The organism is Paenibacillus sp. FSL K6-1558, from assembly GCF_038002565.1.
In the GTDB taxonomy this organism is placed as follows: domain Bacteria; phylum Bacillota; class Bacilli; order Paenibacillales; family Paenibacillaceae; genus Paenibacillus; species Paenibacillus polysaccharolyticus.
In genome coordinates this window covers 2,133,848-2,191,518 of sequence record NZ_JBBOCV010000001.1, presented here as the reverse complement: position 1 = coordinate 2,191,518, position 57,671 = coordinate 2,133,848, and the positions used below count along the sequence as shown (strand labels likewise).

Sequence of the window (57,671 nt, the reverse complement as noted above, 5' to 3'; positions counted from 1 at the left end):
GAAGATCAGTATTCTTTTACGACTCGTCTTGGTGTAAGCTTTGGCGCACCGAACAAATGGAAGGTTGAGAGTGATGGGAGCTTTACACCAGAATTCATGACACCGGAATATATGCAAGTGATGGATTTGCTGAAACGTTTGTATGAAGAGAAATTGTTGAACCAGGATTTCGCTGTATTTGATTCAACGGAAGCGGAGAAAAAGTATGATTCCGGCGTTGTCGGCATGCGTGTAGGTGTGGCACAGAATGGTAAAAGTCAGCAAGAACGTCTGTCGAAAAATAATCCAGACGGTGTTGTAGATATTGCCGGTCTGTTAGGGCCAAATGGTGACCGTGTAGCTGGACAGACAGGTAACTCGGGTATTCTGGCTTTCCCGAAAGCAACGGTAAAATCGGAAGAGGAACTGAAAAACTTGCTCTCCTTTCTGGATAAATTGATGGATCCAGAGATGGCAACGCTGCTAATGCGTGGTCTGGAAGGCAAACATTACACCAAAGTCGGAGACAACGAAGTGGAAATGAGTGATTTCGATGCTTTCCAGCGTGAAGTGAAGCCATATCGGGATAATTTCCCTTATGTTGATGGTTACAATGTACCTAAACTGAAGGACACCGAGCTTGGAGAAAAAGGAACAGCTTTGGTGAAGGAACTGGCAGAACATGCAGTACCAAACCCTGCATTGACGTTGTATTCTCCAACATATGGTGACCGCGGAGCAGATCTGGATCAGATGATTGCCGATGCGCAAACCAAATACATTATGGGCAAGATCGATCAAAGCGGCTGGGAAAAGGAAATTGAGAATTGGGCTAATGCAGGCGGTACCAAAATCCGCGAGGAATATGCCGAGGATTACAAAAAACAGGCTCAATAAGGAGCGAAACCGGAGGTTTGATCATGAAGGAAACGTTACAACATACACCGATGCGCATGGCCGACCAGTTTATGGAGAGTTATCGCAGCCATGAGCTGTATGCGACTTGGCATTATGAGAACGGTTGTCTGCTCAAAGCACTGGAAGAACTCTACGCTCGTACAGGTGAACAGAGATATTTTGACTATATTCAGGAACTTATGGATCATTTCATTCAGGAAGACGGATCGATTCGGTCCTATACGATTGAGGAATATAATCTGGATCAGATCAACCAGGGAAAATCACTATTTTTCCTGCTGGAGAAAACAGGTCAGGAAAAGTATCGCAAAGCTTCTGAGTTGCTGATGACGCAACTGAAAGGGCAACCGCGCACAAGTGGGGGCGGTTTCTGGCACAAGAAAATCTATCCGTTCCAAATGTGGCTGGATGGATTGTATATGGCGACACCTTATCTGACTCAATATGGAGCCGTGACTGGTGAAGAGAAGTGGTTTGACAAGGCTGCTTTGCAATTGCTTTTGGTGGAAGCACAAACTCGTGATCCACGCAGTGGTCTGCTCTACCACGCTTGGGACGAGAGCAAAGAGCAACGCTGGAGCTCCGGAGATACGGGATGTTCGCCACATGTCTGGAGCCGGGCAGTAGGCTGGTACGTGATGGCGGTTGTAGATACGCTGGATTATCTGCCAGTTGATCATGAGCAACGTGGACAGATTATCGGTATTTTTGAGCGACTCGCAAATGCGCTTATCCATGTACAGGATCAGGAGACAGGATTGTGGCCGCATCTGCTCGATCAGCCAGGACGCGAGCGGAATTATCTGGAGGCTTCGGGCACTTCGATGTTTGTATATGCCCTTGCCAAGGGTGTGCGCAAAGGATACTTGAGCGGGAAGTTCAAAGCGATTGCGGAAAAAGGATATCAAGGCCTGTTGCAACATCTGTTGCAAACAGACCAGGAGGGTGTGCTTTCCCTGACACAGTGCAACGGGGGAGCGGGTCTTGGAGGAACTCCGTATCGTGACGGGTCCTATGAGTACTATGTGACTGAATCGATTCGTATTAATGATCCGAAATCCGTTGCTCCATTTATTTTGGCAGGGGTAGAGATGGAACTGGCATAATGCCGGTTCTTTTCTCCAAAGCATTATGATAGCGCATACATTACGAGTTTGAAGACATCTATATAAGTTGAACTATTCGTTTACACTCTAACGGAGAGGACAGAAAAAACCTGGAAAAGCGAAGCGTTCGCCTAAAAGCTTTCTGCAAGAAAGCTACATCGGAAGCATATGCTTATTACCGGATTTTCCCAAGGGAAAAGGGAATCAAAAAAATCTGGGGATACCGCTACTCTCCAGGCTATTCTGTCATCGGAGTGTTCTATGTAAAATCTTTAGTCCAACTTATATATGATTGAGGAATGAGGGCAAGTCCGCTGAACAATAGGTTTATCCAAAAGGAGAGATGGTTCATGAGTCCAAAAAGTCCAAAACGTTCAAAGAGTCCAATGTTTCGCGTAGGAAGCTTCGTTATTGTTGGCGCGATGTCTGCCGGTTTGCTGGCTGGATGTGGGGGAGAAAAAGCTCCAGCCGCCGGGGAAGGCAAAATGCCCCTTTCCATTTCATTGATGCAGGTGGGTGATGTGCCCGCTAAGGAAAATGCAATCGAGAAGAAGATTGAGGAATACACGAATACCGATGTAAACGTGCAGTGGATTCCGCAATCGGCGTTCGACGACAAAGTCAATGTCATGGTGGCATCAGGGGAGATGCCAACGATTATGCGTGTCAATTATGTACCCACAACTTTTAATGCGGCAAAGACAGGATTGTTCTGGGAACTCGGGCCTTACCTGAAAGATTACAAAAACTTGTCTGCCCAGTCGGAGGCTCATTTTAATAACATCAAGATCGAAGGTAAAATCTACGGCATCCCGAATTTCCGGGATATCGGACGAACGGCAATCGTATATCGGAAAGACTGGTTTGATAAGCTGAAACTGGATATCCCGAAAAATCTGGATGATTGGTATGAGGTTATGCGTTCTGTCCGCAAGGATGATCCAGATGGTAATGGCAAGGAAGATACGTATGGTGCGTTGTTGTTTAAAAAGTATAACGAGGGTGTATCTTCACCGCTGACCCGGATTGCTGTAAGTATTGGTGGAGTCAACAAATGGGGTGTAGACGACGCTGGTAAATTAACACCAGAATTTCTGACTCCTGAATATGTGGATACGATGAAGCTGTTCAAGCGATTGTTTAATGAAGGGTTGATCAATAGTGATTTCCCTGCACTGGACCCTTCCGATGCGGACAAAAAAATGGATTCAGGTCTCGTTGCTATGAAACTGAACGGTGTTGCTCAGAACGGGAAATCATCCCAGCAACGGCTCACACCTAATGCACCGGATGGTGTCATTGATGTAGCGCCGTTTCAAGGGCCAGATGGCATTCGCATTGCCGGTGAGCCTGGAAACTACGGTATGCTTGTCATTCCGAAAGCATCTGTAACGGATGAAGCGCAACTCAAAAAGGTACTCACCTTCCTGGATCAGCTGATGGACGAGGAACTCAGCACGCTGCAATTGCGTGGTTTACTCGATGTGCACTACAGCAAGACCGCTGACGGTAAAACGGAATTGAAAGACTTCGACGCATATCAGCGTGAGGTTAAACCATATCGTGATAATCTGCTAAGTGTGGAAGGATACAATGTGCCTGAACTGGTCGATGTTCCTATTGGTATGAAAGGCACGAAGATGGCTCGAGAAAATGAACAGTATGCAATTGCTAATCCTGCACTTACGCTGTCCTCGGTGATCTATACAGAGCGCGGTCAGGAACTGGATCAGATGATCTGGGATGCGCAGACCAAATACATTATGGGCAAGATCGATGATGCTGGCTGGGAACAGGAAGTTGCCAACTGGAGAAAAGCAGGCGGTGACCAGCTGATCACAGAACTGGAAGCTTCGTATAAAGAACTGAACGGGAAATAAATGAGACTGCCATAAAAAAAGGTTGATTTCATGCAAGGAATAAGTTTATTCTATAAAAGAGGATAAATTCCATAATTTAATAAGTGAGACCACACCTTAAAGCATAAGGCTATGAATCTGCGGATTCATGGCCTTTTTTTGTTTTTTAGGATAAATATTAGGTCTCAAGGAGGGGGAGATAGTCACCTTAGAATCATGGGGAGGTATGAAAATGATACCAAAATACTAGTTATACATGGTAGAATATTGATTATAATTCCATATTTAGGATTTTGACTTATGTTTGATAAGCAAGTCATCCGTTTGAGCAAATGAAGCATCCCCATACTAAGGTACATAGGAGCGTGAACAGATTGAAGATGAAGCGAGTGGTTCAAGTTAAGAAGAAAAGAAGATTTGTTTATATTATAGGACTGTTAATAGCAGTCATGATGGCAGGTACATGTCTTTCTTTTGGAATGGGGTCTGGGAAGTGGACGACAGTGGTTAGTGCTGGAGTGAGCGACAGCGTAGGGAGTCGGTTCAGCGATATCAAAGGACACTGGGCTCAGGCAACGATTGCAAAAGCATATGAGAAAAAATTGATTTCCGGCTATCAGGATGGCACTTTCCGCCCGAATGGTAAGATCACCCGCGGGGAATATGCAGCAATACTAGCTCGCGCGACCAGAATCGAGAATGCTCAGGGGCAGGAGCAGTCTTCTTTCTCTGATCTTCAAGGACATTGGTCTGAAACGGCTGTCCGCCAGTTGGTGGGACAAGGCTTTATTGACGCTGGTGATTATGCAGGCGGCTTTAAGCCCAATACGGAACTGACACGATATGAAATGATGAAGTGGATTGCAAACGGACTGATCAAGTCAGACAGCAGTTTTCAGAATGCTTTTAATGATACGAAAAACACCTTACTGCCTACACCCGAAGTAAACCGCGGAACGATTCGTAACGAACAGATTCCGTACCTCGCCCTAGTGCGCGGAACAGGCATTGTCGGTGGATTTCAAGACGGCACGTTAAAACCGGCAGATACGACAACTCGTGCAGAGGTTTCTGCTATTCTGCTTCGCTACATGGACGTGGAGGGAACAGATGCTTCCAAGTACAGCGACCTGAACGAGATGCGGGAAGTGGGCACGACAGGTACGAATTTAACGACGATTAGTAATTATAAGTATAGCTCTGGCTCTGTCATGATTTCAGATCTATCAGAAGCTGATATTAGCCTTAGTAACAAGTCTGGAGTATTACAAATTCATCGTTTTATCGTTGTGGATGCGACTCAAAGTAAACCAGAAGGAATTTATGCTAAGCTTTTTATGCCTGAAAAATATGCAAGTGGTTCGTATAGGACTTTTGTAGATATTTCCTTCAAATCTAATTTAGAAAGTTCTAATTTGATCACATTCAATAGGGGGTTACCTGATTCACTAATACAGTTTAATCGTCTCAATTTGGATGTGGCTAAGAAACAAGGTATTAATACAATACCTATGGACTCGGGACAATTATTAAAGAAGGGTATTCAAAAAAGATTTTGGGTTACTTCAACTCTGAGAAACACATCGTGGTCTTATTCTCTGAAAACAGATCAATTAGGTGAATTTAGAATTCAAAGATAGTTCAGTAGGATGGTGAGTAGGTTGTAATGAGAAAAGTAATATATTCTTGTGTAGCTATATTATTTGGAGTGTTGATCTTACAACTCACAGCGTTAATATTGACGTCAAACATAGTAAATGCTGTTACAAGTGAGTATGGCCCTAAAAGAATGAAGAGCCCTCAGTATGTTACCATACTAGCGAACCCTAGAGTGGGAAATCCAGGAGTGTATTGGTACCAAGAGAATAATGGGAAATTTAGAGCTGATCATTCAGGAGGACCGACCTATGCAAATAATGCAGGGAGTTGCTCAAATCCATTTCCTGCAGCTACAGAGGTTCCCGATAGTGTAGATTTTAGTAATTGGCCACCAACAGACTGGCCTGATTACAATTCTACAAGAATTGATACTAATAAAGTTAAAAACATACGTATTCATGATGTTAAATATCAAGGAAGAGCAGATCAAAATTCGTATACTGGTATAGGAGATATTAGACCTCCGTTCTTATCAACTGTTGTTGGGATCAGGACAATAACTGGAGGATATCATGTACCAACGGAGCATAAGCCATTTGATAATGGTGGTAGAACAACTGCTGGCTGTCCAAAGTACAACGTAGCCTACTTCACCCCTATGGACATCATTTGGGAAGGTGATCTAGAGGAAGAAAAAGAAATTGACGTTACACCTGATACTACCCTAACCATTGGCCAGACCAAACAGATGGTAGCCAAAGTAAAGACCAAAGGCTATGGTTCCACAACGTGGAGTGAGGGAGTCGATGTATCTGGCAGGGAGACGGAGATTAAATGGTTTTCTTCGGACGAAGCGGTGGCAAGCATTGAACTAAAGACAGGTATGTTAAAAGCAGAAAGCCCTGGAACGGTTACGGTACGTGCAATTTGGAACAATGGTACATATCTCATTTCGGATACAACCACCGTTACCGTGACGTCCGAACCGGGACTGGTTGTGAACCTGCCTAATGCCTGTAAATCTACGACAACACCATTGCAGGCGGAAGCAGTCCTTACCAAATCAGATCGAAGTATCCATAAATTAACGGTGCATCCCAAATTGATGTGGAGCAGTTCGAATGCTTCTGTGGCGACAATCGGTGCTGATGGCAAAATTACAACAAAGGGTATTGTGGGTACTACGATCATCAAAGCTCATTTCCTGGATACCGCCCAGCGTATAGACGAACAGGCTGAACAAGAGCTTGAGGTCAAGGAATGCTCTAATGGCGGAGGTGGAGGAGACACGGGCGGTGAAGATCCAGGAAACGATCCTGCGAATGCCTGTCCGGTGAGCATCAGTCCACCAAGTCGAGGCGCAGTACTTGAAGCTAAAGTGATGGATCCTTCGGTTCAAGGGGTGCTCAGAGCAGACATTCGGGGTGCCGAGAAATTTGATGTTACACGAGGAATCCCAACGTCGGAAGATTTATATGCAAATGTTCTCGCCAAAGGATATTTGTTTCAGCACCGATGGGTGAACATGACGGGCACAGTGACCTATGATGTTAAAGTCAAGAAGACGTACCACAAAACGTGGACAATACCAGGCCGACCTTCCCGCGGTGAGGGGGATCCAGGCACACAACCAGAGCCCAAAGAACGTGATGTGCCAGGTGATCGATCGATGCGAGTAACAAGGGGATATAGTTATTGGCAGATTGATAACTTAGAGGTCTACAAATTAAATGAAGCCAAGGTGTCTAACTATGCGCTTGGTGGTTACGGAGGTGTAGTTACGCTGACACCAAATTCCTACATACCTCCAACTCTACAATCTATGACGGATACTGCTGTGCAGAGCCATGTTAAACCTTCGCCATGTCGTGAGATTGATCTGGGTACCCAGACTGTCCCTGGAGGTTCCACTGAGCCGCCTACGCCGATGGAAACTTCACTTTTTCAAGCAGAAGCAGAAGCGGTGGTTCAGGAGAATGCGGTTAACAATGACAAAGTGGTCTTTAATGGTACGATTATTATGAATAATAGCCCAGCCCAGAAGGAAGCCCCCAGACCTGGAATGATTCCGCAGCCACATATGATCGGGGATGATGTGTTATATCAGAACAGATTAACCATTCAGAACACACTGATGAACAGAGCAGTTCAGCCGAGCACGGGTGAAATATTCTACGGACTACTGCCTGAAAACGTAAACGGTGGACAAAATCAGCGGTTTTCAATTCCCGGTATCAATCCGGTCACGGTACATACACCAGTGGTCAACTATGCTTGGGTTTCGGATGACCAGCCGCATAACCAGAAAACAAAGCCAGATCCTGTGCGGGCGGCGTTAATTCTGGAGCGTCCATTCTTGGTTCGTATCCCCACGTCAGGACAACATCTAGATGGGGTACGTTATCCGGGTTACGGAAATCGCGATTACGGGAAGTATTTTCGCAGTAAACAGGTGCGTTTCCCGTTCGATGTTTACACCGATGGCAAAAGTAGCTTTATCCCAGCCAAAACCTGGGTTGATATTCCCGTCAATCAACGGGATACTACCTTTGTGCTTCCTGTCTGGATCGATGAAGGCGCCTATCAGATTGAGTTCCGCAACATCGCAGAAAATGCAACCATGCAGTTTACAGAACAACCTGATGCTAATACGGATCTGGCACATCATGTCGCAACGGATACGGTAGCTGTGGAGGTCATTGGGCGATTGTATGATTTTCGAATCACAGATATTGCGGACTATCATTGGGAGAAAGTGTTTCGTCAAAGACCAGGAAGTCCCGAGCCTACGGGTGTTAACTACTGGACAGGAACAAATGAAATTGATGGAGATCCGAGGGGCAACCTGGCTCCGTATGTTTTGCCAATCCGCCCAGGTAGCCACCCTGTGCAGGGATACCGCAATGTCGCTGTGAAGACAGGTTATCACTTTAAGTTTGATGTGAAGACCAAGGGGAATATGTTTGGCAAACAGGATGGTATCCGAATCACACCAACTTTCTTTTATATCCCCAAAGACGGAACCAAGAGGCAGGAAGTGGATTTGTACTACCATCGAGGGCAGCAGCAACTTATCCGTATTGGATCTGCACAGGATGTTGAGAAGCGTTATGTAGTGCTGAACGCAAGGCTACGAAACGTGCCTGGAATGGAACTCAGCGATACAGCACGCTATCAGTACACCCATGAATGGACACCAGAAGATCGGCGGTTGTATACGCTGGAACAGGCGATGGTTCGGTTTGTGACCCAGACGTCACATCGTCAAACTTGGACAGGCAGGTACGATTGGATGATTCTCCCGTCACAGATTCGTACACTCATAGGTCCAAAAACAGACCTTCCTTCCGGGGTGGATTTAGATCGGGCGAATGCCGCCATACAGCGCTGGTACGGAGAATATAGCCTGCCAGCCGATGTATATGCTGTTCCCAAAGGCACGAATCTGGAGCGTCTGGCCCGAGAAACTTTGCTAGATGACAAGGCTCCTGTATTCCTGCAAAATGGATACATTGTATTGAACTTTAATCTGGAAACGTTACAAAATGGAAATACACTCGCGCCTCATCTGCAATATATGCACGCCCCATTAATGAATCAATGGAAACTGGAAGGTTTTAATGGAAGTCCAGTGGATGAACAGGGGATAAGATGGCAGACGAGAGATGGAGATGTGGTGTGGTATCATGCAGATCAATCTAGCCGTGATGATTTTCAAGCGCAGGTATCTCATTAGCGAAACGACGGGTTTGAAATAAAAGTAGAAGCTTTATATACGAAGTAGCTGTGATGTGAGTCTGCGTCACGGCTACTTCTTTTTTGTATAAACAGATTATGCTTGATCCGTTGAACGGGTATAAAGGGTAAGGAGCACTTTCCTGATACTCACTCGACACTACGCTCTACATTCCGTTTTATATGAATAACATACGACGCTCACCGAGAGGGGAATTGATATGATTGACGAAGTTCAGCAACAGCAACAGCAACAGCAAATCGCCCGGAAAACAGATATAGCTTCGATCACGAGTACATATAAAGGGGGGGATCTGGGAGTTACCCTTCAACCGGCTGTTTGTTCTTTCAAAGTTTGGTCTCCCGTTGCGATTCAAATGGAACTGCTTCTGTACCCACCCCTCACAGGTGGAAGTCCCAATGACATCCCGAACGCGTTGAAGCAGAGCAACATCCCAATGCATTCCGGTGAACAGGATGTGTGGGTTTTAGAAGTGGAAGGGGATTTACGGGGTTATCGCTATATGTTCAAGCCAACTTTTGCCGATGGAACTTTAACGATCGCGGTTGATCCTTACGCGCGAGCCGTAACCATGAACGGTGAAATGGGTGTTATTGTGGACATGCAAGAGACTCACCCTGAGGGTTGGCAACAGGATGAACGTCCCGAACTGAGTCATCCCACGGATGCTGTCCTGTATGAGCTACATGTCCGGGATTTCTCCATTCATGCTTCTTCCGGGATTGCGAACAAAGGAAAGTATCTGGCTTTCACCGAGACTGGGCTTCAAGATGCAACAGGTAATACGCTTGGAATCGATCATTTGGTTGAACTAGGCATTACACATGTACACCTGTTGCCTGTATTTGATTTTGCTACGGTAGACGAGGCGAAGGTAGATGATGATCCTAAGGATGCCTCTAACTATAATTGGGGTTACGATCCGCTGCATTACAATGTTCCGGAAGGATCTTATGCATCACGCGCAGATGAACCCGTAACGCGAATTCGTGAATTCAAGTCCATGGTGCTTGCACTTCATCGTAAAGGGATAGGTGTCATTATGGATGTCGTGTACAACCACACGTTTGATACAGCGGAGAGTTCATTTGAGAAGCTCGTTCCCGGATATTATTATCGTCAGCATGCCGACGGAACGTACAGTAACGGTTCAGGCACAGGCAATGAAGTGGCAACAGAACGAGCTATGGTTCGTAAATTTATTATCGATTCGGTGCGTTTCTGGGCAGAGGAATATCATGTGGACGGTTTTCGTTTTGATCTGATGGGGCTGATGGATGTTACGACGATGAAACAGCTCGCATCCGAGCTTCATACTGAGGTATCTCCCTCCATCTTGTTATACGGCGAACCTTGGGGAGCAATGGAATCACCTTTGGGTGATGAGATGACCTTGAAAGGAACACAGCGCGGATCAGGCTTTGCCGTGTTTAATGATAATTTCCGTGGTGTCATTAAAGGAGACAGTGATGGGGACGGCAAAGGTTTTGCGACGGGTGAAGACGGGAAAGAAGCGGAGTTATGGACAGGCGTGCAAGGGTCTATTCATGATTTTACGGAAGGTCCATCTGAGACTATTAATTATGTAACTGTACATGACAATCTTAATCTGTGGGATAAGGTGGCCCGTACGCAAGGGTTACAAGATAAGCTAGGCTTTCTGACGTATGATGAGGATGGGAGTATCCGGGGGTTCGACAATGTGGAAGAGGCTGTGCGACAGGCTGATCCTTATCTTCAGATCGATCCAGCGCATGTGCTCGGAAACGAAACCGTGAGACGCTGCCTTCTTGCAAACGGTATTGTACTTACCTCACAAGGTGTTCCGCTGATTGCGGCAGGAGATGAGATATTACGAAGTAAATACGGGGACGCTAACAGTCATGAGAGTGGAGACGTAGTCAACGCCATACATTGGGATCAGAAGCAACGATTTAAGCCCGTATTCGACTATTACCGTGGCCTGATTCGCCTGCGGCGGGAGCATCCTTCTTTTCGCCTGCGTACACGCGAAGCGATTGAGAAGCATGTTCGACTTTTGCAAAAAGATAAAGGACTTTTAGCATTCGAGTTGCAGGGTGCAGATGTGAATGATGCATGGCAACGGATTATCGTGATCTACAATGCGACCAAAGAATCTCATCGGATCTCTATCCCTTCAGGCACATGGAGAGTGGTTGTTGAAGAAGGACAGGCTGGTGTAAATACGCTTCGTACCATCCACGATCAGAACACTCAGCATAGCAAAAAGAGCACCAAGAGCAGCTCAGACAATCAAGAGACTAACAACAATCAAGTACAGGTCAGCATGTTATCCATGACCGTATTATTTTCGCAGTCCTCTTGAAGAAAGTCAGGCTTGTACAAGGATGACAAAATGTCTGTTTTTATCTAACAACAGGGCAGTGAGTCATAACGATGTATTTCAGTTTAAAAGTCACACAGTAGAACACTCTCTTTGATATCAAAAGAGGGTGTTTTTTTGATTCCATAGGTACATACGTTGTCAACCGCTGCGCTTGTTTACATATGATAGATGAAAGCGATTGCTCATCAATTGTTTCGATCTAACCGATATGTTGAGTACAGACAACCCCGGGTTGACAAAAGGCGTCCCACTTCGTAACATCGGGACAATACGAAATTAAAGGATATAAAGGCGGTGAGAACGATGCCGGAATGGACTTCTTTTTGTTATGAAGGCAACGATCTTGGCTTAACTTATACCAGTGCTGCGAGTACGTTCAAAGTATGGGCGCCTACAGCACAGCTGGTTAATATATTAGTTTTCGAATATGAGGGAGAGTATAACGATCTTGGCGAAGTGTCCCATCATGAGGATGGTCAGGCATTTGAGATGACACGTGACCCGGACGGGATCTGGCAACGGACTCTTTCGGGCGACTGGGCAGGACACTTTTATATGTATCGCATCGTTCATCATGATCAACGGGTAGAAATAGTAGCGGACCCTTACGCCAGAGCAGTTACAGCCAATGGGCAACGGACGGCGATCATTGATCTGAATATGACTCATCCAGAGGGATGGGATCAAGATGTAAAGCCCGCCTTTGTAAGCCCGGTTGATGCGATCATCTATGAACTGCACGTAAGAGACTTCTCTTCCGATCCTCAGGCCGAACTTCCGTACAAAGGAAAGTATATGGCTTTTACGGCTACCGGGCTTACCGATGAGACAGGCAACCGAATTGGCGTCGATCATTTGGTTGAACTGGGTATTACCCATGTACATCTGCTGCCTGTGGCCGATTACCAGACGGTAAATGAACTCGCAGTAGCGAACACCGATCCAACGGCCAAAGTACCCTATAACTGGGGCTATGATCCGCAACACTATAATGTACCTGAGGGTTCCTATTCGACGAATCCCCGAGATCCTGCTGTTCGTATTCGGGAGTTCAAAGCGATGATTCAGTCCTTGCACCAGCAAGGGATCCGTGTTGTGCTTGATGTCGTGTACAACCATACGTACAGTGTGGAAAAAGGCCCTTTTGAGCGAATCGTGCCAGGTTACTTCTATCGTTATTATGAAGATGGTACACTCAGCAACGGTTCAGGTGTAGGGAATGAACTGGCAACAGAGCGTCCTATGGTACGAAAATATATTCTGGATTCCTTACGCTATTGGGCAGAAGAATATCATATTGACGGATTCCGGTTTGATCTGATGGCACTGATTGATCTGGACACGATGAGTGAGCTTACCCGTCAGTTAAAAGAAAAGATAGACCCTACCTTTCTGATCTATGGAGAGCCGTGGATGGGAGGCGACTCTCCGCTGGCTCGTCAAACCCTCAAGGGAACACAGAGAGGCAAAGGATTTGCTGTATTCAATGATCATTTTCGCGGTGCGATTAAAGGAGACAGTGACGGTAGCAGTAGAGGATTCATCACAGGTGCCGGCGGCTTGGAATATGAAATAAGCAAAGGTGTTGCGGGAGCACTGGATGACTTCACCTCATCCCCCGCCGAAACCGTTAATTATGTGACCGCCCATGATAACCTGAATCTCTGGGATAAAATGGCTACCTCGCTCCATCTTAGACATGATCTGGGCTTTCCTGTATGGAAAGACGGACAGCCTGTAGAGGGAGGCAGTGCCGAGTCGGCTGTTAAGGCTGCAGATCCGTATCGATATGTCGATGAAGCAGATGTATTGCATAATGAAATGGTTCGCCGTTCCATTCTTGCATCTGGCATCCTGCTTACTTCACAGGGAATACCGTTTCTACATGCCGGTGATGAGATGTTAAGATCCAAGGCTGGAGATCATAACAGTTATCGAAGCGGTGATGCGGTAAATACGATCACTTGGGCCAATAAAGCCCGATTCAGGCCTGTATTTGACTATTATCGTGGGCTGATCCACTTGCGGCGCACCCATCCGGCGTTCCGTATGATTGAGGCAGAACAGATTCGCAGACATCTCCGCTTCATTCGGATGGATGGAAACGTTGTTGCCTATATGCTTGAACATGGAGCGAACGAAGATTCATGGCATCGGATTATGATTATCTATAACGGCTCGGAGGAATCTCAGACCATACACCTGGATGAGGGTGAGTGGAAGGTTGTTGTGAATCATCATACCGCTGGAACCGACGTGATCGAGACGGTTACGGGGGAGGTTCAGATGGAACGTTGGTCGCTTATGGTTCTGTACGACAAGGAGCTCACGCCCCAGTCAGAACCGGCTGCACTGCAAATCGCTCTTCCGCGCAGGGTATTTGCTCCGCAGGAAACTTCTCAGCTACGAGCAACGGTGAGGGATCATATCGGCAATGTATTGGAAAATGTACCTGTGGTATGGAACTCTTCTGATCCAGACATGGTTCGTATAGAAAAAGATGGCACTATTCGTACATTGAGTCGTGGTGTAGTGTCAATTACGGCAAGCGTCGGTTCGATCACAGCGTCTTGTACCGTTCAGGTTGATATCCGCTACGCTGAGCGAATCGAGATCATAGGTGAACCAGTGCTATATACAACTCGAGTTAGTCGTTTCCGTGCGTTGGTGCTGGATCAATATGGGCAGCCACTTACAGATGCTCATATTCGCTGGAGTTCTGCTCATTCGGATGTAGCTGCTGTAAGCCAAGCGGGAATCGTGAGGGCGCTGACTTCGGGGAAATCCATGATCATCGCAGAAATAGGCTCCGTTCGTGCGGCATATGCGGTTACGGTTCACAGATACCTGTCACGAACCGTGACCATCTGTTACGAACGCGCTGATGGCTGTTATGACGGCTGGGATGTTTGGGTATGGGGAACGGGTATGGAGGATGGAGCCATTCGCTTGGAGCGGGCAGGCCATGTTGCGAAAGCACGGTTCCGCGTAGCTCCCGGTCTGCATCATCTGGGTTTTGTCATCAGGCTGAATGAGTGGGAGGCCAAGGACACTTGTGGAGATCGCTATGTGGATATCATGCCTGAGGATGGTGACCTGCAGATTATGGTACAAAGTGGGTCAGATGAAATGCAGATTGTGCGAGAAAATCCTGAAAAGGATGATCTGAATAGTGCATGATGTGTGCTTCTCTGTAATGTTTTGAACAGGTAATTCGTTTCATCACTCCAAGCACTAATCTTACAGTCGGAAGGAATTCCGGCTGTTTTCTTATGCTCCAAAACACATATAATTACAAAAAAAGGATAAAAAACTCCGGATTTATGTTTTAGATGCCGGATCATTGGGGTAAATATAGATATGGCCCAACATATGGCCTCAGAAAAAAGACCGTTTTGGTCTATGAGAGAAGCCGTAGAGCTTGCCAACAAAACCAAAGTAGGGATCCCTTGAAGGAGGATGTTCAACCATGAAATCCAACGGAAAAATGGCTCAACTTACAGCAACGCCAAGAACTGAAAAGAAAGGTGCAGCATTGCGCCTGTTAAGACAAGGTGGACGAGTTCCTGCCGTAGTATACGGACCGGGACAAGAAGGTGCCGCCATACATGTGGATGAAAAAGAAATGCTGAAAATGGCTCGTACAGGCCGCTCAGAGATGTTTAACCTTAGTGTAGAGGGCGGAAAAACCGTTCCTGTACTGATCAAGGATCAGCAGGAGCGTAATGGACGTCTGCTACACGTTGACTTTTTACAAATTTCGAAAAATAAACCGATTAGCGTTAGTGTATCGATTGATTTCCAAGGTACTGCTGCTGGTTCCAAAGCAGGCGGTGTCTTCCAGACGCAAGAAACGCAACTGGAGGTTGAAGGTTTGCCAGCAGATCTGCCAACTTCGATCGAAGTCGACGTCAGTGGTCTGGAAATTGGTGACCGCTTGACAGCAGGCGATATTAAACTGGATAAAGGTTTGACGCTCGTGACATCACCAGATTCTATCGTGGCTTCGGTTATGCCACCGCAAGCTGTTGAAGAGGAACCAACCGCTTCTGCTGATGAAGCGGCCCCAGAAGCAGAAGAAGGTCAATCTGCAGAAGAATAGGCGAACGCTGGAATTTCAAAAATTCTGCGTAAATCAGGTCCAAGCTCAGTCCACTTCTTGTGGGCTGGGCTTTTTCATATGGATTTAAGGAGCGTATTTGTGGTACAACGTGAAGATAGATGAAATCGAAAAGAAAGCAGGTCTGCCCTATGTTTGACCCCACGATATACGATAATTTAAAAGTAGCTTTCGAGAATTACCTCTATGACCTGGACAATCTGGATGAGAGCATTCACATTACCCATCGCAGGGATCAATTAGAATTGGCAAGCATGTCCCGGGAATTCACCTTGCGGTTCTGCCTAAGAAATCATACGGCTGTTACTGCCGAAGTGGTACTGAGAAGTTCGCTGCAGGCTATAGCCGCAGAGATTCTGGAGACCCCAGGCAGCCATCCCGGCTGCGAACTAGAGCTTCGCTTTGCGTGGGTAACTAAAGAACTGGAGCCACGTTGTCACAACGTCCAGTCGATCATGCAGGAAAATTGGCCCGATCAGCGGATAGTTCAGCATATCCACTACCTTTTTGGAGAAGCTCCGGTATCATTTAACGTTTCTGCCAATATATATTTCGGAAGGCATGTGAATGAGGATCAAATGCATGATATTCCAGTGTTATGTGATTGCATGGTTCACGTGCTGAACAAGTTGAGGGAAATAAACTAATAAAAATATGACAAATAGAACTTTTTGAAGCCTTGTCTCGTTTGGAGATCAGGGCTTTTTTTGTATTTTTTTTAGATATTTGTATAGGCTTTCAGGCATAGGAAAATTAGATTTCGGGTTATTAATTTACGCAAGCAAGTAAGAGAAGGTATATTTAGAGAGGGGAAAAGTGCAATTGGACTATAAATAAAAGGTGAAATTGCGAAAAATCAATTGGGACTAAAGATTTATATATGAACTAAAGGAACTAGTTTTCCTTGCCGATAAAATATCGAAGGGGAGAAACTACATGACAGAGAAATTAATTCGTCTGCTGCGTATACTTCAGGCTATACAAGCTAATCCCGGAATCTCTGCAAAGGAATTGGCGCTGAAATGTGGTACAACGGTGCGCACAATCTACCGCGATCTCCGGATTTTGGACAGGGTTGCTCCCATAATGAACGAAGGATATGGAAAGGGTTATCGATTTATCGGTGAGTTTGCCATGTATCCTTTAGATTTTACCGAACAGGAAGCCATGCTATTCTGTATGCTTCCGGCCTTAGTCGATACATCTAAATTACCTGCTGAATTTGACTCAGCATATGATAAGGTTATATCGGCACATACTAAACAAAAAACAAGGAACAGTGAAATTGTGGAAAATATTGCAGGAATTATTCGGATGGGGATACCTGCTTACCGAGAAGAAGGAAAGGATCCAAACTTGTTAATTCCCATTATCGAAGCGATTTTAGATGGACGGACGATTCAAGCGCAATATCATACGCTCACGAATAACGAGATTACGGTTAGACAAATAGACCCTTATTATCTCGTACCGCGTGATCAACGTTTCTATCTGATTGGGTACTGTCATTTACAGCAGAAAGTTCGGTTGTTTCGCATTAGCCGCTTCCTGGATGTAACACGAACCAATGCTGCATTTGATATGGGTGACTTCAATATCACTCAGTATATGAAGAATACTTGGTCTGTTGACCGAGGGGACGAGCATATTCATTTTAAGGTAAGATTCTCCGAAAAGGTGGCCCCTTACATAAAAGAAGAAGAGATGTTTGTTCGTCCACGAATGACAGATCTTATGGATGGTGGTTTGTTATTCGAAGTAACACTGAATAGCAGTCGTGAATTTTTGCAATGGTTATATCAGTTCGGTGCTGAGGCTGAGGTACTTGAACCTCGCGAGTATCGGAGAGAGATTCGCAAACAACTTTTGGAATGGTTGGAGCACTATAAAGATGAAGAGGCTTTATAGCCATAAGCCAAGGAATATCTGTAAAAAGGAGCATTCGTATGAGTAACAAAATTTTTGCCGCTTTGATGGGCATGGAAAACTATCATGGAGCACAAGCTCTGCATGTGGGGGATACACTGTATCTTGTAAAGGACCCGGATAATCGCTTGGATCATCAAGCCATTAAAGTGGTTATCCCCCCAATAGGGGAGGTGGGGTATATCGTAAACCATGCTGCTATGGTACCTCATGGATGCTGGACTGGTGCGGGATTCTACGATGCCTTCTACCAACAAACTTGTGCAAAAGTAAGATTTATGATGAAGGATATGGTGATTATTGAACTGATCGAAATCATGCATGTACCTGTATCTCAGATGGACTCTATTATTACGGAATGGCAGTTCCGTGAGAAAGCCTGATCAAGAAAAAAGGCTCATGAACGGATGAGCCTTGTGTAAGCTGCCTCCAAGTAGAGAGCGGTTCTTGACCAACTGAAATGAGAACTTGCTGTTTCGCGGCCACTTCTTCCCATGGATTGCACAAGATCAGGTCGTGTGGCCAATTGACGCAAGGATGAAGCAAACTGCTGAGGGTGCTTATACTCTGATATCAAGTATCCGTTCATTCCCGAATGGATAATCTCCCTTATACCCCCATTATCCGAAGCGATGACAGGAATGCCGGAGGCCATAGCTTCTACATTCACCAAGCCAAAGGCCTCGTGGTTCTGTGAAGGACAGACCAGGCAGTCTACACTTCGATAGAGCTGATCAATCTGTTCATGATTCATCTGCCCTAAAAAGGCGGCATGAACGTTATGTTTTTGTGTCAGTTTACGTAATGAGCGTACATACTTTGGAGGGCCCTTGCCTGCAATGACCAGCTGGACAGGTACTTGCTTTTGTGCTAAAGCAATAGCACGAATTAGAATATCGACCCCTTTGCCAGGGACGACTCTGCCTGCATACAGGACTGTGAAACGTTCAGTAATTCCAAACTTCTCTCGCAAGTGAAGCCGTTCTTCATTGCTGGCAACGGGTCGGAAACGGTCAAGATCAGTACCTAGCGGAACGACATTTAACCGTTTCGTTACAGGAGGGAAACGGCGGCTGAGTCTACGCTTCAATGATTGGCTGTTCACGGCAATACAATCCGCTTTTTTCAGACTAGACAGTTTCCGAGGTCCGGGTTGAACAAATGTAAGTGAGTGGAGATAGAGGATAACAGGTGTTCGCGGAAAGGCTTGTTTAATGGTAGCCATACTGTGAGGTCTGTTATCCACTTGAATAACATCAACATCGAGTGTACGAAGCAAACGAATAACTGACCGGGTATAATCTACAATACTGGATGCAAAGATTCGCTGAATCGTTATCTGTCCGATCTGTTGAAGTGCCGACAGCCCTTTAATTTGACGGCTTACAACGGTTACCTGATGACGGCGCGCAAGTTCGTGTGCGATACCTAATATACAGATTTCCACGGAACCATTGCCAGGCAGTGGTAACTTCTCTGGTGCAACCAGAACGATCTTCATGAATCCACTCCTCCTTGTCCGACATGTTCATGACACATTTCATGCATTGTATGTTAGAGGTGGATATTTGGCTCCTGTGAGACGTATATTGGATCATGCAAATGACATGGAATATAATACAGCCTGGCTGGATGCAAATCGACACTGCTTTTGTGATATAATGTACAGGGTTCAACTAGCGTGTATTGCATAGAAGCAGGAGGAAGATGATGTTACGTTCAATGCTGGGTCGTTTCCGGCTAATGTTATGGTTACAGGGGATTTCATATATTTTACTGTTGTTCGTTGCGTTTCCCCTTCGGGATGCAGGAGTTATGCCTCAAGCGGTGACTTGGTTCGGAAACTTGTATGGTTTTTTGTTTCTGATGCATCTCTTGTTTATGGTATCTTTATACACAACTCAGAAGTGGCGTTTGCGCCGTCCCATTGCGTTATTCTTCATTTCGTTTGTACCGCTGGGCAATATGATTTATGATTTTTTTGTTTTTCGAAAATTGGCCCTTAACACTGAAAATAAAGCTTGACTTTATTTTATGTTATGAAATATGATGTATACAGGTTATTCACCGGTTTCAACTAAAACTACATATTCCTGTTAAAGGGGAGTAGCTTTTACAGTAAAGTCGTCAATTCGGGATCACATCCCCGGCTTTATTGGCAGCATTTTGTTGTTAGCGAGACCTTTACCAAGTTTTTATGCTCGGTAAAGGTCTCTTTTTGTGGTTATAAAAGGATCTTTACCAGCGATGGTAAAGATCCTTTTTTTTGTACATCATAAGCATATTAAGGAGGAGTCAATGTTGGATGCAGCACTGTTATTAGAATATGGGTGGGTACTTTTAGTCCTTGTTGTCCTTGAAGGATTACTGGCAGCAGATAATGCCCTGGTACTCGCAATTATGGTAAAACATTTACCTGAGGAAAAGCGTAAAAAAGCATTGTTTTATGGTTTGATGGGGGCTTTTGTTTTCCGTCTCGGGTCGTTATTCCTTATCTCATTCCTTGTGGATGTGTGGCAGGTTCAAGCGATCGGGGCATTATACCTTCTGTACATTTCGATAAACCATATCGTCAAAAAGATATTGAGTGGTCGAAATAAAACAGACGAGGCAGCTGACGATACACCAAAAAAACCAAAGAAACAATCTGGATTCTGGATGACTGTATTTAAGGTTGAAGTCGCAGATATTGCTTTTGCAGTAGATTCAATCTTAGCAGCTGTTGCTTTGGCGGTTGCGTTGCCACCAAGCGGATTGCCGCCAATTGGCGGCTTGGATGGTGGACAGTTCATTGTCATCTTCCTCGGCGGTTTTATCGGGCTCGTTATCATGCGTTTTGCAGCATCGTTTTTCGTGAAATTGCTTCATTCGCGTCCGGGTCTAGAAGTTGCTGCTTTTGTAATCGTAGGTTGGGTAGGGGTTAAGCTGTCCGTAATTACATTGGCGCACCCTTCCTTAGGCGTACTGGATGAGCATTTCCCGGAAAATAAAATATGGAAAATCGGTTTTTATGTTGTACTGATCACGATTGCGGTATGTGGATGGTTCCTTTCATCCAAAGTACCTGAGAAGGAAGATGAGAATCCTGTGGAAGAATTGCAAGAACAGGCTAAACTCTAAGGTCATGATCATGAGAATGTTGTTTGCCTGATGAATATGACAGAAACAGCGGTGAATAACCTAATAAACTGATGAAAAAGAGGAGGATGTCCCCGGACAACCTCCTCTTTTTCATCATTCGTTAGAATATAAGAATGCATTAATTTCCAAGAAAAGGGTTGACATTTGAAAAGATGTGCTATTAATATATACATATCAATGATGAAGGGAGGCCGAGAGACATGACGTTAGGTTATGAATTGAATCTAGGACACAGAAGCATCGACACAATTGTATATCCGGCTCATCGTCTTTTTGGCCTCATACGGTCGACATAAAGAACGGGCATATTGTTTATAGAATACAGCGTGTAGCGCTATAGGCAATGTGTGTTCTTCGCGGTATCCAGCGATGGATAACAGGTGCAAACTCATTTGTGCTGTTATCCGTTATTGTCATGTAGTAGAAGCCATGGACGATCAGTCCATGGCTTTTTTATGTATTTTTTACAAAACAACACGCGGCAAACTACATTTGCTGAACGGATCAGGAAGGAATTACAATCATTTATGAATAACGAAATGAACAATGTTGGAAATTTTAGCAACATGACTGAGGGTTATCGCCATCAAGTGATATTACCAGCGGGAGAACTTACCGTATATGCGGCACAGCAATTATTTTCTTCTCTGGACTACAAAGTATTCGAGATGGCTAACAATAATCTGCAGATTCCGGATATCTCTTATATGGGTTATACTCCGGACGTGCATGTCGGTGTAGGAACATGTATTGGGACGACGGCGGTATGGGAGGCACAGAGTGGATATGTATCACCTTCCATCGTGGGTAGTGATATCGGCTGTGGCATGCGAGTTCATCTGACCAATCTGCATAAGGATGATCTGAAAGATGTAAAGCTGCGCCGCAAATTGGTTAAAGCGATCGAAAAAGTGTTACCGATGGAAGCCAGCCAGCGAGGCCATTTTTCCGATATAAGATTAGAGCATATTGTGAAAAAAGGACTACACGGACTGCCGAAAAAATATATTCCGGATAGCTATACACCGAAAAAGTCGACTTCACTGACGCATGTGGAGAGCAGTAAGTTTACGTATGACGAGAATGTACTGAATCTTGTTCCGGATATGACCTGGCACCGTTCGCATCGTCAACTGGGGACGCTGGGGGGCGGGAACCATTTTGCCGAGATTCAGGCGATTGAGATTGCTGAGGAAAATCGCGAAGTAGCTGAGGCTTGGGGGCTTTATGATGGACAGATTGCTGTTATGATTCACTCTGGTTCCCGCGCTTGGGGCGGATATGTTAGCCAGACAAGTTCGACAGCGATTGCCAAAGTCATGCAGCGGCTGGGCCTTGGAACTTCCGATCCCCGATTGGTATTTGCCCCGCTGGAGCATGCGGAAGGCCGCCATTACGTCAACATGATGTATTCCGCATTGAATTATGCCGTAGTGAATCGCCATCTCATCGCTTATGCAATCCGGGAAGCATTCCGGGATGTATTCGGGTCAAAATGCGAATTTCGTACACTGTACGACCTGATGCATAACTATGCTTGGGAGGAATCCCATGCAGAGCGTGGTTCGGTGTTTGTACACAGGAAAGGGGCAACACGGGCATTGCCTGCAGGCCACCAGGATAATCCAAAACCTTACATGGCTACAGGCCATCCGGCTCTGATTCCTGGCTCGATGGGGACGGCCTCGTATATCATGGTCGGTCAGCCAGAAGGCTCAGACAACTATTATTCGATATGTCATGGTGCGGGCCGTGTACGGTCGCGTACCGCAACGAAACGTTTGGTGACGGTTGAAGATTTTGCTACAGCTCTTGGCGTAGGAACGGCGGACGAGATCGTTGTGAACCAGCGATCCTTGGAATCCATTATTGATGAATCACCTCAGGCGTATAAAAACGTTGATGAAATTATAGATAGTGTTACCGGCGCCGGACTGGCTCAAGTGGTAGCCAAATGTAAACCGCTTGCTGCGGTAAAGGGAGCGAAATGATGAACGATAACGATAAACAGATGAATCCAATGAACGAAACAAAAGCCATCTATTCCTACGACGAACAGCATGATACACGTATCCGGGTTGAAGGATACGCGGTCTATTCGAGACTGATTCGGGGAATTGGTGAGGCACTTCTAAAGCGTTACGGCGTTGAATACAAGTTGTATTCAAGTTCTGATCCAAACAACGAATATTGGGAACTGTTGCGGGAAGACTTGCAGAACGGAAGTGACGAGGTCGAGCTTGTTGCTCGTATCTTTGAGGATCTGGAGCTCCAAACGTTGCATTACGATGATGATGGAGATGTGCCAACATACGGTGTGCATTATTCCATCCGCAACAACGTATTTGCTTATCCCAAATGGGGCGTAGCTTTGGTACGGGTACCTTTTTTCCGAGAGAACGGGATCTATAGTGAAGACTTTGTGTTCGCTGTAGGGGATGAAGAGATGAAGCATTTCCTGGGAAGTGTAAGGGAACGCGAACGTCAGCAAAATATGAAAAAAGTAACGGTTTACACGGATGCCCGCAATGGCAGTGACCGTCATGTAGAGTCCATAACTCGTTCGGTAAGCCGAGAAGATGTAGTTCTCTCCGCACAGATCAAACAGGATATTTTCCGCTCGCTGGATCAGTTCTTTGAAGCGGATCGTTCCTTTTACCGGGACTATGACATCCCTTACAAACGCGGTATTCTGCTCTATGGGCATCCAGGGAACGGAAAAACAACGCTGGTGAAATCGATAGCAGGCAGTATTCCTGGACCGGCAGCTTATTGGCAAATTACGGAGTACACCAACAGCGAGTCTGTGCGTGAAGTTTTTGATGCAGCCAAACGACTGGCACCGATGGTGCTGATCATTGAAGATATCGACTCGATGCCGGATGAAGTTCGTTCCTTTTTCCTGAATACACTGGATGGTGCGACGTCGAAAGAAGGGATTTTCTTGATCGGTACGACAAACTATCCGGAAAAAATCGATCCAGGTCTCATGAACCGTGCCGGACGATTCGACCGGGCCTATGAGATTCCACTGCCTGATGAAGCTTTACGCTTGCAATATTTGCGGCAGCGTGGGTTTAGCGTGTTTGCAGGTGAAGAAGGGACGATCGAAGCGGCCCGCTTGACAGATACGTTCTCGCTTGCCCAACTCGGCGAATTGTATGTCAGCGTTGCGCTGGAGTGGCATCAAAACGGGCGAACCGATATTGTTCAGGTCATTCAGTCCATGCGGGGAGAACTGGACAAAAGTCATAAACATAATTGGCTTGCACAACCGGGCAAGGGTCGGGCTGGATTTTATTGATCTGTTATATGAGTCTTGTTTTCTGATCTAATACGTTGACTGATACCATTCTGATGGACTATAAAGTTTGGAGTATAAATGGTTCTGAGCCATAAATATAAATTCACCTTTACTGGGTATACTAACCTTGTCTTTGGTAACATACAATGACTCTCGGGAGGTACATATCGCAGCCATGTGCTGATGAGATGCCGGAAACTGACACGGCCTGTTGTCATGCCCTCGCAGAGCACCTGTTAGCAGAGAAAGAAGCATTTTGGACAATGGTAATATGCAACAATTTTTATGCCAGTTGTTTAAATGCCTTCGGAGCGGTTAATAGTAGTCAGACGCAACAAAAATTATAAAATAGAGGTGAATGATATGGGTTGGTTATGGTCATTAATTATCGGTGGTATCATTGGTTGGCTCGCAGGTCTGATTGTTGGTCGTGACATCCCAGGCGGTATTATTGGTAATATCGTTGCTGGTTTTATCGGTGGATGGTTAGGTGGAGTCATTCTTGGAGACATGGGTCCTGAGATGGGCGGATTCCACATTGTACCGGCATTGATTGGTGCGATTGTGCTTGTAGCGATTGTCAGCTTGATCTTCCGTTCGATGGGACGCAGCCGCGGGTAAACTAGAGCGAGCGATGTTCCTGATTAAGAAGTTATGGTGCAGCTGAAAGCTGTATGAACCATATCGATATGAATGCTTCCATGCGAAGCTGAATGAAGAGGTTGATGAAGAGCCATTGCGGTGGCTTTCCATCAACCTCTTGTTGTTTTACAATGTAGGAATATGAATGCGTGTCTGAGCTAATGCTTTCATGATATTGTTTTGAACCAGAGGAGTTGAATGGAATGGAAAAAGCAACGTTTGCTGGCGGATGTTTCTGGTGTATGGTTACCCCGTTTGAGGAACAACCAGGCATCCACGGTATCGTATCAGGTTATACAGGTGGCCATGTCGAAAATCCGACCTATGAGCAGGTGAAGACTGGGGAAACAGGGCACGTGGAAGTCGTGGAGATTACATTTGATCCAGATGTATTCCCTTACGAGCGCTTATTAGAATTATACTGGCCTCAGATTGACCCCACGGATGATGGAGGACAGTTTCAGGATCGAGGATCGCAGTATCGTACCGCCATCTTTGTACACAATGAACGCCAGCGGCAGCTTGCCGAGCAATCCAAACAGGAACTCGCGGCCAGTGGGCGGTTCAATCAGCCCATCGTGACCGAGATTCGGGATGCTGTTACTTTTTACCCGGCAGAGGATTACCATCAGGACTATCACAAGAAAAACGAGAAGCATTACAAGGAAGACCGGGCACTGTCCGGTAGGGACGAATTCATTAACGAGAATTGGAAATAAGAGAAGCCGGAGAGCACCGCGAGGAGCTGTTCCGGCTTTTTCTTGACTAAAGCTATGTCAGGTAAGAGCAACATTCATTATTTAGCCGACGACGACTTGAGTGCATACTTAGAAAGAGCTTCACCCTTCATCGAATAGATCACATCATTCATATAAGTGGAGATACTTTCTAATGAAGGAACAGCAGTGCTAACGGTGTACACATGCACGTCTTCCAATGTCTGTGGGTTCAGAATATATCCTGTTTTAGCAAAATCAAGCTGGTATTGCCCGTCTTGTGTTCGGTCCACATGCATGAGCACAGGCTGAGCATCCTTGAACATACGCTCCGTCACTTTGCCTTTCATCGTGTATAACTCAAGCTTTGAGCCAGTGAGCACGGTGTACCCATTACCCGCTGTTTGAATATACGCATCTCCGGCGATTGCACGCCCCCATGCAAGCTTGCCATCCGAACCAAATCCCATCAAGCGATTGCCGGTGGTTTCGAAGTTGGCACGCATCAGGACGGAACCATCATCCAGAATCGCCAGAGCTTCACCGCCGCCATCTCCTTGTGTATTGGCATCAGCCGGGAATTGATAGAAGGACAGACGGTTTAATGAGGTGTCATAGATTTCAACTTTCGGATTGGCAACCGGTTGCCAGAAGTTTCCCGACTTGACCTGTTTGCTAGCATCGACAACAATCCTGCCCTGAGCTGCTTTGAGTACAGTGCCTGCAATTGTTTTTTCGGTCAACAGCTTACCTTTTTGGTCATAAAGAGAAAGGGTAGAACGCACAGAGCCATTGGATTGTACGCCCTGACTTGTAGCGACCAGTAGATTATCGTTATCCATGAGCGAGATGTTAGCTGACGAATTCACGGTTTTCACCCAGTTGGTCTTGCCGGACGTATTAAACGAATATAATTTCTTGCTTTTATCCGAATACTCCATATATACGTAGGCCGTACCGTTGCTTGCATATACAGAATTGGAGTAGGTTGTATAAGGGCCACTTTTCTCATGGAAAATAGTGCTCCACTTGAGCTGTCCTGTTTTGGCATCCAGTGCCTGAAGCGAATCGAGCTGCCAGTCCAGCGTTGTTTTGCTACTGGTTTTGGTTACGGGCTGAGAAGTGTGTACATATACCAGATTTTTAGCAGGTACAGCGTAAATGTTCCTGATCATGACGTCTTTCTCCGTATTAGCCTCATTTAACATGAGGGAGGAGGAGGTCCATGCCGGTTTAGACAAGGATTCTGTGGACGCCGCCGCGTATCCTGTAGTTGTATTCATGTTCAAGAGCAGCATGCCACTGAGCAAAAGAACGGCCCAAGTTGTGGATTTGCGTTTGCGATTCGTATAAGTAGTATGCAAGTGATAAACCACCTTTCGTCTTCGGTAAAATAACACCGATTGTAGAATTCTACCATTGATTTCTAGTGTAATTCAACCGAACACGCTGTAACCTTTTTACACCACGGATGTGATAATGCAATGTTAAAAGAGGTGAAACAGTTACAGGGAATTCATCTTCTTTAGAAGACCTTTAAAGTTTGATATATTTAGGGCTGTGACAAGAGAAATACGAAGTAACGATGACGAGGAGAAGCGGCATGAATTGGAGTGAAAACATCATCTTATGGGTTATCGCAGGCATTGTCCTGTTGTTGCTGTTAACCTGGATGACTCGGCGGATCATTTATCGTGGGCAACGCATACGAAGTGAGGCGAATCCCCAGAAAATCACGATAAAGGATATCGATAAAATGGAGGATGGATCAGAGTTTGAATTATATCTCTTCAATCTGTTCGAGCGCCTCGGTTATGAAGAGGTTCACAAAACGACGAGCAGCCGGGATTTCGGTGCAGACCTCGTGTTTGTGGATAGACTGGGCAGACGCACGGTGGTACAGGCCAAACGCTACGGTGCCAATCATCCTGTTGGTCTTAGCGCGGTGCAAGAGATTTATACCTCCATTCGTTATTATGAGGCGGATCGATCCATTGTACTGACTTCTGCCCGGTACACGGAGGCTTGCCGCACGCTGGCTGCGGTGAATGAGGTAAAACTGCTGGATCGCGAGGACTTGATCGAGCTGATTGCCCTGTTTAAGTCGCGCAGGCTGGACGAAGCGATGGAACTGATCGAAGAGCATGACCACGAACCCATTGAGACGTGGCAGTCTCGGCGCAAGCGATCTTGATGTCAGTAAGGTAAAGGAGAAATCCGGCATATATAATTGCGATTGAAAACTACCCATGACGCACATGCATCATGGGTAGTTTTCAATCATTTTCATACGTTCTTCGTATACAATTCCGAAGCGACTTACTTGACTGGTCCCATCCAGGTTGAAATCGTCTTCTGCTGGTGCGGCAACGGCGGTTTCAGCTTCCCGTTATCGATCAAATGCTTCAAAATATAAGCGACCAGCCGGCCTCCGCCGGTGTTGCCTCTCACCATGTAAGCAAGCTGCGGCTCCAAATGTTTCGGCTGATTTTGCAGGAACAGGTTGAGCATTTTGTCATAGAGCTTGCCGACAGCAGGCGCATACAGAGCGGACAAATCCGGCATTGCCTTGTTCAACCGATCCAACGTTTGCGGAGAGTCAAACCAAACCGCATTGAACTTGTACCCCTCCTTCGTCTTGCGGATGTATCCTTTCTCCAGCAGGAACGAATACTGCTCGGCGTTCTCTTCGTTGTCGGGCAGTTCCCCTTGTTGGAACGCATGACAAATCTCGACATTCCGGTATTCCAGGAAACGCCAATCCGTCTCGCGGTCGCTCCAGTAAGTATTGAATTGCCATAAGTATAAAGGAGTGTCTTCGACGTAGCGGAGCGACGGACCGAAGGTGACGTAACTACCCATATCAAAACCCGGATCGGCATAGTGGCTTCGATCTAACGCCGCATAGGCAATATATTGACCACCGTCTTTTCGAATTGGTGCGACCGCATCGAAGTTTTCGCCCGCTGGCATGCTCCGCCAGGATTGCTCCTCGATGTTTTTGGGCAGCAAGGTCCAGAGCAGGAAGTTATAGTCGCCATCCGGAACGTACACTCCGCTATCCTCGACTTGATGGCGAACTTCCATTAACGCGTCAAAATGAACATCGGCTACTTCGGCAGCGCAATCTTGCCAAAATGCATGACCAGCTACGGCCAACTCGAAGAGGTCCCAGACGATGGTATTGCTTTGGTATTTGCCGGGAGAGGTTTGGATGAGAAAATTGTAATCAGTTAGGTGCCGGACTTCGCCTTCCAACAAAGACGGCGGCATTCCCAGTTCCTCCGCGATTTGATGTACGTTGCGCGCCTTGTGATAAGCCGCATAAACGATATTTTGCGCCAAGGCGCGTCCAAGAAAATCGTTGGTTTCGCCCAGTCTGCCGGCCGAACCCGAATGGCCCATTTCCCCCATGCTGACCGGATTGACACTTAAAGTTCCTGTTGTACGCATACGTTTCATCCCTTTCCGTAACTTCTTTTTAGCCTCGCTCAAATGCCACTTCACCGTGCCTTCAGGAATGTTCAGAGCAATCGCGATATCGCCGATTTTAAACTCATCGTAGTAGTGCATGACCACGATCCGGCGATGGATGTCGGACAGAAACGCGACTTCTCGGCGCAGCTCCCGTGAAGCTTCGGTTGCCAGTAGCCGGTCAAGCGGCTCCCGGGAAGGGGCGGCAGACAATTCAGACATACCGTTGATTTCAATCACTTGGGGAGCGTGCTCGCGCTTTTTCAACCAATTCACCCAAGTGTATCGAGCAACCGTCCAGACGTAAGCGTCAAGGCTTCTAATGTCTCGCACCCCAGAGAAGGATTTCAACAACTGCAGCATAATCTCCTGAGCCAGATCCTCCGCCTCGGCCCGGTGCTTGACCCGGTTTAACGCATAACCGAAAATCGGTTTGACATAGCTCCGAATCGCTTCCGCGGCTTCTTTTCCGTTATTACTGATTGAATCCATTTTTTCCTCCATATTTGCATCTGTAATTCCTGACAATTATATAGTGTGCCAGGAGAAATAAAGGTTGGGATTATTTTTTTATAAAATTGGACGTCCTACTGGATTACTCATACATATGTATTTACAAACATCATAAGTAGGTCACTTCAATGGTTAAAGAGACGTTATGACTTTTTGTTAAACAAGTTTAAGATTACTTAGATGTAAAGGCCTCAATTTTAGTATATAAAGATAGTTCTTTTCCGTTCAACTATGGGAGGTTACAAACTAGGAGCAGAAGCCCAAGTTTTTCTTTGAGTACTTGGAATACTCCTTCGTTCCTTAGTTAACGAGGAGTGGTCTCGATTGTATACGGATATATATGAGTTTGGGCTGGTTGCACCTTCACTTGCAACGTTACACATGATATATTGAACGTAGTTCAACTGAAGGAGTGTGTTCATCATTATGGCACGTACACAGACACAAAAGGCACTACGCAAAGCAGAACGGTCCGGACAATGGACCCCAGAGCAAAGCCGCAGAGTGAATGGAGATTATGGCGCATTATCGCAACATGTTCGCTTGACACCAACCAAGCACGAAAAATTGCAAAAGGTCAAACACAAGAAGCAAATCATCCAGGATGGTGGTGCTTCTTTTTATTTTATCTTCGAGCCGAGTAGGTCAGGAAAAGGTGATGAATGTGTGCGTGGATGTAAGGAGACGTGCGGAGACGTATGGAAATAAAAAAAGGAGAAGCATGGAATCTCCTCCTTGGATGCAATATACATTAAACTTATGACTGAACGAGATGAAGTACTTCCACGTTTGGATCCACATCGGCCTCATAATCGACACCATCGGTTTCGAAACCAAACAGCTGGAAGAACTCGCGGCGGTAACCTTCAAGATCGGACAGGTCGTAGATATTCTCGCTCGTAAGATCGTTCCAGATCTTCGCCACTTCTTCCTGTACGTCCGCTCTCATCTCCCAATCATCGATCCGAATGCGTCCTTGCTCATCTGTTGGCACTTCACCGCCAGCGTACAGACGATCCGCAAACAGCCGTTGCAACTGTTCGATGCATCCTTCATGCAGTCCTTTTTCCTTCATCACTTTATACAATGCGGAAATATATAGTGGCACAACTGGAATAGCCGAGCTGGACTGTGTAACCAGTGCTTTGGCTACGGTAACGTAGGCACGTCCGCCTTTTGCGCTCAGTTGCTCATGCATTTTGCGCGCCGTTGCTTCCAGATGATCTTTCGCTTGACCGATGGAGCCTTCACGATAAATGGCTTGTGTCAGCTCAGGGCCGATGTAAGAGAAGGCAATCGTTGTTGCATTGTCTGCGAGTACGCCGCCTTGCTTCAGTGCATCCATCCACAGTTCCCAGTCTTCTCCGCCCATAACGTTAACCGTCTGACGAATCTCTTCTTCTGTCGCTGTTTCGAGAGTCACTGAAGTGATCTCACCTGTATGGAAATTGACGGTTTTGTTGGTGTACGCTTGTCCGATCGGCTTCAGCACGGAGTTGGACACTTCGCCTGTATTTGGATCGGTACGGCGTGCCGAAGCAACGCTGTATACGACCAGATCCACTTGACCCAATTCGCTGCGAATCAGTTCAACAGCTTTATCACGGGTTTCATTGGCAAAAGCATCGCCGGTGATGCTGTAGGATTTAAGACCTGCGGCATCCGCAGCTTTCTCAAATGCCGCAGAGTTATACCATCCAGCAGAAGCTGTTCGTTTATCCGTAGAGCTGGAGGGACGGTAAATACCAATTGTATTAGCGCCTGCTCCAAAAGCGGAGACGATGCGCGAAGCCAGTCCGTAACCTGTGGACGCGCCGATGACGAGCACATTGCGGGGGCCTTGAATCTCTGGCTTGGATTTTACATAATTAATCTGCTCCTGCACTTGTGCCGCACAGCCGACAGGATGAGAAGTTGTACAAATAAAACCACGTGTTCTTGGTTTAATAATCATTGTTGTGGCACCCTTTCGTGTTCAATTCATGTGTAACATTGGATCGATTCATCATGCTTTTTTCGTACATTGTACGTATACATCCTCCCTATTGTAAAACAATTACGTTCGAAACGGAAACCGTTTCGTCAATTTTACTGGAAGGATAGTACGGGGGTGGCAATTCGGCTTTCATTTTGGGATGATGAGATGATAGACTCGCTATAGAGAAAGAGTAGACTGTCATAATGAAAGGATAGACCTGTTATGCTGAAAGAACGGATCGAGTTTTTGAGCAAACGAAAACAAATCTCACGTAAGGACCTCGTAGAAGGTCTGGTTACGCAGGCGCATTTTGCAAACATCCTGGCAGAGCGTTATCCACTGCCTGAGGATTTGGCCGAGAGTATTGCTGAGCGCTTGGGTGTAAGCTCCTCCTATCTTTTGCGGACAGCAGTGCAGGATGAACAGACATTGGCACGAGCAGAAGCGATCTTTGTACAAATGTCGGTTCCAGCCTCGGCGATCCCGGAGGAAACGGTACATGCACTGGAGGATCGGGATGATTCACTTACGGTAGAACTGACGACTGCTTTGATGAAGGCAGTGTATTACCAGCAGTTAAATGACGCCGCCGCGCATGAATATATACATACCTCGTATCTGAATTTTTATTTGGAGAAGTATGGCCGCCCGGATGACGTGCAGCTACCTGAGCCGCTTACGAAAGCTTTGCTATTTTACAAAATCCAATATTACCGATCCAAGCAGGCGTATGTGGACGTGCTCACTCATGTGACAAGACTGAGCGCCTTGACGGAGCCAGGAAGCGAGCTATGGCTGTCGATCCAAAATATCCAGATAGAGGCATACATTCATACCCGGCAGTATGAGGATGCGAAGCGCACATTTGAGCAGACGATGAAACATGTGTATGACCAGCGGTTGTTTCATCGTTTGTCTGGTCTGTATGTGGCATACAGCGGGTATTGCTTTACGATGGGATTGTTGCAGGAAGCTTTGTCCGCATTGTCGATGGCTGAGGCGAATCTGGTTTACGCCGGAAATCAGGGAGACTTGGTGACGGCCATTGCGAACAATCGAATCGTCATGTTGACGATGTCAGGGGAGTTAGATCAGGCACAGGCTGAGATTGAGCGTTTCGAAAGCTTGCTTCAGGGAGAAACGAATGAGACGCAACAGGCGATGAAGCCGTTGCTTTTGGTCTATCGCTGTGAGGTTGCCTCCGCTCGGAAAAGCTGGGGCATGCTGGCGCAAAGTGTGGATCAACTGTTAAGTTGTGTTGTCACAGAGGATCAGCGAATGAACGCGATTTTTTATCAAAGTCAGCTGGCGCTCGCACACGGAGAACAGGACACCTTTATAACTCAAGCCCTGGCTTGTCTGTCGTATTTTGAGTCTGTGCAGCAACCGCTACGCCTGGAATCCCTATATGAAGGATTGGCTGTGGTGAGTGAGGATCAGCGGCGGTACAAAGAGGCGGCAGGTTATTATCGCAAGCTGGTGTATTTGCTACGGAGAACGAAGTAAAGGTTAAGTTTTAAGGCCGGTTGGGGCAGGTAAGGTAAGGTAAGGTAAGGTAAGTAAGGTAAATCGATTGAAGTTTGGAGGAAGGGAAAGCAGTGCAGGCATAAGGTGATCGGTTAAGGGAAATTAGGAAGTAGAAGGATAAGATAGAACAGATAGAGTAGGTCTGGAACGTATTGTGTATCGTAAGGATCGGACCGCTTGGCTAGATGCAGTAATGTAAAGGGATATAGATTGTAGCAGGGTAAGGTAAGGCAATGAGACAGGACAAGCAAAAGGTGAATTAAGAGTAGAGTAGATTAAGACAAGCCAGGATAGGACAATACAAGGAGGTTTATTTTCTAACGATCACCAGCGACGCTATTTCTGCGAATTTCAGGCATTTGGTATCCTAACGATCACAGTCTTTAAAGCCCCCTAATCCAATTGGACACTCAAAGCTACCTCAGATACACTAAATGAAATGAGGAGAGTGTTCATGAAAAGACGATTTAGATGCCCAGTTGAGGCGAAAAAGGAGTATGTCGTAGAGGTGCTTTCTGGCCTCCGGACAGAGGTCGTGGCACGAAAGTACGGCATGTCTCCTAAAACGCTGACGACTTGGGTTCGTCAATACGAAGATGAGGTGGGGGAACTGGTGGCTAAAAAACAAAAAGAAACACAACAAATACAGCAAGATGTAGCCAACTATCAAGAATTACAGGAGAAATACAATGAAGCTTTGAAACTTCTTGGCGCAAAAGAATTAGAAAACCAGATTCTTAAGGATCTCGTTAAAAAAAAGTATCCCGACTACAAACCGCGATAGGTTGGATTGAGCGAGGATATCCTGTCCGTACGGTGCTCCGGATCTGCGATGTTCCTCGCTCAACATATTATTATCACTTGAAACACCCTGAACGCCAGCAACCCATAAGTAGCGGACGAAAAATCCCTGGATACTCTTACAACCAGCAAGGGAATCGTATTTCGGACACTCGGATTGTCGGGTTTCTTCGTCGTTTGATTCAAGGGCCAAATGCAGCGTTTGGCTACCGAAAACTAACCGTGTTGTTACGCCGAAAGTACAATCTGGTAATTAACAAAAAGAAAGTATATCGGCTCTGTAAGTCTCTCAGTATCCTTCTCCCTCAGCGCGAACAAATCCATACCGTACCGAGAAAAGTAGCTAATAACCGAACGGTAGATGGGCCTAACCAATTGTGGCAGATGGATATCAAGTACGGTTATGTTGCGGGGAAACGCCGGCACTTTTTCCTCGCAAGTATTATTGATGTTTTTGATCGTCGAATCGTCGCTCACCATCGCGGTAAAGCCTGCGACACGCAGAGCATCCTGCATACGCTCCGGCAGGCTATGGTAACGCGACGTATCCCTAAGACCGAGCCAAAGCTCGTGATTCGTACCGATAACGGCCCTCAGTTTATAAGCAAAGCGTTTTATAACTTCTGTGAAGAAGCAGGTTTAGAGCATGAGCGGACACCCGTTCGAACACCGAATAAAAATGCTTTTATTGAATCGTTTCATAGTGTTCTGGAACGTGAGTGTTACCAGCGACATTGTTTCGAAAGCTACGAAGAAGCCTTTTCCGAGGTAGACCGTTATATCCGTTATTACAACAAAGACCGTATTCACGGCAGTCTACACGACTGGTCGCCGACAGATTACCTGCGCCTGGTCAACGAAGGAACCATAGAGCCCAAATCCATTGCATTATGATGCGTCAATCTGAGAAAAAGCTAGCTAGTGTCCAATATTAAGGGGTTGAACCGCAGTGGAGCTTATTTTAGGAAAATCAGTGCCAAATTGGACTTTTTCTTTGTTTTTCAGTGAAATAAGCTCTCTGGTGATCGTTACAATTTCAGAAAGGCCTATTTTGCTCAAATAAGCTTATCTGAGATCGTTAGAATAAATAAATGGGTTGCAAAGCTTCAACTTTTCAGTAGAATATTTTAAATGTTGAAGATATATGTGTGTGAATTTTGTGCGGTAGATGGTAGATGTATGCTGTAAGTTTGTCTTTATTGCTGAATGTTTGCTAGATAAGCATCTTTAATAGAGCTAAGGTGCCGAGTGTGCATTCGTCTAAAAATAGGAATTTGACCACTCTGAGTAACTGTAATCAGAGCCAAGTAACGGACAAATTCACAAAAATAAATGGCTTACTCCTCATTGAGTCGGTTAGAACAACGTTTTTATTGGGAAAAAGCAAGCATAGCTACAAATAAATTGATGGAAAGCCGTCTCCAGCAGGACATTTCTTCGGTTCTTTTGTATGTGTCCAGATCGGTATTCATACGGGCTATGTTGTGTTTATAATTAATCATACCCAATAAAAAACAAATGAGGTGTTCGATATGATGGGATGGTTTACACGTAAAAACAAACAGGAAGATGCGGTTGCCAAAGCGGATCGCGTAATGAACAAAGGGCTTACGGGCATGATGATGAAAGGATTTGTACCAAAGGAACATCGGGATGCCATCAACCAAAGTTTGGACTCGGCTAAGCAGGCACAACTCGCTGCAAGCGGATCGTTGCCTCTGACAGCAACTGGAACCGTGATCAGTGTAACGGATACGGGAAAATTAATTAATTTTGATCCCATTGTGGTGCTTGTACTTGAAGTTACTGAAACGGGTGGTCACACGTATCAACGCACAATGGAAACACTTGTATCCAAGCTGCAGATTCCGCGTGTGGGTGATCGTGTCGGTTTGGGACAGCATCCGGCGAATCCTTCTGAACTGATCTATATGGGACTTCTTTCGGTTTAGGTGGATTCATAGCGATAGATATTAATGAGACTATTCCGAATATAGGAAATAATTTGAATTATTAGTTTACGTGTTACAGATAACAACGCAAAGGAAACATACGCACCGAAGATATAACAAAAGATATCAAATAGTAAAAAGTAATATACAGCATAAATTAGATAGATAGGGTGATAGAGATGAGTCGTTTTTTTAGAGTAATTGGCTTACTGATGGTATTTGGGACAGGATTTTCCCCGTTCATAGCTCAGTGGCTGTGGGATGATCCGTTTATGGTCATGCAGGCGTGGTGGTTTAAACCGATGCTTTTTGGAGGAATTGGCTTACTGGTCATTTCGTCTATATTCGGTACAAGTTTGGGTCAGCGCAAGATCAAATCGGGATTGCCGGCAGTGGGTGTGATCCAAAGCATTCAGCAGACGGGCACCTTTATTAATGAGCAGCCGGAAGTAAAAATGATGCTGAAGGTGTCTCGTCAAGGCCGGGAAACATATGATACAGATTTAAGAACCATTATTCCTCTGACTTCGCTGTCTCAGTTTCAGCCGGGAGCTATCATTCCGCTTGTCGTTTCCGAGAAAGATGAGCGCAAAGTCGGGCTGGATCAGCATGGAACCGTGTCGCAAGAGCATATGCAGCAACTGTTGAATGAAAAGATGATGCAACAAGGTATAGCACCGGAAATGGTAGATATCGCACGTACAGGAGAGAAGGGGTTGGCTAAAATTCTCGACGTTACCCCTATGGGAAGTGGACAGAATGGCAACATCAAGTTACAGCTTAAACTTAGTATTACGAAGCCAAATGGTGAAACCTTTGAGGTGATTACGCAAAAAGAAATCCTGCCTTCTGCCATGTCACAGGTTCAGCAGGGACATATCATTAACGTATTTTATTCGCCGCAGGACCCTTCCAAAGTGGCCCTTGCTCTTCAAGTGCAGGAACAACAGTTAAATCATCTTTTCTCGTCTTAATATTCTCATCTTGATCTGCTTATCCTTAGCATCACTTTAAAAAAGCTGTACAAAATGGAACTGTAGCATTCTCGCGGTTCATTTCAGGAAATTAGAGTTATATATTCGAGCGCCCTCCCCAAGTCAAAGCGGACGATGAACGGGAACGGCGCTCTTTATTTATATCTCTACAATTAAATTAAGAACGAGTGCTTGAAGAAGAGCGCATCAGCATTTCCCGGAAAGAGTGAAAAAGAGGCTGTGCGTAGTGTTCAAGCTGCTCCCGGCTGGGCTGTCCCTCTTCTGTTAATATATCGTGATCGAACCACACGACAGCATAATCATTGTCATCATTTGGTTTACTCGAATCCCAGCAGACAGGCCCCGCATGATCTTCATAGGAGGCAAATGGAATATATCCCGCCTTAACCAGTAATTCCGATGATGACCAGAGGTTTCGTAATTCCCGCAGGGGGTAGTCAGAAGGTAGATTCGGTAATTCGATCGTAAATCCTTCATAGCGAAGATACACATTCAGAACATATCGGCTACTCAGATAGGCCATATAGAGCGGCGGCAGAGAGAAAGAAGAGCTATGCGTGTCCGAACCAGACTTAACATAACTAGCAACTAATTCGTTGATCTGATCTACCGTAACCTTCGAGTCTAGCATTTTCCAGCGAACCCATTCTTCTTCATCAACCTCACCATCCTGCATATCCGAAGGCACGCCATAGTCCTCTTCTTCCATTTTGGCCGGATGAGACATGAGCATATCCCGGTGAGGAGAATCAAAATATGTGTCAAGCCAGCTTTTGATGAAAAGTCGATCTCGTTCCAGCACCTCTTTGTTAATCAGAGTGGTCACAACCCTTCAAGATTCATAATCCTTATATTTTTTATCTTCTTATTCTTATATCCTCGTATGCTTTTATTTTAAACGATACCGGTTCGCATGCGATAGGAGAACAGCACTTCTTTTGATTTTCCGTCAAAAACAAGCTCTGCCCGGCGTCTGAAATCGTCCGCCATGTCATTCAATTCTGTGGCGCCCAGCTTCAAAGCTGTCTGGAGTCCGCCTTGGCTAAGAGCCAGGTTGGCATAACGCTCAGCTGTGAATGGCTCCTGATGATGGAACATAATTTCTCGGCTGTAACGGAACAGCCCGGATTGCTGGATCTGCTGTAAATGGCCTTCTTTGCTCCATTTATGTGCTTGTTGCTCTGTACTCGATAGACGTGAGGCGAGTTCATCCGCTGTACTCACCAGTTGCCGGTATGCTACTTCAAGTTGCCAGTCTAATACAGGCGGCCAGTCACAGTCGTAGGCAGCAAAAATACCGCCTGGACGCAGTACCCGTGCGAACTCGCGTAAGGTGGATTCCGGCTCCATCCAGTGAAACGACTGGGAGCAGGTCAAAATATCTACACTATCATCAGGAAGGCCGAGGTCATGAGACATTCCCGCCGCAAAGCGAAGTTGATCCGGTTTGCCTGCAGCTTCCCATTTCGCAATGCCAACGGAGCGCATATCCTCGCTAGGTTCCACGCCGATTACTCGCTCGGCATAATCCAGCCAGATCCAGGTGGATAAACCTGTACCACAACCGACATCAGCCACGAAGTGTGGCCTTTTGCCCAGATAATGAGTCAAAATATCGACGACTTCGCGGGGAGCAGCGGGTCTGTTTTGATCATACAGTGTGCCAAATCCTTTAAAGCGTTCTACGTTATTGTGTCTGATCTGCTGATTCATGTATGTCCTCCCAACATCGCTAAATTCCTGTCGATCCTAATTTAAAATGAAATGGTATAGATGCATACTATATTGTACCATCATCCTCGGTTTTGTGCCCATCATCTTCCAGTAAAAGCGCGACGGCCTCTTGATGTCTGCGAAGTAACTCTTTGCGCACCGTCAAAGGTGAGATCACCTTTATTTTTGAGCCAAAGGAGAGTAAGAATGAATAAAGCTGTTCACCCTCATCAATTGGAATAGAAACCCTTAGTTTCCCATCCGCTTCTTGCTGAATAATGGCGGGATCCAGCAGATCGTAAACACGATAAGCGATCGTTTGTTCAAACAGAAGTTCGATCAGAGTCTGTTTCTCAGACGGCTGGTTAGACTGTATCTTGATGTCTTGGTTTTCTCCGTGATAAGGTTCTTCTTTGACTCTATCTCCCTCCCCTGTCGATGGCCGAGTATGCTCATATGCGCCGGGCACAAAGCGAAGTTTCGTGATCCGTTTGATTTTGTACGTGACGAAGGTGTCGGGCGAATTGGATGTCATAGGCTGGGGTTGCTTTAGACCCTTGAAGTACCATGTATTGTTTTTAAAAATAAGCTTCACCGGCAACGCCGTCTCCTCACTCGCTTCTCCATTGGAATCGATATAGTGAAATGCGAGCAACTGACTTGCGAATATCGCCTGTTTCACCTGATTAAACAGTTGCATCTCTTGCTCGGGAATACTGCCCCACGGAGAATACTCAAATTCAATCCAGTCCAGTTTATGATCAAAAAGGGTCGTTAACCTGCCCAGCATCCGGGCGCTGTTCAGATGAGGAATGGCGCTGACGCTGTACAAGCCGAGCAAAATTTCATTCTGTTCATCCTCGCTCAGCAACGACTTGTCCATGACATAGTGATCCATCAGATGAATGCCGCCGTGCTTGCCCGTTGTTGTATAGACGGGGATGCCTGCAGCACTCAGGCGGTCAATGTCCCGGTATACGGTGCGAACCGAGATTTCGAACAGGCGCGCAAGCTCCGGGGCGGTCGTTTTCTTTTTTTCCAGCAACAGCAACAACATTCGGAATAATCGGTTATGTTCCATGAACAAATTATATCATGACAACCCTTGTCAGGGTATGGGTGCTACACTTGGACTATAACGTTATAGTTCTCAGCGTATTTCAGTGGATTGAAGATCATAGACGTGCTCTAGTAGCCGTCAACATATAGAGGAGGAAACGCATCATGAAAATGAAAGATGGATTCTTTTGGGGCGGCGCAACGGCTGCCAATCAGTTTGAAGGCGGATGGAATAAGGATGGCAAAGGGCCAAGCACATCGGATATGATGACAGGCGGAACGCATACCACGCCGCGCCGAATTACACCTGTTCTTGAAGAGGGCACGTATTATCCGAGCCATGAAGCGGTTGATTTTTATGGACATTATAAAGAAGACATTGCGATGATGGCCGAGATGGGTTTCAAAATGTTCCGCATGTCGATCAACTGGTCTCGCATCTACCCGAACGGTGACGATCTGGAGCCAAACGAAGAGGGTTTGAAGTTCTATGATAACGTCTTTGCCGAGTTGAAAAAACACAATATCGAGCCATTGGTGACGATCTCCCACTACGAGACACCGTTTGGCCTGACACAAAAATATAACGGCTGGGCTTCTCGTGAAGTGATCGAGTTTTACATCCGTTATTGTACAACCCTCTTCAATCGTTATAAGAACCAGGTGAAATACTGGCTAACCTTTAACGAAATTAACTGTCTGACAATGCCGCTTGGTGCATATATGGCAGGTGGATTATTGTTTGAAGGTAAAGAAACATTGACGGACGGCGTAGATCAGCCACAGACTCGGTTCCAAGCGCTGCATCATCAATTCGTGGCCAGTGCCAAAGCGGTGAAGCTGGGACACCAGATCAACCCGGATTTCAAAATCGGCTGTATGGTTGCTTTCATGACAACGTATCCGAACACGTGTAATCCTGACGATATTTTGCTTGCGCAGAAGAAAGATCAACTGTCCAACATGATCTGTGGCGATGTACAGGTTCGGGGAGCATACCCAGGATTCGCAAAACGTTTCTTCGCAGAAGAAGGCATTGAAATTCAAATGCAACCGGAAGATGAGCAGACGCTGCGCGAAGGCTGTGTAGATTTCTATTCCTTCAGTTATTACATGTCTCTCGTGGAAAGTGCGGATGCATCGCTGGATCGAGCGGAAGGAAATCTGTTGGGTGGTATCAAAAACCCTTATCTCGAAGCTTCCGACTGGGGCTGGCAGATCGATCCGAAAGGACTACGCTATACGCTGAACCACCTCTATGATCGTTATCAGGTGCCATTAATGGTTGTGGAGAATGGTCTGGGTGCGGTTGATGTAATTGAAGAAGACGGCTCCATTCAGGACGACTACCGGATTGATTATCTGAAAGGTCACATTGAGCAGATGAAAGAAGCGGTTGCAGACGGTGTTGACCTCATTGCTTATACAATGTGGGGCTGTATTGACCTTGTAAGTGCATCGACTGGTGAGATGAAGAAACGTTATGGTTTCATTCATGTCAACAAAGATAATGATGGCAACGGTGACTTGAGCCGTACACCGAAGAAAAGCTTCTACTGGTACAAAGATGTAATTGCTTCTAATGGAGAAAAATTGTAATTCAACAGCTGTAATCAAAAGATAACAAAACCCCAACGATCTTTCGGTCGTTGGGGTTTTTACGATGAAGCATGTAACATGCGACTAGGCGAAGCTTCTGGCTTGTAATTCAGACAGCCGCTGCAAATGACGTCTGTAGAACCAGATACAGGTGAATAACCAGCACCCGCTCAGAAAGTAACCGCCAACGACATCACTAGGATAATGTACGCCCAGATAAATCCGGCTAATGCCGATCATCAGGATAAAGGCAGCACTGGCTGCAATCATACATACACGCCCGGCAAAGCTTGGGATATGTTTCCAGATCAGAAAGGCAAGTCCACCATAAAGGCTGAACGCCGCCATGGAATGTCCGCTGGGGAAGCTGTACCCGCTTACTTCGATAATGCGGTTAATAGTTGGGCGAGCTCGTTGAAACAGCAGCTTGATCACGGCATTCAGTAGCGTAGAGCCTGCAAGCACGATGGCAAGAAAGAGCAGTTCGCGTTTGTGGCGTAGGAAAACATAGAGGATCAGCATGACAATGACCGTAATGACAACAACCTGAAGCTCACTACCAATCCAGGTGAAAAATTGCATAAATCGGGTCATTCCAGGTGATTCCATGCCTTGGATCAAGTCGATGAGTACAGCATCAAAGCGATGAATCTGGTTATCGCTAATGGACAGCGCAATGCTGATAAAAGCGGACAGGCATAACGCTGCAACGAGCAGCGGAATGGAGATTTTTTTCGTCAAATTGGGCTTCAAATGTTAAGTTCCTCCGTCATCCATGATGTTTTTGATTATAGTTATCGTTGTTGAACGAAAGTATTGTTCGCTCGAAACATAGTGTTAACATTCTACAATAAAACAAACAAAAACGAAAATGGAGACGTTAATAAGATAAGAGAGGCTTCAGGATAACTCAAAGGGGGAGAATGTAAGGATGAGGAGAGTGGGGCCGGCCGTTTTAGTTCTGTTGTTTTTTGTAGCAAATGTGATGGTTTGTCCAGGGGAGCGGGCATACGCGTGCAGTTGTGTCGAATCCAGTGTCAAGGAGAAGTTGGAAACGTATAGCGCTGTATTTACGGGGAAAGTAGTCGAGATCGGAGGCGACTCCATATTCAGTAGTAGGGAATATAAGAAATATACGCTGGATGTAGACACGACCTGGAAAGGCGTAGATGCAAAAAAGACAACCATATTGATTAATAATATGGGCGAAGGTGCCTGTGGAATAACATTGGCAAAAGATCAGTCTTATCTTATTTTTGCTAATCAGGATGATAAGGATGGCAAATTATACAGCAGCCTATGTAGCGGTAATCTTCAGATTGAACAGGCTGGAGAAGCAATTAATATGCTGGGTAAGGGCACTCCTGTAAGCTCTGATGATTTCACGGACAGCAGCAGTGGATATAGCAATCCGTGGATGATTTCGCTATATGCTGGGGGTGCAGTTGTCATACTTGCGCTGGTAGGTGGCTCGCTGTGGAGAAAGAAACAGCGGAGAGCATAATATTTATAGTTGAAGCATCTGTATTGTTATCATAGAAGAGTTGTATGTGATATATAGAAGGTTTGTATGAGAGCGGCCATATGAAGGACAAGAGTTGCAGTGAACGCAGCGTGCAGTGGAATTTACCTGACTAAACATCCCCTTATGGACCTATATACGCTCCGTAAGGGGATGTTGATTTTTCAGCTGTGTTTTTGATTTCGGTGGGTGATGACCATCCTATTCGGGATGATGCAACTCCATACTAACGCTGGAGCTGTACCATATAATCATGCGCAGTCACACCGAAGACCCGTTTGAAATGTCTGTTCAGATGGGTCAGATCGACAAAGCCGCAGTCAGCCACGGCGGTATAGATGTCTCTATGTTTCTCAAGCGATTGACGGGCATGTTCGACCTTGCAGTTCAGGAAAAATTGATAGGGTGAAAAGCCAGTATGGGCTTTGAATTCACGGATAAATTGAAACTTGGACAGGCCGAATTCAGCTGATAGATCTTCCAGTTTCAGCACGTCTGCGGTGCTGCAAAACATAATCTCTTTTGCTTTGCGAACAAGACTGTCCTGAGGTTTCCAGAGCCTTGCAGGCTGTTCCTCCTGAGCGAGCATATGCACGAGTTCAAACAGCCGGGTGCTACACTCGGCTTCGTCCTGTCTGTGCTGCACGGCATCGTTCAGCATGAGAATGCTTCGGGCAAGCTTCGGATCATAGACGATGGGAGTGGAGAAGCGAAGTTCCTTTCTACCCATAATTTCTTCAACTAATTCAGGCTTCAGGTAAAGCATCACATAATCAATACCCTCTTTATCATAGGAACTTCCATCATGTAATTGCTCGCGGTTAAACAGCATGACGCCGTTCGGATGTGAGGCCTGATAGTGACCTTCCAGATGATATTGCTGAATGCCGCGCAGCGTTACACCTACGGCATATTCCTCATGGCAATGCTTTTTATAGGTAAAATCGGTGAAGCTGGCGGATAGAGCCAGCACGTCTTCTGATCTTTTGTAGCTAAACTGTTCCATACCGCACACCTCCTCAGATGAAATAAGTCGTTAGATCACACCTGATACAATAATGGCTGAGTATATCAAAAAAAGAGCCATCAGCATACTACATGTTCGCTGGTAACGATTCAGCAAGGATCGAAAGATCGTGCCGAACACCACCCAGCTGGAGTAAGCCAGAAAACCAATACACGTAATCAGCATAACATAGAAGAACGCAGACCATGATTCTGCAGCGACGTAAGGAAGTACATAAGCTGGAATGACGGTGAAGGTAAACAGCACCACCTTGGGATTCACGAATTGCATCATTACACCGTTCCAAAAGCCTAATATAGCCTGGGGAGCGGCTTCAGTAGAGCCCATTCGATAGACCTGATAAGCGAGGTATAGCATGTAAATGCCGCCGATGATCTGCATGACTTGCAAGATGCCTGGCAAGACGTCAGCGAGAAGCTGATTTAACAAAGCAGACGCGGTCAGCAACAGACCGAAAGCTAAGGTAGCTCCCCAGACATAAGGCATGGTGCGGCGTGCGCCTACTTTTTGTGTGGAGGAGAGAATGACAATATTGCTGGGGCCGGGTGTGAAAGTGACAACGATGCAGTAGATTAAAAAGGTTAGTATATTCATGTTAAGCTCCTTCTTCGATGCTATCTAATTTTGAACTAAAGATTTTACACAGTCACTCCGATGACAGAATAACCTTCTAATCGCTGTTATCCCCAGATTTTTTGATTTCCTTATACAAAGGGAAAAATCCGGTGATAAAGGCGACCGCTCCGCTTTTTCAGGTTTTTTCTGTCCTCTCCGTTAATGTGTAAAAAAGTAGTTCCAATAAGATAGAGGATTATTGTTGTAATCATAAGGCGGAGTAGACCATAGCTATAGTACATTATTGCAGAAAGGTTCCCTTTTTGAATGATTGCGTTTACAATCGATAACGGAGTGAGGGTGTACAGAATGACATAGACCACTTGAGGAAGTGAACAAAAATGAAAAAAATGCTGCTGATCTATATTGTGCTGATTGCGGCGTTTGCATTGTATGTATTGAGATTTGAATATACCAGTCAGGTGAACAGCTCGTGGGAGAACCGTGGACTTCGCGGTGATCTGGGTGAGACGTACATGATGATTACGTTTCAGTCCGGGCTGGAATATTGGAAGAGTCCGCTGAAAGGTTTTGAGGATGCCGCGGATGCGCTGGGCGTGACCGTCGAATATCGCGGGGCTACACGGTATGATGCCAAAGAGCAGATCACGGTAATTGAGCAGGCCATTGCGCGTAAACCTGCAGGCATTGCTATATCCGCAATCGATCCAAAATCATTAATTCCAGCGATCAATAAAGCTGTGGAAGCGGATATTCCTGTGGTCCTGTTCGATGCAGATGCACCAGGGAGTCAGGCGTATTCTTTTTTGGGAACGGACAATTACAAGGCAGGCGTAACGGCAGCGGACAAAATGGCCGAGCTGCTCGGTCGTGAAGGAGAAGTCGCTGTAATAACGTCGCCGGGACAACAGAACCATGAGGAACGTACCAACGGATTCCGCGAAACAATTCGGCAACGATACCCTTCTATGCAGGTTGTTGAAATCGCAGATGGACATGGAGATGTGTTGAAATCCCGGGATGAAACGATCCGGATGATGAAGGCACATCCGAAGCTGGCGGGTATATTTGTCACTGAGGCAACGGGAGGCGCCGGAGCCGGGGAAGCGGTACAAAATGCCAATTCAGGCAATGGTCAGAAGCTGCACATCATTTCTTTTGACACAAATAAAGCAACACTCGATCTGATCCAAAATGGTACGATATCCGCTACGATTGCACAAGGGACCTGGAACATGGGATATTGGTCGCTCCAATATCTGTTCCATCTGCACCATCACTTGACTGTACCTGCACCTTCGCCTTCAGGGGAAAATGCGCCGCTGCCTGTAACGGTAGATACGGGGATCTCGGTCGTGACAAGTTCGAATGTGGATGATTATTATGCCAAATAGACAGAGAACTTGGCGCTCTGAGCTTGTGAACGGATTCCGCCGCTTGCGTCTGCGAAACATGCCATTACGCTACCAATTGATGCTGCTATTTCTTCTTTTTGCCATCGTGCCGTCCGTCGGTTTGGGTCTGCTTGTGAATTGGACGGTAGAGCGAGTCGTGGAGCGGCAGGTAGAGGGTCATACGATGCAGCTGATCGGCAAGGTCAATGAAGCGTTGAATACCAAGATGGAGAACTTGCAAAATATGACCTATCTGATTGCATTCGAATCAGACGTCAATGCATTCATGGACGAGAAGATCGGCGGAGACGGGAACACACGTGAACATGAACGTGAACGCGTCGAAAGACAAGCCAGCCAAGCGTATACGGAATCTGAACAGAACCGTTTGTATGGCATCAAACAGACTTTGCAAGGATTCACAACGTTGTACCCGGAAATTGCAGGCATCGTGCTTGTGAACGGTAACGGTGATTATATAAGCAATGAGATGTATCCCCGAACGGAGCAACGTCTGACCGAGGAGGATTGGTATCGGAGGGCTGCAATGCAACCAGGCATTTTCACGGTACTGGGTCAGCCGCGAGAGCGCAACATGACCACCCATGTCCGGTATAAGGATGATGAGATTGTATCGGTCGCCCGCTCTGTCACGGATGAAACGACGGGGCTCGTAAAGGGTGCTGTACTGATTGACCTCAAGCTGAGATCCGTTTCGCAGGCGGCTCGTAATGTAACACTTGGCAAATCCGGTTATGTAATGGTCACCGATGCCGAAGGACAAAGTGTATACAGACCCGAACATCCGCTCATTGAACATATTCCGGCGAGCTGGTTTGCTTCTGGAGAGGGCGGAACGTTTACGAAAGAAGTGGATGGCGAAGCGTTATTATTCATGTATCAGTCATCTACCTTTACCGGCTGGAGAACGGTAGGAGTATTCCCTACCAAAGAGTCGATCTCCGAGGTGCGACAGATTCAGTTTTACGTGGTCAGTTTTGTCTTTGTCGTGTGTTTGTTTGGTTTGAGTGCATCCTTGTGGTTTTCCCGTTCCATTGCGCAGCCGATCTTCCGGTTGATGTCTTATATGCGCAGAGCCGAAACGGGCAATCTCAATGCAGGCCGGTGGAGTGAGCGTGCCGATGAGATCGGTATGTTGGGAAATAGTTTTAACCGAATGCTGAGCCAGATTCGTCAGCTGATTACGCTGAATGAGCTGAGGGAACGTCAGAAACGGGATGCGGAGATGCGTAGCTTGCAGGAGCATATCAAGCCTCATTTTTTATATAATACGCTGGATACGATTCACTGGATGGCTCGAAAAGAAGGCGCTGACGGTGTGTCTAACATGGTTGGGGCACTGTCCCGTTTGTTCCGAATCGGACTCAGTAAGGGACAGGATTATATTCCGCTGCACTCTGAGCTCGAGCATATCAGCAGTTATCTGCAGATTCAGCAGACCAGATATCGGGATCGTCTTGGGTACACCATACATGTCCCCGAAGAATTGCAGAACTTGTATGTGCTTAAGCTGTTACTCCAGCCTTTGGTAGAAAATGCGATATACCATGGCATCAAGGGCAGACGTGGCCCAGGCCATATTGTCATAGAAGGGAATGTGGAGCAGGGGCGGCTACATCTGACAATTAAGGACGACGGAGCCGGAATGAGCAGAGAACGACTGGTGGAGATGCTGCAGCTGCTGGATATGCCCATGGAGAGTCTGGAATCGACTTCGCCGGAGTGGACGGGTAAAAGTTACGGGATGCTGAATGTACAGGCACGATTAAGATTATCATTTGGCAGTGACTATGGGATTTGGCTGGACAGCAGGCAGGGTGAGGGAACCCGCGTTACGATTATTCATCCACTGATGCGGGAAATGCCTGTAACAATACCTTCCCGGGTTGAGCCCCGAGATAACCAAGATCGACAAGAGAAGGAGTGAAGAAGGCTGTGGATTATACAGTGACATCCGTCAATGCCAATGCAATGGATAACCTGTATCGTGTGCTGATTGCTGACGATGAACCGATTATTCGAGAAGGAATCCGCGAAGCTATGGATTGGGCTACACTTGGCATGGAGGTTGTCGGTGAAGCCGAGGACGGTGAAGAAGCACTCGAACGGGCAGTTGAGTTGAATGTACATGTCGTGCTGGTCGATATGAATATGCCGTTTCTGAATGGCATTGGATTGATTCGGGCTTTACAGGAGCAGTGTCCGGAAGTTCGTTATCTGATCATATCCGGGCATGATGAATTCGCTTATGCCCAGGAAGCGGTTCGTCTCGGTGTTGAGGATTACATCCTGAAGCCTGTACAAGCGGATCAGTTGAGAGCTGCACTGGAGCGGTTACGTCAGCGGCTGGATGAGGAGCATCAGCGGACAGCCTATGTCAGACAGGCGGCAGAGCAGATTGAACGAAATATCCCGCTGCTTCGCCAGCGATTTTGTCAGGAGTGGATGAAAGGACAGGTAGCCGGCGAGAGTCTGATGGAACAGCTTGCTTTTCTACATCTGCCATCTGTATCGCCTGTGCAAGTTGGTGTTGTGCGGTGGCCTGCTGCCGAGGCGCGTCAGACCATACTGAGGGAGAATGATCGTCAGCTGTTTCTGTATGCCATGGAAAATATCATAGCAGAACTGCTCGGAGATCATCCGCATGTGCTCTTTCGTGATGCCAGTAGTGTTATCGGGATCTGCCTGTGGCAGGAGACCCCTGAGGAGATTGCACTCCTGCTGGAGCAGCAGATTAGTACTTGCCTGAACATCGCTGTTCATGCCCATGTTGAACCTCATAGGGGGACGCTGGAAGAGGTGCCGGGTACGTATCGGCATTGCCGTGAACAGGTATATGAAGAAGTGAAGCTCTCTCCGCTAGTTCGCAGGGCACGACAGTTGATTCATGAGGAGTACGCAGAACGGGAGTTGACGCTGGAATCGCTGGCATCCCGTTTGCAGGTGTCGGCAGTATATCTCAGTCGTGTGTTGAAAAAAGAGTTGAACGACTCGTTCGTTACACTTGTCACTCATGCCCGTATTCGTAAAGCCGCACAGCTGCTCGACTCCACGTCCCTCCCGATCCATACCATCGCTGAACGCGTAGGGTATGATACACAGCACTATTTCAGTACAGCGTTCAAAAAAACGATGGGCATCTCGCCTGCCCAATATCGTAAAAATGGCGGAACAGACAGTTCCAGCGCAGGCTCTGTGTAGATTTCCAAGCTTCATCGGAAGTATGGATATCAGAGGCTACAAACAAACCCACCTTTAAAGGTTAACCACCTGTGGTGGGTTTTTCGTTGCCCTCTTCCATCAAAAGTTAAATTTTTATAAAAAAGGTTCAAAACCTGCAAAGACCTTGCTCGCTGCGAAATGCTACCATGAGATACAGAGAGGGACAATAAGTTAGACGATACTCTATGAGATGTAAGCGTTATCTTGAAATTCCAACTGAACGCGATGATGTGAGGAAAGGGGAACTTCATATGAAAAAAGGAGCAATACTCATCTGGCTTCTGGTAATGTCCGTCATGCTCTCAGCCTGTAATCTGGCTGAAAGTGATGTGGGAAGCAAGGAGAAAGGATATGTCGGCATATCCATGCCTACCAAATCATCGGAACGCTGGGTGGGAGACGGAGAGAATATGGTTCGTCTGTTTCAGGAGCAAGGTTACAAAACAGATCTTCAGTACGCCGAAGACGTGGTTGAGAATCAAATCTCCCAGATTGAGAACATGATTACCAAAGGCGTTGATGTCATGGTCATTGCATCTGTAGACGGAAATACGCTGACCGATGTCATCAAGAAGGCACATGACGAAGGCATTCAGGTCATCTCGTATGACCGACTTATTCGTAACACGCCATATCTGACTTACTATGCTACGTTTGACAACTTTAAAGTTGGGGTTCTACAAGCCTCCTATATTGAACAGAAGCTGGGGCTTAAGGAGGGTAAGGGGCCGTTTAACATTGAATTGTTTGGTGGATCACCGGATGACAACAATGCATACTTTTTCTTCGACGGTGCGATGTCGGTGCTCAAACCGTATATTGACTCTGGAAAACTGGTCGTCCGCAGTAAACAGATGACGATGGCGCAAATTGCCACACTGCGCTGGGACGGGGCTTTGGCCCAATCAAGGATGGATAACCTGCTGAGTGCTTACTATTCAGGCGATAATCTGGATGCGGTATTATCTCCGTATGACGGAATCAGTATCGGGATTATCTCATCTTTGAAAGGCATTGGCTACGGCAAGCCGAACAAACCACTTCCGGTTATTACCGGACAGGATGCGGAACTGGCATCCATCAAGTCCATTGTGGCTGGCGAACAGACGCAGACGGTCTTCAAGGATACACGTAAGCTCGCCGAGAAAACAGTGGAGATGGCTAACAGCATTTTGCAAGGAAAACAAGCAGAGGTGAATGACACAAAGTCATATAACAACGGATTAATGGTTGTTCCTGCGTATCTGCTCGACCCGATCTCTGTAGATCGTACCAATGTGGAAAAAGATATTGTAGGCAGCAAGTATTACACCAAAGAAGAAATAGGCCTACCGTAAAGTGCGATGAAATAGGTAGGGCGCTCATAAATACGATGCAAAAGATCGGTGTGCCATAACGCATCATCCAAGGAAAGGAGTACATGCCATGACGGACATTATTCTTGAAATGAAGAACATTACCAAAACGTTTCCGGGCGTCAAAGCGCTAGAGAACGTCAACCTGAAGATCCGGGAAGGCGAGATTCATTCCATCTGCGGCGAGAATGGCGCAGGCAAGTCTACGCTGATGAAGGTGCTTAGCGGAGTATACCCGCAAGGAAGCTATGAAGGGGACATTTTGTTCCGCGGTAAGACGTGTGAGTTCAAAGATATCAAACAGAGCGAGGATCTGGGCATTGTCATTATTCATCAGGAGCTCGCGCTGATCCCGTATCTCTCCATTGCGGAAAATATATATCTGGGCAATGAGCGTGCAAGCAGAGGCATCGTGAATTGGAAGGAAACCTTTATCGGAACACGTGAACTACTTGGCAAAGTAGGTCTGAATGAAAACCCGAACACGCTGGTATCCAGCATCGGGGTAGGTAAGCAACAACTGGTTGAAATTGCGAAAGCGCTCTCCAAAAAAGTACGTCTGCTTATTCTGGATGAGCCTACGGCAGCGTTGAATGAAGACGACAGTGAAAATCTGCTGCAACTGATGCTGGAATTCAAAAAGCAGGGCATCGCCTGTATCCTCATCTCTCACAAGCTGAACGAGGTGTCCAAGGTCTCGGATGCGGTGACGATCCTGAGGGATGGCAAGACGATTGAAACGCTCGATATGAAAAAGGACAACGTCACCGAGGATCGCATCATCAGCGGCATGGTTGGACGGGACCTGACGAGCCGCTACCCTGAACGTCATGCCACGATTGGTGACGTGGTGCTGGAAGTAAAAGACTGGACGGTGTATCACGAGCATCAGGCCGAGCGCAAGGTGCTCGATCAGATCAACATGAACATCAGACGTGGCGAGATCGTAGGGATCGCGGGACTGATGGGCGCAGGACGTACAGAGCTTGCAATGAGTATTTTCGGCAAATCATATGGCCGTAACATCTCGGGGCAGCTGATCAAGGATGGCAAGCCGATTCAGAATAACAGTGTGACCGAGGCGATTCAGAATGGTTTTGCTTATGTGACGGAGGATCGCAAGGAATATGGCCTTATTTTGATGGATGATATCAAACGCAATATTTCCCTCACCGGACTTAGTAAACTGACCCGTAATGCCGTTGTGAACGAGCAGGAGGAAGTGCTCGTTGCGGAAGAGATGAAGAAAAGCATGAACATCAAGGCACCAAACATCCTGCAGAAAACCGGGAATCTGAGCGGAGGTAACCAGCAGAAGGTGGTACTGAGCAAATGGATTTTTGCCGGGCCGGATATTCTCATTCTGGATGAGCCGACACGCGGGATCGACGTAGGTGCCAAGTTTGAAATTTATACGATTATCCACCGGCTTGCTGCCGAAGGCAAGGGTGTGCTGGTGATTTCATCGGAGCTGCCGGAGGTTCTGGGTCTGTGTGACCGGATCTATGTGATGAATGCCGGACGAATCACGGGTGAAGTCAGCCGGGAGCAGGCATCGCAGGAAACACTGATGAGATATATGACCAAGTCTGGAGGCGGTAAGCATGGAAACGGTAACTAAACTGTTCAAAAATAATATACGTCAATATGGCATGATCATTGCCCTTGTCGTCATTATGCTTCTATTTGAGGTGTTAACTAGTGGGCTGTTGCTCAAACCAATTAATATTACGAACCTGATTTTGCAAAATAGCTACATTCTAGTCCTGGCCATTGGTATGGTGCTGGTCATTATCACAGGTCATATCGACTTGTCCGTCGGTTCCATTGCGGCCTTTGTCGGTGCTGTAGCCGCCATTATGATGGTGGATTGGCAGTTGCCAGCTTGGCTCGCAGTCATTGCTTCCCTGCTGGTCGGTGCACTCATTGGTGCATGGCAGGGCTTCTGGATTGCGTATGTGCGGATTCCCGCCTTCATTGTTACGCTTGCCGGCATGTTGCTCTTCCGTGGTCTGACGATGATTGTACTGGAAGGGCAGTCGATATCCCCTTTCCCTGCCGGATTTCAAAAGATCAGCTCCGGTTTCCTGCCGGATGTACAATTCTCAGGCATGGGTCTGGTGTCCATTATTGTGGGGATTGCGCTCACGATTTGGTACATTGTGAATGAACTGCGGGAACGTGCTTCCCAGCGCAAGTATGGCTTTGAGGTGGTATCGCAAGGGCTGTTCCTGCTCAAGCTGATTGTGGTAGCAGCAGTAACCAACCTGTTCACGTTTGTACTGGCAAGTTATGCGGGTATTCCGAACATTCTGGTGCTTCTGTTTGTTCTGATCGTGGTGTATTCCTTTGTCATGAATCGTACCGTGATGGGACGTCATGTGTACGCACTCGGCGGCAATGAGAAGGCTGCAGGACTGTCTGGCGTTAAAACGAAAAAAGTAACGTTCTGGGTGTTCGTAAACATGGGTACACTTGCGGCTGTATCGGGTCTGATCTTCGCCGCACGTCTGAATGCGGCTACGCCAAGAGCGGGTACGAACTTTGAGCTGGATGCCATTGCAGCCTGCTTCATCGGCGGAGCGTCAGCTTCGGGCGGAATCGGTACCGTATTCGGTGCAATCATCGGTGGTCTGGTTATGGGTGTGCTGAACAACGGGATGTCCCTGATCGGCCTGGGTATCGACTGGCAGCAAGGAATCAAAGGATTGGTACTGCTGCTGGCAGTGGCATTTGATATCTATAATAAAAACAAACGAGCTGCTTAAGAGTAGTGGGAGCTAAAGAAAGGACCCTGATCTAATGATCAGGGTCCTTTTGGTGCATAAGAACCATAAGTCGTCCACCATATGCCGTCCGTTATACTGCACAAGAAGCTACATCAGTGCGCCTATAAAACGTGTAGCAATACCAAAGTAGATAAACAGGGACAAGATATCATTTAGCGTTGTAATTAACGGGCCGGATGCCACTGCGGGATCAACCTTGAAACGGCTGAGCAGGAGCGGGATGCATGTGCCTGTCAGTGTACCGATGATTAGCGTGAGAAACAGGGATACACCGATAATCATCCCGAGCAACCAGTCTCCTTGCCAGAGATAAGCAATGACCGTAATGAGCAGACCGCAGACAAGACCGATCATCGTACCAACTTTAATCTCTCGTCCAATCAAGGCGAGTACCGTTGACTTGTCCAGCTTGCGTCCAATAAGTCCGCGTACGACGACAGCAAGGGATTGCGTCCCTGTATTTCCCGTCATACCCGCAATCATAGGCATGAAGAACGCAAGAGCCACAACCTGATTCAGTGTATCTTCAAAAAAATCCACAATGCTTCCCGAGATCAAGCCGATCAATAACAGCAAAATAAGCCAAGGCAACCTTCGTTTGACCGCAACGAGCGGTTTGGTATCAAAATCAATATCTTTACCGCCACCGCCCATTTTGGCGAGGTCTTCGCTGGCCTCATCCATAATGATGTCAATGACGTCATCCATCTGGATGATCCCGCACAGCCTATTATTCTCATCGACGACCGGAACGGCGATGAATTCGTAACGTTGGAGCAACTGGGCAGCCTCTTCCTGATCCATATCTACGGTGGCGTGAATGACACGTCTGGTCATCAGTTGTTCCACTTTGGTTTTGTCATCGGCCAGAGCAAGCGAGCGGTAACTAACGACACCAGCTAGCTTACCTTCATCGTCAATGACATAAAGGTAACTGGACGGGGAGAGGTGCAGCGTACCTTGTGATTGCTTCAGTGCTTCCTTCGCTGTGTCGTGGGTGGACAACGTACGATAGCGGTCGGTCATGATCCGTCCGGCAGTTTCTGGTGGATAACTGAGTACAGAGCGAATGATAGCAGAATGATCCAGGTTCATGCTGGATAACAATTCTTCCCTGCGTTTTGCGGGCAGGTCGTGCATGAAGCGAATGAGGTCACTCTTGTCCATCTGCTGCATGACTTCCAGTGTACGCTCCGGTCCGAGTCGTTCGAACAGTTCAGCCTGCTCGTGAAGCTTCAGGTTCTCTGCCAGATCGGCAAGTGTATCCGGTTTAAATAGAAGAAGAAAACGATTCTTTTCGTCTTCAGGGAATTTTTTATAGATGAGTGAAAGATCATAGGGACGCAGTTCCTTCACCAGTTTATAGAATTCCGGCAGATTCTGGGATTGTACATGCTGTGTCAGTTGCTGGGTGATCTCCTCAACGGAGAGCTCTTTATTGGTTTGAGAACCGTTCATAATGACACTCCTTTCCTGAATGGTGCGCTTCATATTTTTAAACGGAATGCATTCGTTGTTAAACAATATTGAAATCTTGCTCAAACATTCGAGATGGGCTTACAAAAGAAAGCACTCAGGATATACTTGTTTTACAGTAATCAACGAGGAGGTCCAGTGCCCTTGGAAACCGATATTCGAACACAACTGCTCAGCCTGGCTGAGCCGGAATACCAGAAATTCGCGGCTTCCCTTATACCGAATATTTCAAACGTGATGGGTGTGCGCTTGCCGACGATCCGCAAAATAGCCAAACAGATTGCCGTTGCAGACTGGCGTACGTACCTGGATACGGCGCAGGATGACTATTTTGAAGAAGTAATGTTGCAAGCAATGGTCATTGGTCACGTTCAAGCAGATCTGGACGAATTGTTAAAACGTATTGCGGCTTTTGTACCCAAAATGGATAACTGGTCGGTATGTGACAGCTTCTGTGCCGGACTGAAATATACGAAAGTGCATATGGATGCGATGTGGAACTTCATTCAGCCTTATATCAAGTCGGATCAGGAATATGAAATCCGGTTTGGCGTGGTCATGCTGTTGAACTTTTATCTGGAGCCGCATTATATTCATCAGGTGTTGCCGTTACTTGATCAGATTAAACATGAGGCCTATTATGTGAAAATGGCGGTGGCCTGGGCGATCTCGATCGCGTATGTGAAGCAACCTGAGGTGACCATGCCGTATTTGCAAAACAATACGCTTGACGATTTTACGTACAACAAAGCACTCCAGAAGATTACGGAATCGTACCGCGTGACACCGGAGGACAAACAAGTGATCCGCAGCATGAAACGCAAGGTGAGCAAACAGACAAGTGCTCCCAAACAGACAAGCTCCTGACTCAGATATATATAAAGAAAGGTCGAATATGAAATGAGACAAAAGATGATGTATGCCACGATGTTGCTGGACGGTCGTCCCTGGAGTCTGCTTGCGACCGAAAAGGGACTGTGCCGGATCGTTATGCCGAACGAAACGCTGGAAGACTGGCACGGCTGGATTAGTAAAATTGCCCCGGGTGTTAAACTTGAAGAGAATGAGCAGGCATTAAGACAGACGGGCATGATGGACTGGCTGGAGTCCTATTTTGCAGGGGAAAAGACAGCATACACAGAGGACATCCCGCTTGACCTGATGGGTACCGAATTTCAGCAACAGGTATGGAAAGCGCTCGGGCGTGTGCCATACGGTGAGACACGTACCTATGGGGATATCGCTGCCGTGATCGGACGACCTTCGGCTGTGCGGGCTGTAGGTGCGGCGAACGGGACGAACCCCATTCCAGTGTTACTGCCATGCCACCGGATTATTGGTGCCAATCGCAAGCTGACGGGTTTTCGTGGTGGTCTCGAGATGAAGCGCAGATTACTCGATATTGAACGAATTGAGGGCGTGACAGATGGCGGACATGCACGGTTTAATTTTTAATTAAAGAGAAAAGAGAAGAGAGAAATGAGGGAAAGACAATGCAACAGCAACAGGCATTCTGGCTGACCAATGTAAGATTGGAACAAGGATATATTCGTGAAGGAGCAGAGGTGACGGGCACACAAACGGGTCTTGCTCATCTGCGGATTGAGAACGGAGTTATTGCTGCCATTGTGGACGCAAAGGCGCAATTGACAGAAGAATTGCCGCGAGTGGATGGCAAAGGTTTGTTATTGTTGCCTTCGTTTGAAGAAGCACATATTCATCTGGACAAAACCTATTATGATGGGCCATGGAAAGCGGTCAGACGCAGCTCCAGCATCTTTGATCGTATTGAAGAGGAGAAGGTATTACTACCCAAATTGTTACCCGATGCAAAACGGCAGGCAGAAAGCATCCTTGCACTAATACAGGGTTACGGCTCTACACACGTTCGCGCGCACTGCAATATTGAGCCAGTCAGTGGATTAAAACGTTTGGAAGCAACCAAGCAAGCCCTGGAGAGTTACAAGGGTAAAATATCTTCAGAGATTGTCGCGTTCCCTCAGCATGGGCTGTTACGATCCAGCTCGGTCGAACTCATGGGACAAGCCATGACAGAGGGTGCAACACATGTAGGCGGACTTGATCCGTATACCGTAGATGAGAACATCGAAAAATCGCTGCATACCATGGTGGGACTGGCAGTCAAACATCAGGCAGGAATCGATATGCATCTGCATGATGGTGGCGAAGCTGGCAAGCAAACGTTACTGGAACTTGTAAGGTTGACTGAAGAAGCAGGGCTTCAGGGTCAGGTGACGGTTAGCCACGCGTTCTGGTTTGCAGGAGCGGAGAAACAGGAAACCGAGGAGATGGCGAGCCGCATGGCATCGCTGGGAATGAGTGTGGCTTCAACCGTGCCGATGGGCAGAACGATGATGCCGCTTCCGATGTTGCAACGTGTGGGTGTAAACGTGAAACTGGCGACAGACAGTCTGACGGATCACTGGTCTCCTTTTGGTAGTGGAGATATGCTTGAAAAGGCTGGACGCTTCGCCGAGCTGTATGGATATAGCGACGAGTTATCGTTGTCCCAGTCAATAGCTACGATTACGGGCGGAGTGACTTCGCTGAATGCAGCAGGAGAGAGCGTATGGCCAAAGGCAGGCGATATAGCAAGCTTTGTTCTGGTGCAGGCGAGTTGTGCAGCCGAAGCGGTGGCAAGGCGATCTGGAAGGCTGGCTGTGTGGTATCAAGGACACTTGGTGAGTGGATCGCTAGCGTAACAGGCATCCCCTTAAAATGTAATGAACAGAATAAAGGTTAAAGATTAAGCTACGGATACCGTGGCTTTTTTTGCATGAATAGGCATGAACCGTGTGGAACTATTTTAGTTCAACATATATAGCCCATATATGAGGAAGAAATTATACGCATAACCCACATTCTGGGTTATGATAGATTATGATTTTACTATATGAAGGAGTTAATCCTATGAACATTACATATGCTTCGCAGGCAGACCATGCATATATCGTTGAAAAAGATCGGCATATCCATCCCACACTTGTTGAGACGAAAATAAAAGAGAAGGAAATATATATCCTCTGGGAAGACGAGGCAAGGATTGGCTGGATGAGATATGGATACTTTTGGGATAACACGCCTTTTATGAACATGATTTGGATCGATGAGCCGTTTCGTGGCCGTGGATCAGGACAACGTGTCGTACAGTATTGGGAAAATGAAATGAAAGAGAAGGGCTTTGATACGGTTATGACTTCTACGCAGTCTGATGAGAGTGCT

Annotated in this window: 47 protein-coding genes (2 of these 47 running past the window's edge); 36 read left to right on the top strand and 11 right to left on the bottom strand. The window is 46.6% G+C overall.

The window, feature by feature from the left end; all coding sequences use genetic code 11:
* The 11 genes from MHI38_RS09370 to MHI38_RS09320 form a co-directional block, all read left to right on the top strand.
* Positions 1-876, top strand: the 3' portion of a protein-coding gene (locus MHI38_RS09370) for an extracellular solute-binding protein (RefSeq protein ID WP_308723465.1). It extends 624 nt beyond the left edge of the window; the window shows 876 of its 1,500 coding nt (coding positions 625-1,500); its start codon lies beyond the left edge, outside the window; it ends in the stop codon at positions 874-876.
* A 23-nt stretch (positions 877-899) separates the two neighbouring features.
* Positions 900-2,003, top strand: coding sequence for a glycoside hydrolase family 88/105 protein (locus MHI38_RS09365; RefSeq protein WP_154887583.1), 1,104 nt, complete (start codon positions 900-902; stop codon positions 2,001-2,003).
* A gap of 350 nt (positions 2,004-2,353) precedes the next feature.
* Positions 2,354-3,883 carry an extracellular solute-binding protein gene (locus MHI38_RS09360; protein ID WP_260510700.1) on the top strand — a complete coding sequence of 510 codons (1,530 nt, stop codon included), beginning with the start codon at positions 2,354-2,356 and terminating at the stop codon, positions 3,881-3,883.
* Positions 3,884-4,242: 359 nt separating this feature from the next.
* The gene (locus tag MHI38_RS09355; RefSeq protein WP_341181918.1) at positions 4,243-5,502 is read left to right on the top strand and encodes an S-layer homology domain-containing protein; all 1,260 of its coding nucleotides are present in this window, start codon (positions 4,243-4,245) and stop codon (positions 5,500-5,502) included.
* Between the two features lie 26 nt (positions 5,503-5,528).
* Entirely contained in the window at positions 5,529-9,197 is a 3,669-nt protein-coding gene (locus tag MHI38_RS09350; protein WP_445667207.1) for a DUF5704 domain-containing protein, read from the top strand.
* A gap of 220 nt (positions 9,198-9,417) precedes the next feature.
* Positions 9,418-11,565: a type I pullulanase gene (gene pulA, locus MHI38_RS09345; RefSeq protein WP_341181209.1), complete on the top strand. Its 2,148-nt coding sequence runs from the start codon at positions 9,418-9,420 to the stop codon at positions 11,563-11,565.
* A 324-nt stretch (positions 11,566-11,889) separates the two neighbouring features.
* On the top strand, positions 11,890-14,766 hold the full coding sequence (gene pulA / locus MHI38_RS09340) for a type I pullulanase (RefSeq protein ID WP_154888554.1): 2,877 nt from the start codon (positions 11,890-11,892) through the stop codon (positions 14,764-14,766).
* A 289-nt stretch (positions 14,767-15,055) separates the two neighbouring features.
* Complete coding sequence (locus MHI38_RS09335) at positions 15,056-15,688, top strand: 50S ribosomal protein L25 (RefSeq protein ID WP_154887590.1); 633 nt, start codon at positions 15,056-15,058, stop codon at positions 15,686-15,688.
* A 119-nt stretch (positions 15,689-15,807) separates the two neighbouring features.
* Complete coding sequence (locus MHI38_RS09330; protein ID WP_341181208.1) at positions 15,808-16,353, top strand: hypothetical protein; 546 nt, start codon at positions 15,808-15,810, stop codon at positions 16,351-16,353.
* 289 nt (positions 16,354-16,642) lie between these two features.
* Positions 16,643-17,614 carry a helix-turn-helix transcriptional regulator gene (locus MHI38_RS09325; RefSeq protein WP_154887595.1) on the top strand — a complete coding sequence of 324 codons (972 nt, stop codon included), beginning with the start codon at positions 16,643-16,645 and terminating at the stop codon, positions 17,612-17,614.
* A gap of 38 nt (positions 17,615-17,652) precedes the next feature.
* The gene (locus tag MHI38_RS09320) at positions 17,653-18,015 is read left to right on the top strand and encodes an HIRAN domain-containing protein (RefSeq protein ID WP_154887597.1); all 363 of its coding nucleotides are present in this window, start codon (positions 17,653-17,655) and stop codon (positions 18,013-18,015) included.
* 14 nt (positions 18,016-18,029) lie between these two features.
* Here the strand turns inward: MHI38_RS09320 and MHI38_RS09315 are convergent, their stop codons facing one another.
* Positions 18,030-19,133, bottom strand: a complete 1,104-nt coding sequence (locus tag MHI38_RS09315) for a glycosyltransferase (RefSeq protein ID WP_154887599.1) — start codon at positions 19,131-19,133, stop codon at positions 18,030-18,032.
* 209 nt (positions 19,134-19,342) lie between these two features.
* On the opposite strand from MHI38_RS09315, the gene MHI38_RS09310 reads away from it, so the two are divergent.
* The 6 genes from MHI38_RS09310 to msrA all read left to right on the top strand — a co-directional run bounded on the left by MHI38_RS09310 (position 19,343) and on the right by msrA (position 25,438).
* A complete protein-coding gene (locus tag MHI38_RS09310; RefSeq protein WP_154888556.1) occupies positions 19,343-19,657 on the top strand; it encodes a DUF3817 domain-containing protein in 315 nt (104 codons plus the stop codon).
* A gap of 276 nt (positions 19,658-19,933) precedes the next feature.
* The gene (locus MHI38_RS09305; protein ID WP_154958091.1) at positions 19,934-20,752 is read left to right on the top strand and encodes a TerC family protein; all 819 of its coding nucleotides are present in this window, start codon (positions 19,934-19,936) and stop codon (positions 20,750-20,752) included.
* A gap of 560 nt (positions 20,753-21,312) precedes the next feature.
* Positions 21,313-22,764 carry an RtcB family protein gene (locus MHI38_RS09300; RefSeq protein ID WP_253499936.1) on the top strand — a complete coding sequence of 484 codons (1,452 nt, stop codon included), beginning with the start codon at positions 21,313-21,315 and terminating at the stop codon, positions 22,762-22,764.
* Positions 22,764-24,077 (top strand): AAA family ATPase, encoded by a 1,314-nt coding sequence (locus tag MHI38_RS09295; RefSeq protein ID WP_373323332.1) that lies wholly within the window; start codon positions 22,764-22,766, stop codon positions 24,075-24,077. Before MHI38_RS09300 ends, MHI38_RS09295 begins: the two co-directional genes overlap by 1 nt.
* 363 nt (positions 24,078-24,440) lie before the next feature.
* Entirely contained in the window at positions 24,441-24,698 is a 258-nt protein-coding gene (locus tag MHI38_RS09290; protein WP_090915436.1) for a GlsB/YeaQ/YmgE family stress response membrane protein, read from the top strand.
* A 224-nt stretch (positions 24,699-24,922) separates the two neighbouring features.
* Positions 24,923-25,438: a peptide-methionine (S)-S-oxide reductase MsrA gene (gene msrA / locus MHI38_RS09285; RefSeq protein WP_154887601.1), complete on the top strand. Its 516-nt coding sequence runs from the start codon at positions 24,923-24,925 to the stop codon at positions 25,436-25,438.
* Positions 25,439-25,515: 77 nt separating this feature from the next.
* On the opposite strand, the gene MHI38_RS09280 is transcribed toward msrA, so the two are convergent.
* Positions 25,516-26,799, bottom strand: coding sequence for a PQQ-binding-like beta-propeller repeat protein (locus MHI38_RS09280; protein ID WP_154957974.1), 1,284 nt, complete (start codon positions 26,797-26,799; stop codon positions 25,516-25,518).
* Positions 26,800-27,038: 239 nt separating this feature from the next.
* Here MHI38_RS09280 and MHI38_RS09275 point away from each other — a divergent pair, with 239 nt between their 5' ends.
* Positions 27,039-27,629 (top strand): restriction endonuclease, encoded by a 591-nt coding sequence (locus MHI38_RS09275; RefSeq protein WP_154887605.1) that lies wholly within the window; start codon positions 27,039-27,041, stop codon positions 27,627-27,629.
* 125 nt (positions 27,630-27,754) lie between these two features.
* On the opposite strand, the gene MHI38_RS09270 is transcribed toward MHI38_RS09275, so the two are convergent.
* Positions 27,755-29,401, bottom strand: coding sequence for a sigma-70 family RNA polymerase sigma factor (locus MHI38_RS09270; RefSeq protein ID WP_186809598.1), 1,647 nt, complete (start codon positions 29,399-29,401; stop codon positions 27,755-27,757).
* Between the two features lie 447 nt (positions 29,402-29,848).
* Here MHI38_RS09270 and MHI38_RS09265 point away from each other — a divergent pair, with 447 nt between their 5' ends.
* Entirely contained in the window at positions 29,849-30,130 is a 282-nt protein-coding gene (locus MHI38_RS09265) for a hypothetical protein (RefSeq protein ID WP_154887609.1), read from the top strand.
* 49 nt (positions 30,131-30,179) lie between these two features.
* Here the strand turns inward: MHI38_RS09265 and fabV are convergent, their stop codons facing one another.
* Positions 30,180-31,376 carry an enoyl-ACP reductase FabV gene (gene fabV, locus MHI38_RS09260; RefSeq protein ID WP_090915423.1) on the bottom strand — a complete coding sequence of 399 codons (1,197 nt, stop codon included), beginning with the start codon at positions 31,374-31,376 and terminating at the stop codon, positions 30,180-30,182.
* Positions 31,377-31,622: 246 nt separating this feature from the next.
* Here fabV and MHI38_RS09255 point away from each other — a divergent pair, with 246 nt between their 5' ends.
* The 5 genes from MHI38_RS09255 to MHI38_RS09235 all read left to right on the top strand — a co-directional run bounded on the left by MHI38_RS09255 (position 31,623) and on the right by MHI38_RS09235 (position 36,654).
* On the top strand, positions 31,623-32,906 hold the full coding sequence (locus tag MHI38_RS09255) for an XRE family transcriptional regulator (RefSeq protein WP_154887611.1): 1,284 nt from the start codon (positions 31,623-31,625) through the stop codon (positions 32,904-32,906).
* 475 nt (positions 32,907-33,381) lie between these two features.
* Positions 33,382-33,711, top strand: coding sequence for a transposase (locus MHI38_RS09250; RefSeq protein ID WP_308723560.1), 330 nt, complete (start codon positions 33,382-33,384; stop codon positions 33,709-33,711).
* Positions 33,708-34,622, top strand: coding sequence for an IS3 family transposase (locus MHI38_RS09245; protein WP_341181917.1), 915 nt, complete (start codon positions 33,708-33,710; stop codon positions 34,620-34,622). The genes MHI38_RS09250 and MHI38_RS09245 overlap by 4 nt, the downstream gene beginning before the upstream one ends.
* A 638-nt stretch (positions 34,623-35,260) precedes the next feature.
* On the top strand, positions 35,261-35,680 hold the full coding sequence (locus tag MHI38_RS09240; protein WP_186809599.1) for a hypothetical protein: 420 nt from the start codon (positions 35,261-35,263) through the stop codon (positions 35,678-35,680).
* 179 nt (positions 35,681-35,859) lie between these two features.
* Entirely contained in the window at positions 35,860-36,654 is a 795-nt protein-coding gene (locus MHI38_RS09235) for a hypothetical protein (RefSeq protein ID WP_341181207.1), read from the top strand.
* A 178-nt stretch (positions 36,655-36,832) separates the two neighbouring features.
* Here the strand turns inward: MHI38_RS09235 and MHI38_RS09230 are convergent, their stop codons facing one another.
* The 3 genes from MHI38_RS09230 to MHI38_RS09220 form a co-directional block, all read right to left on the bottom strand.
* Positions 36,833-37,477: a hypothetical protein gene (locus tag MHI38_RS09230; protein ID WP_341181206.1), complete on the bottom strand. Its 645-nt coding sequence runs from the start codon at positions 37,475-37,477 to the stop codon at positions 36,833-36,835.
* Positions 37,478-37,569: 92 nt separating this feature from the next.
* Positions 37,570-38,388 (bottom strand): class I SAM-dependent methyltransferase, encoded by an 819-nt coding sequence (locus MHI38_RS09225; protein WP_154887618.1) that lies wholly within the window; start codon positions 38,386-38,388, stop codon positions 37,570-37,572.
* Between the two features lie 67 nt (positions 38,389-38,455).
* Positions 38,456-39,469: a helix-turn-helix transcriptional regulator gene (locus tag MHI38_RS09220; RefSeq protein WP_222592164.1), complete on the bottom strand. Its 1,014-nt coding sequence runs from the start codon at positions 39,467-39,469 to the stop codon at positions 38,456-38,458.
* Positions 39,470-39,612: 143 nt separating this feature from the next.
* Between MHI38_RS09220 and MHI38_RS09215 the strand changes: the two genes are divergently transcribed.
* Complete coding sequence (locus MHI38_RS09215; protein WP_090915411.1) at positions 39,613-41,046, top strand: glycoside hydrolase family 1 protein; 1,434 nt, start codon at positions 39,613-39,615, stop codon at positions 41,044-41,046.
* Between the two features lie 84 nt (positions 41,047-41,130).
* Here MHI38_RS09215 and MHI38_RS09210 read toward each other — a convergent pair whose 3' ends face one another.
* Complete coding sequence (locus MHI38_RS09210) at positions 41,131-41,799, bottom strand: phosphatase PAP2 family protein (protein WP_154887620.1); 669 nt, start codon at positions 41,797-41,799, stop codon at positions 41,131-41,133.
* Between the two features lie 178 nt (positions 41,800-41,977).
* Between MHI38_RS09210 and MHI38_RS09205 the strand changes: the two genes are divergently transcribed.
* Complete coding sequence (locus tag MHI38_RS09205; RefSeq protein ID WP_154887622.1) at positions 41,978-42,550, top strand: hypothetical protein; 573 nt, start codon at positions 41,978-41,980, stop codon at positions 42,548-42,550.
* Between the two features lie 244 nt (positions 42,551-42,794).
* Here MHI38_RS09205 and MHI38_RS09200 read toward each other — a convergent pair whose 3' ends face one another.
* Positions 42,795-43,574 carry an AraC family ligand binding domain-containing protein gene (locus MHI38_RS09200; RefSeq protein ID WP_154887624.1) on the bottom strand — a complete coding sequence of 260 codons (780 nt, stop codon included), beginning with the start codon at positions 43,572-43,574 and terminating at the stop codon, positions 42,795-42,797.
* 30 nt (positions 43,575-43,604) lie between these two features.
* Positions 43,605-44,189, bottom strand: coding sequence for a LysE family translocator (locus MHI38_RS09195; protein ID WP_154887626.1), 585 nt, complete (start codon positions 44,187-44,189; stop codon positions 43,605-43,607).
* Positions 44,190-44,551: 362 nt separating this feature from the next.
* Here MHI38_RS09195 and MHI38_RS09190 point away from each other — a divergent pair, with 362 nt between their 5' ends.
* The 6 genes from MHI38_RS09190 to mmsB all read left to right on the top strand — a co-directional run bounded on the left by MHI38_RS09190 (position 44,552) and on the right by mmsB (position 52,931).
* Entirely contained in the window at positions 44,552-45,565 is a 1,014-nt protein-coding gene (locus MHI38_RS09190; RefSeq protein WP_311280896.1) for a substrate-binding domain-containing protein, read from the top strand.
* Positions 45,546-47,513, top strand: coding sequence for a cache domain-containing sensor histidine kinase (locus MHI38_RS09185; RefSeq protein WP_341181205.1), 1,968 nt, complete (start codon positions 45,546-45,548; stop codon positions 47,511-47,513). Before MHI38_RS09190 ends, MHI38_RS09185 begins: the two co-directional genes overlap by 20 nt.
* A gap of 44 nt (positions 47,514-47,557) precedes the next feature.
* The gene (locus MHI38_RS09180; RefSeq protein WP_341181916.1) at positions 47,558-48,787 is read left to right on the top strand and encodes a response regulator; all 1,230 of its coding nucleotides are present in this window, start codon (positions 47,558-47,560) and stop codon (positions 48,785-48,787) included.
* 272 nt (positions 48,788-49,059) lie between these two features.
* Positions 49,060-50,145, top strand: coding sequence for a multiple monosaccharide ABC transporter substrate-binding protein (gene chvE, locus MHI38_RS09175; RefSeq protein ID WP_341181204.1), 1,086 nt, complete (start codon positions 49,060-49,062; stop codon positions 50,143-50,145).
* A gap of 88 nt (positions 50,146-50,233) precedes the next feature.
* Positions 50,234-51,784, top strand: coding sequence for a multiple monosaccharide ABC transporter ATP-binding protein (gene mmsA, locus MHI38_RS09170; protein ID WP_341181203.1), 1,551 nt, complete (start codon positions 50,234-50,236; stop codon positions 51,782-51,784).
* Positions 51,768-52,931 (top strand): multiple monosaccharide ABC transporter permease, encoded by a 1,164-nt coding sequence (mmsB, locus tag MHI38_RS09165; RefSeq protein ID WP_090915387.1) that lies wholly within the window; start codon positions 51,768-51,770, stop codon positions 52,929-52,931. Before mmsA ends, mmsB begins: the two co-directional genes overlap by 17 nt.
* A gap of 108 nt (positions 52,932-53,039) precedes the next feature.
* Here the strand turns inward: mmsB and mgtE are convergent, their stop codons facing one another.
* The gene (gene mgtE / locus MHI38_RS09160) at positions 53,040-54,410 is read right to left on the bottom strand and encodes a magnesium transporter (RefSeq protein WP_154887638.1); all 1,371 of its coding nucleotides are present in this window, start codon (positions 54,408-54,410) and stop codon (positions 53,040-53,042) included.
* A 162-nt stretch (positions 54,411-54,572) separates the two neighbouring features.
* On the opposite strand from mgtE, the gene MHI38_RS09155 reads away from it, so the two are divergent.
* The 4 genes from MHI38_RS09155 to MHI38_RS09140 all read left to right on the top strand — a co-directional run.
* A complete protein-coding gene (locus tag MHI38_RS09155) occupies positions 54,573-55,295 on the top strand; it encodes a DNA alkylation repair protein (RefSeq protein ID WP_154887640.1) in 723 nt (240 codons plus the stop codon).
* A gap of 33 nt (positions 55,296-55,328) precedes the next feature.
* A complete protein-coding gene (locus tag MHI38_RS09150; RefSeq protein ID WP_154887642.1) occupies positions 55,329-55,883 on the top strand; it encodes a methylated-DNA--[protein]-cysteine S-methyltransferase in 555 nt (184 codons plus the stop codon).
* Positions 55,884-55,921: 38 nt separating this feature from the next.
* Positions 55,922-57,151 carry an amidohydrolase gene (locus tag MHI38_RS09145; protein ID WP_154887644.1) on the top strand — a complete coding sequence of 410 codons (1,230 nt, stop codon included), beginning with the start codon at positions 55,922-55,924 and terminating at the stop codon, positions 57,149-57,151.
* 208 nt (positions 57,152-57,359) lie between these two features.
* Positions 57,360-57,671, top strand: the 5' portion of a protein-coding gene (locus MHI38_RS09140) for a GNAT family N-acetyltransferase (RefSeq protein ID WP_154887646.1). Its footprint extends 117 nt past the window's final position; 312 of the gene's 429 nt are visible here — the first part of the coding sequence; the start codon lies at positions 57,360-57,362; the stop codon falls past the right edge of the window.

Bases quoted from the DNA above. Each gene is read 5' to 3' on its own strand.
- MHI38_RS09365 (WP_154887583.1), top strand. From the start codon at position 900: ATGAAGGAAACGTTACAACATACACCGATGCGCATGGCCGACCAGTTT.
- MHI38_RS09360 (WP_260510700.1), top strand. From the start codon at position 2,354: ATGAGTCCAAAAAGTCCAAAACGTTCAAAGAGTCCAATGTTTCGCGTA.
- MHI38_RS09355 (WP_341181918.1), top strand. From the start codon at position 4,243: ATGAAGCGAGTGGTTCAAGTTAAGAAGAAAAGAAGATTTGTTTATATT.
- MHI38_RS09350 (WP_445667207.1), top strand. From the start codon at position 5,529: ATGAGAAAAGTAATATATTCTTGTGTAGCTATATTATTTGGAGTGTTG.
- pulA (WP_341181209.1), top strand. From the start codon at position 9,418: ATGATTGACGAAGTTCAGCAACAGCAACAGCAACAGCAAATCGCCCGG.
- pulA (WP_154888554.1), top strand. From the start codon at position 11,890: ATGCCGGAATGGACTTCTTTTTGTTATGAAGGCAACGATCTTGGCTTA.
- MHI38_RS09335 (WP_154887590.1), top strand. From the start codon at position 15,056: ATGAAATCCAACGGAAAAATGGCTCAACTTACAGCAACGCCAAGAACT.
- MHI38_RS09330 (WP_341181208.1), top strand. From the start codon at position 15,808: ATGAAATCGAAAAGAAAGCAGGTCTGCCCTATGTTTGACCCCACGATA.
- MHI38_RS09325 (WP_154887595.1), top strand. From the start codon at position 16,643: ATGACAGAGAAATTAATTCGTCTGCTGCGTATACTTCAGGCTATACAA.
- MHI38_RS09320 (WP_154887597.1), top strand. From the start codon at position 17,653: ATGAGTAACAAAATTTTTGCCGCTTTGATGGGCATGGAAAACTATCAT.
- MHI38_RS09315 (WP_154887599.1), bottom strand. From the start codon at position 19,133: ATGAAGATCGTTCTGGTTGCACCAGAGAAGTTACCACTGCCTGGCAAT.
- MHI38_RS09310 (WP_154888556.1), top strand. From the start codon at position 19,343: ATGTTACGTTCAATGCTGGGTCGTTTCCGGCTAATGTTATGGTTACAG.
- MHI38_RS09300 (WP_253499936.1), top strand. From the start codon at position 21,313: ATGAACAATGTTGGAAATTTTAGCAACATGACTGAGGGTTATCGCCAT.
- MHI38_RS09295 (WP_373323332.1), top strand. From the start codon at position 22,764: ATGAACGATAACGATAAACAGATGAATCCAATGAACGAAACAAAAGCC.
- MHI38_RS09290 (WP_090915436.1), top strand. From the start codon at position 24,441: ATGGGTTGGTTATGGTCATTAATTATCGGTGGTATCATTGGTTGGCTC.
- msrA (WP_154887601.1), top strand. From the start codon at position 24,923: ATGGAAAAAGCAACGTTTGCTGGCGGATGTTTCTGGTGTATGGTTACC.
- MHI38_RS09275 (WP_154887605.1), top strand. From the start codon at position 27,039: ATGAATTGGAGTGAAAACATCATCTTATGGGTTATCGCAGGCATTGTC.
- MHI38_RS09270 (WP_186809598.1), bottom strand. From the start codon at position 29,401: ATGGATTCAATCAGTAATAACGGAAAAGAAGCCGCGGAAGCGATTCGG.
- MHI38_RS09265 (WP_154887609.1), top strand. From the start codon at position 29,849: ATGGCACGTACACAGACACAAAAGGCACTACGCAAAGCAGAACGGTCC.
- fabV (WP_090915423.1), bottom strand. From the start codon at position 31,376: ATGATTATTAAACCAAGAACACGTGGTTTTATTTGTACAACTTCTCAT.
- MHI38_RS09255 (WP_154887611.1), top strand. From the start codon at position 31,623: ATGCTGAAAGAACGGATCGAGTTTTTGAGCAAACGAAAACAAATCTCA.
- MHI38_RS09250 (WP_308723560.1), top strand. From the start codon at position 33,382: ATGAAAAGACGATTTAGATGCCCAGTTGAGGCGAAAAAGGAGTATGTC.
- MHI38_RS09240 (WP_186809599.1), top strand. From the start codon at position 35,261: ATGATGGGATGGTTTACACGTAAAAACAAACAGGAAGATGCGGTTGCC.
- MHI38_RS09235 (WP_341181207.1), top strand. From the start codon at position 35,860: ATGAGTCGTTTTTTTAGAGTAATTGGCTTACTGATGGTATTTGGGACA.
- MHI38_RS09225 (WP_154887618.1), bottom strand. From the start codon at position 38,388: ATGAATCAGCAGATCAGACACAATAACGTAGAACGCTTTAAAGGATTT.
- MHI38_RS09220 (WP_222592164.1), bottom strand. From the start codon at position 39,469: ATGGAACATAACCGATTATTCCGAATGTTGTTGCTGTTGCTGGAAAAA.
- MHI38_RS09215 (WP_090915411.1), top strand. From the start codon at position 39,613: ATGAAAATGAAAGATGGATTCTTTTGGGGCGGCGCAACGGCTGCCAAT.
- MHI38_RS09205 (WP_154887622.1), top strand. From the start codon at position 41,978: ATGAGGAGAGTGGGGCCGGCCGTTTTAGTTCTGTTGTTTTTTGTAGCA.
- MHI38_RS09200 (WP_154887624.1), bottom strand. From the start codon at position 43,574: ATGGAACAGTTTAGCTACAAAAGATCAGAAGACGTGCTGGCTCTATCC.
- MHI38_RS09195 (WP_154887626.1), bottom strand. From the start codon at position 44,189: ATGAATATACTAACCTTTTTAATCTACTGCATCGTTGTCACTTTCACA.
- MHI38_RS09190 (WP_311280896.1), top strand. From the start codon at position 44,552: ATGAAAAAAATGCTGCTGATCTATATTGTGCTGATTGCGGCGTTTGCA.
- MHI38_RS09185 (WP_341181205.1), top strand. From the start codon at position 45,546: ATGATTATTATGCCAAATAGACAGAGAACTTGGCGCTCTGAGCTTGTG.
- MHI38_RS09180 (WP_341181916.1), top strand. From the start codon at position 47,558: ATGGATAACCTGTATCGTGTGCTGATTGCTGACGATGAACCGATTATT.
- chvE (WP_341181204.1), top strand. From the start codon at position 49,060: ATGAAAAAAGGAGCAATACTCATCTGGCTTCTGGTAATGTCCGTCATG.
- mmsA (WP_341181203.1), top strand. From the start codon at position 50,234: ATGACGGACATTATTCTTGAAATGAAGAACATTACCAAAACGTTTCCG.
- mmsB (WP_090915387.1), top strand. From the start codon at position 51,768: ATGGAAACGGTAACTAAACTGTTCAAAAATAATATACGTCAATATGGC.
- mgtE (WP_154887638.1), bottom strand. From the start codon at position 54,410: ATGAACGGTTCTCAAACCAATAAAGAGCTCTCCGTTGAGGAGATCACC.
- MHI38_RS09150 (WP_154887642.1), top strand. From the start codon at position 55,329: ATGAGACAAAAGATGATGTATGCCACGATGTTGCTGGACGGTCGTCCC.
- MHI38_RS09145 (WP_154887644.1), top strand. From the start codon at position 55,922: ATGCAACAGCAACAGGCATTCTGGCTGACCAATGTAAGATTGGAACAA.